The organism is Chryseobacterium sp. UYP7, assembly GCF_056279225.1.
The window spans coordinates 229642-286320 of sequence record NZ_JBWBQW010000002.1; the positions used below are offsets into that span (position 1 = coordinate 229642).

The following is a 56679-nucleotide window of genomic DNA, read 5'->3' on the forward strand; positions in this document are numbered from 1 at the left end:
CAATGAAGTTAAAACTGTAAAAGTGATCAAAAAATAAATTTCACATTTAATAATAGAAGGTCTGTAGAAATACAGACCTTTTTTTATTTATTTACCTGAAACATTGCGGCTTCAGAAAAAAAATTATATTTTTGCAACTTGAAATAATTAACAAATTACTTAACATTATGAACAATTACGAAACTGTTTTCATTTTAACTCCCGTTCTATCTGATGCTCAGGTGGAGGAAGCAGTAAAAAAGTTTGAAGATCTATTGACTTCAAACAATTGCGAAATCGTTGCCAAAGAAAATTGGGGACTAAAAAAATTAGCTTATCCTATTCAATTAAAAAAGAATGGATTCTACACTTTGATCGAATTTAAAGGTGAAGGTACAGTAGTTGCAGATTTAGAAACTGCTTACAAACGTGACGAGAGAGTGATCCGTTATCTTACTACTAAACTGGACAAACATGCGATCGAGTATGCAGTTACAAGAAGAACGAAAGTAAAAACTGCGAAAGTTTAATTTTAACCCTCAAAAAAAAGAAAAGTTATGGCAATAGATGATATGGCAAAACAAGCCTCAGCTGGAGGAGAATCTGAAGTAAGATTTTTAACTCCACTTGATATCAATACAAAATCTGATAAAAAATACTGTAGATTCAAAAAATACGGAATCAAACATGTTGATTATAAAGATCCAAATTTCCTTATTCAGTTTGTAAACGAACAAGGTAAAATCTTACCTAGAAGATACACAGGAACTTCTTTAAAATACCAAAGAAAAGTTTCTGCAGCAATTAAAAGAGCAAGACACTTGTCTATGATGCCTTATATTGCAGATCTTTTAAAATAAAACTGCTTTAAGCAATACGCGTTATGCATGTGCAGACTGCGAAATTAGTTGCTGAATAAAAATTTAATTCTAACGATTTTTAGACTATAGATTTATTTCTAATTCTAAAATAAATACGGACAACAACAATGGAAATTATATTAAAAACAGACGTTGAGAACTTAGGACTTGAGTTCGATACGGTAAATGTAAAAAACGGTTATGCTAGAAACTTCCTATTACCAAAAGGTTTAGGTCTTTTAGCAACACCAAAAAACAAAGCAGCTTTAGAAGCTACTTTGGAAGCTAGAAAAGAAGAAGAAGCAAAATTAGTTGCTGCAGCTAATGCAACTGTGGACCAATTGAAGAAAACGAACATCACCATCGCTACGAAAGTAGGTTCTGGCGATAAACTTTTCGGATCGATCAACAATGCTAATCTTTCTGACGAATTATCTAAAGCAGGTGTTAAAGTTGATAAAAAATACATCAAGATTCCTGGAAATACGATCAAGAGAACTGGTAAAGTAACTGCGATCATCAGACTTCACAGAAATGTAGAACACAACTTCGAATTCGATATTGTTTCTGATGCTCCACCGGTGGCAGCTGCTCCAAAAGCAACTCCAGCTCCGAAAAAAGTAGAAGAAACTCCTGCTGAAGAAGCTTAAGAGTTTTGAAAAATAAAGATAAAACCGGTCTCGTTTGCTAGCAAACGAGACCGGTTTTTTTGGCTCAAATTTCTGATAACAATAATCTTCTTTTTAATTTTAAAGTAATAATTTTGGTTTATGCTTAAAATCTTCGCTTACTTGAAACAGAGTATTAAAAGATCCTTCGACAATCTGCACAACGAAAAACTGAAGAATAATCTTTTGCAGGCTATCCCGTTTTGGGTGGGTTCGTTAATTACGGGAGTTTTCGCAGTTTTATACGCGAAGGCATTTATGTGGGGCGAAGCACTAATGAATTTAATATTCGACTGGCATGCCTGGATGATCTTCATTATTGCTCCGGCAGGATTTGTAACGTCATGGTGGCTCGTAAAACAATTCGCGCCTTACGCAAAGGGAAGTGGAATTCCGCAAGTAATGGCTGCTGTAGAACTGGCTAATCCCAAAGAGCATACTAAGATCAGAAACCTTCTAAGTTTAAAGATCATCATTTTTAAAGTGCTGTCGAGTTTGGCTTTGATCATTGGTGGTGGTGCTGTTGGACGGGAAGGTCCGACCATTCAGATCGCCGGCTCCGTATTTCGGAAGGTAAATGAATATCTCCCCGAATGGTGGCCAAAGATCTCTAAAAAAAACATGATCATGACTGGTGCTGCCGCGGGACTTTCAGCAGCATTTAATACGCCTCTGGGCGGGATTGTTTTTGCAGTCGAGGAACTTTCGAAAACGCACATCAACTACTTTAAGACCGCTCTTTTTACGGCGGTTATTATCGCGGGTTTAACATCGCAGACTTTAGCCGGTTCCTATCTTTATCTGGGTTATCCGAAAACTGCAAACGTGGGTTTGAGCATTATGTTCCCCGTTATTATAGTTTCGGGAATTGCGGGCGTTTTTGCGAGCCAGCTTTCCCTGATAATGCTTCGAATAAGTGCCTGGAATAAATCTTTGAAAACCGATAAAGAGAAAGTAGCTTTTCTGGTTGTTTGTGCTTTAATCATCGCTTCACTAGCCTTTTTTGTAAACAGAGAAATTTTGGGTTCCGGAAAAAACATAATGGAACGAACCCTTTTTACTGCCGACAAGCATGAAGAATGGTATATTCCGTTTTTCCGTATGATCGGGCCGGCTTTATCCTTTACTTCTGGTGGTGCAGGTGGAATTTTCGCACCGGCACTCTCTGCTGGAGGAAGCATTGGTTCGGTAATATCGGGCTGGATCCATTTAGGACCGAACGAAACCAATGTTGTTATTTTAGCAGGAATGGTTGCTTTCCTTACTGGCGTTACAAGAGCGCCGTTTACCTCGGCAATTATTGTTCTGGAGATGACCGATCGCCATTCCCTCATCTTTCATCTGATGCTTGCAGGAATGGTTTCATCTCTGATTTCTTTAATGGTGAGCAAAAGATCACTTTACGATACATTGAAAATGTCTTATCTGGAAGAATTACGCACTGATGAAGAAAATATAAGAGAGAACGAGAAAGAAAAAGAACGGGAAAGCCGACAGGACGACTACTAATATAAAAATCCCCTAAAATTTAAATTTTAGGGGATTTTTTTTCGAAACCAGAAAATTAATATCTGCCGGTATGTTCTTTCACATTTCCTAAAATATCCGGGAAATAAACATCTGCCAGATGTTCAAACTCGTCACCTCTCATAAACATGCTTGCATCAACTTCTTCATAAGAATTTTTTCCTGCTGCACCGATCAGCTCGTTGCAGGTGTGAAGCGTATTTTTATGAAAATGGTAAACCCGCTCGCTTTTATCGGTAACGTCTAATCCTTTGATCAACATTTTATCCTGCGTTGCGACTCCTGTAGGGCAGTTATTCGTATTACATCTTAAAGCCTGAATACAACCGAGCGCAAACATAAATCCACGGGCATTATTACACATATCTGCACCCATCGCGATAGCGCGTAAAATATCTAAAGCTGTTAACACTTTTCCACTCGCAATAATTCTTACTTTATCTCGTACGTTGAAAATATTTAAAGTTCTGTTGACAAAAATCAAGGCCGGTTCCAAAGGCATTCCTACTCCATCCGAAAATTCCGGCGGCGCGGCTCCTGTTCCTCCTTCTGCGCCATCAATGGTAATAAAATCCGGATAGATCTTCATTACGTTCATCTGGACACAAATATCCTCAAACTCTCTCGTATCGCCAATACACAATTTAAAGCCGACAGGTTTCCCCCCAGACAATTCTCTTAATTGTTGTACGAACCTCAGCAGTCCAGATGCATCTGAAAAAGAAGAGTGCGAAGGCGGAGAAATAATTGTTATCCCTGGTTGTACGTGTCGAATTGCCGCGATTTCTACGGTATTTTTCGCTCCCGGTAAAACGCCTCCGTGACCGGGTTTTGCACCTTGTGAAAGTTTAATTTCTATCATTTTCACATTTGGAATTGTGGCATTTTTCGTAAAGATTTCCGGTGAAAATTTACCTTCTTCATCTCTGCATCCAAAATAGCCTGTTCCAATTTGCCAGCATAGATCACCACCTTCTAAGTGATAAGGAGAAATTCCTCCTTCACCCGTATTGTGATAGAAATTTCCTTTTTTAGCTCCTCTGTTCAGGGACATTTGAGCGCGGTCACTCAAAGAACCAAAACTCATCGCAGAAATATTGAATAAAGAGGCATTATATTTCTGCGTACACTGTTCCCCGCCTACCAGAACGCGCGGTAGATCTTCTGCAGGTGAATGTGCATAGATCGAATGTTTAATCCCCTCATATTTTCGTTGATTCACCTCTAACTGAGTTCCAAATGGAACGGTATCGCTTAAATTTTTCGCACGCCGGTAAACAGCAGAACGCTGATTTCGTGGAAAAGGTTTACCGTCTGTTTCTCTCTCTATAAAGTACTGCTGCATTTCTGGCGAGATACTTTCAAAAAAATATCTAAAATACCCAATAACAGGAAAATTCCGAAGGATAGCGTGTTTGGACTGCGTTACATTATAGATTCCTAATGCATAAATCGCAGACAATAACACTGGGATCCAATAATGTGCTTTAATAAGGAGCGAAATCGCCCAAATTACTATTAAAATAACGGCACCCCATCGAATGAATTTATCTCTCATTATAAAATTTTTTAAGAATTTCTCCAAATTTAGCAATAATATATGGACAAAAAAAACCGCTATCAATTATTGAAAACGGCTTTGTATAAGTGAGTGACTCTATTTGTTCCAGGTGATTTTTAGTTTTTGAACCTCATCAGAATTATTACCAATCATGATTTCAAAATCCCCGGATTCCCAGTCGAAATCTACTTATTGGTTATTTGAACGCCAGCAACTTTACCCTGCATCAAACTTATAGGATTTCCATTAGGTTTATCTGCTAGATCTTTTGCAGTAACTCAACCGATACTTCCTCTGATGTTTTCTTTCTTTTGAGTACCATAACCGATCAACACACCCCTTCAATCGGTTGCGTTTTCAGAGCGTCTTTCGTAGTTTCCTGCGCACTAACAGTCATACCGAAGTAGCGTGCGCAGGCAGGCAAGCGAACTTTAAATTATTGTGTATAATATAATAGTTTTATAATTTTTAGTTTCGAATGCGCAAGTGCCGATGATCATAACTATCTCAAAGACAGATACTAGATTTATACAACACTAAGAATGACATAACATTTTCTAAATTATGTTAAAAATTTCTTTTCCCTAATTGGCTTAATATTTGAGAATCAATCTGCAACAATCAAATAATTTAAGATCATGAGAAGAAATACCATATTAGTTGCCACAATGGCTGTTGTTACACTTGGAACAACAACTCAGTCATGTGTTGCCTTAGCAACCTCGAGCGTTGGGCTTGCAGTTTTGAAACAAATTTTACTGGGTGGAATTACGAAAGGACTCAATATTTTTAGCAATAAAGACAGCTTTCTCGCAAATCAGTTGATTGATGCTGCGATGCCTCAACAGTTAAAAGACGTTAATAATACGTTGCAAAAACTGGGATTAAGTAATCTGGTTCAAAAGGAGAAGGAATACATTGCACAAGCCGCTCAATTTACCGTTGACACTTCCCGACCCATTTTAATTAATGCCGTTAATAATTTAACAGCTGCAGACGCCGGAAGAATTGCACAGGGTGGAACCGGAGTTGCCACACAGATTTTGAGAGAAAGAACTTCTCAACAGTTAATGGCTGCAATCGCTCCAAAAGTTGATGCAAAACTGAATGAATTCGGAATTGTGAAAACGCTCAATAATGCTCTGGCGGGTTCCAATATATTAGGGAATTTATTAGGCGGACAAAACTCAACCGTATCAGCAACGGGTGGAATCAGCAGATTCGCATCTGAACAAATGGTAAATGGATTGTTTAACATCATTCAGAACCACGAACAGCAAAACTCAAGTGCCCTTATGAATTCCTTAAACGGAATGAAATAATTGGATTAAATTTAATTATATTTGAATTCCGATCTCCTCGGAATTCTTTCATTTTAAAAAACATACAATATGCTAAATATTATAGGCGAAGAGGGTGAAAAAAATCCCGAAGAATTTTACGCTTCCTTAAAAGAGAAATTAGAAGCGACTCACCAGTTTCCGGAAGATTATCTTTATAAGTTCATTATTACCAATGACGAATCAAAACATACCGAAATATTTCGGGTTTTTGATGATATTAAATTTACATTGCAAACACGCGACAGTAAAAACGGGAAATACAGTTCCATCAGTATTAATGCTTTCGTTTTAGATGCAGATCAGGTCATCAAAATTTATAAAGAAGTTGGAAAAATTCCAGGCGTAATAATGCTCTAGCAAAAATTTCGATGAATATTTTAATTAGCGGCGGAACAGGTCTTATTGGTAGTCCTTTGGTCAAAAAACTTAGGCAAAAAGGTCACGAGGTTAGAATTCTTACCCGTAAGGATCCCAGCCATCCTAATGAATTTCAGTGGAATTTAGAGGAGAACTTTATCGATGAGAAAGCGTTCAAAGATCTGAACTGTATCATCCATTTAGCTGGTGCGACCATCAGTGAAAAGTGGACAAACACTTACAAAAAGGAATTATTCTCCAGCAGGATCGACACCGCAAATTTGCTGATGGCATATTGTAAAAAAAATAATACGCATCTCCAATCTTTTATTTCTTCTTCTGGAATTAACTATTACGGCACATTTACGTCTGACCGGATTTTAAAGGAAACTGACGGAATTATTAAGCACGGTTTTTTAGCTGATCTTAGTGAAGACTGGGAAAAAGCTGCAGAACAATTTTCTGAGATCGCAGACCGAACGGTTTGTGTTAGAACAGCCATGGTTTTAGCAAAAAAAGGCGGAGCTTTTCCACTTCTGAAGAAAACGGTTGACTTTAATATTGGATCTGCAGTCGGCGCAGGCAATCAATGGATGAACTGGATCCACATTGATGATTTAGTCGATCTGTATATTTTCGCTGTTGAAAATTCTGAATTACAAGGAAGTTTTAATGCCGTTGCAGATGAAGTTCCCACCAATGAGATCTTCATGAAAAAACTGGCAAAAACTGCAGATAAATATTTTCTTCCAATTAATGTTCCAGCCTTTATGATGAAAATTGTTTTTGGAGAAATGAGTTCTATCATCTTAGAAGGAACGCGCGCCTCCAATGAAAAAATCAAATCACAGAGATTTGATTTTAAATATTCAAAACTTCAGGAAGCTTTCGATAATTTAGTATAGCACTTTGGATTTCCAGATCTTAATTGTCGATAAAAAACTTTACATTTTCAATCGGTCTGCCGATCATGGCAATTTCTCCTTTGATTAAAATCGGTCGTTGAATTAAGGATGGGTTCTCTACTAAAACAGTGATCCATTCCTCTTCAGAAAGCGTTTTATCGGCAAATTTTTCTTTAAAAAGTGGTTCATTTCTCCTGATCACTTCATCAGCAGCCATGTGTAGCTTTTTCAAAACAGTCTTTATTTCAATTGCAGTTAATGGATTTTCTACAAAATCAATGATTTCGAAAGCTACATTATTTTCGTCTAAATGCTCTAAAATAGATCTCGATTTTGAGCAGACATTATTGTGAAGAACTTTAATCATGGCTTTACGTTTTTTAGAATGGTAAATTTAATACTGCAGTCACTTAAAACAATCCGTGTAATTCCGTTTCTATTCTTTCTAATATCAAACCGAAATCTTCAGGTCTTTCAACGAAATCTAAATCATCAACTTCGATGATCAAGAGCTTACCTTCTTTATAACCCTCGATCCATTTTTCGTATTTCTGGTTGAGTTTAGACAGGTATTCAATGCTGATCGTAGCTTCATATTCCCGACCTCTTTTATAAATTTTCTTAACTAAATTGGGAACGTCGGATTTTAAATAGATGAGCAAATCCGGTGCCGAAACAAAGCTCTTCATCAAATTAAAAACAGAAGAATAATTATTGAAATCACGATCCGTTAAAAGGTTCATATCGTTCAGATTTTCCGCAAAAATATGAGCATCTTCATAAATAGTCCGGTCCTGAATAATATTTTTTCCACTGTCGCGAATTTCTTTTACCTGCTGAAAACGGCTTCCGAGAAAATAGATCTGAAGCGCAAAACTCCATTTGCTCATATCAGCATAAAAATCCTCTAAATAAGGATTATGATCTACGTCTTCAAATTGCGCATCCCAACCGTAATGTTTTGCTAACATGGTCGTTAAAGTAGTTTTTCCGGCGCCAATATTTCCTGTAATTGCAATGTGCATTTCCTAATTATAATTGATGATTAATGATTAATGAAGTCCTGAAACCGCTTTCGGTTAAGGTCGGTAAAGATAAAGTTTGTTCCCCTGGATTACAAAATAAGCCACCGAGTTTTTATCCACAATTCGTGCAAATTCTGAAGAGAAAACAACCGTCATGGTTTGGAGATCTAATTTTTGAATTTTATCCTTTCCAATAACGAGGATATTTTGATTTTCCCGACGCAGTTTCCGAGCTCCTTCCATAGAAATTTCCAGCGTTTTTTCCCCTTTAAAATTGAAAATTGAAAAACTACTTTTCGTTAAAACATACACTTTATTCTCAAAAACCAAAAAGTCGACGATAGTTTCAAAATCGATATTGAAAGGGTAAGAATTAATGATCCTGTCCTCCCGAAAATTATATTGAATCAATCGTTTTGTACTTTCATCGAGGAGCCAGATCTGCTGTAGATCTTCCGCATAAACCATTTTGATAAAGCCAAACTTTTGCCGGAAGTTAAAATTCTGGATTTCGTTCAGATTCTGATCGAAAAATTTCAGTTCCTGCGCGTTTTCCGAAAAAGAAGGAATGTTTAAAGGATTCTGCACCGATTGAATTCTGAAAGGCAAAGTCAACAATAATTTTCCTTTCTGAATGCCGAGCGAATCGTACTTTGTAAAACTGAAATCTTTGTTCTTATAGATATAAATATTTCCGTAATCATCTGCAAATAGATCCTGCGCATCTCTTAACTGTAAAGAATCAAATGCAATGTTTTTCTGCGCAGAAATTGAACAGAAAATGAAAACCGATAGAAGATAAATTAATTTCAATATTTAATTTTTAAAATTAATTACAGACGAATTTCCTGAACGTTTATGATCTCAGTTAGGAGTTAATTATTTTATAGCAACTTCATAAATCTTCGACCATAATTTACCGGTGATCAACATATTTTCACCTTTAAAAGCGATTCCGTTTAAAACGTCATTCGTTTCGTCTTTCGTATTTTCCTTTGCAATAGCTGTGAAATCAAATTTTCCAACTACTTCACCGTTCGCAGGATTAATTTTCAAAATAATTGGTTTTTGCCAAACATTTGCATAAATAAAATTGTTGTGATACTCCAACTCATTAATGGCATCGTACGCTTCGGTATTTCCGGCGACAGAAATATAACGAACCAATTTTGAAGGATCAGATGCATTTAAGAAGTAAATATTTTTGGTACCGTCGGATGCTATCAAATTTTTACCGTCATACGTTAATCCCCAACCTTCGCCCATCACGTTTGGATAAGGAAATTCGCTCAGCAGTTTTAAAGAATTTTTATCGTAAACAAAGCCTTTTTTATTCTGCCACGTCAACTGATAAATTTTATCGCCAACGATTGCGCAACCTTCAGAGAATACATCTCCTGGCTGCAAAGTTTCTGCAATCGGCGTTGTACTGCCAAGGGTATATTTTAAAATTCTGGATTCTCCTAACTGTCCATCAGATTCAAAAATGGTATTTCCTTCGATTTGAAAACCCTGAACAAAATTTTTCGGATCGTGCGGATATTCTTTAATGATCTTGTAGGTAAGGTTTGCCTCCGGATTTTTTGCGTAAACGTTGATCGTTGCATCCTGATTAAGCGTTTCACCCCCTTTTTTCTTAATGACGAACGTTACCGCATTATCGCCTAACGTAAAAAAATTAGGATCTACAATAAGACTGGATGTTTCTTTATCACCAAAACTAATGGAGATACTTTCAGCATTATCCGTCACCTCTTTCGGCAGATCCAGTTTGTCACCAAAATGATAACCTTTACTTTCCATAGAGATATTAAACTCATTTAAAGTATTGAGAATTTCTTTGTCTTTGTTGCAGGAAACAAATAAACTGAGGCCAAGAATTGCTATAAGAGTTCTGATTTTCATCTAAAATAATTTTTTCAAAATTACTGATTTTTAACGAGACGAATTCAGGAAATTCAATGGACAAGAAATTTTTAAAACAAATAATAATTATCTTTGTTTTTCTTATTTAATTACAATGAAAAAAGCATTTCTCCTTCTAATCTTAATTTCCGGAATCTCTTCTGCACAAAATTTCACCAAACAGGATTCTCTTAAAGGTTCAAACACCGATTTCAGAAATTTCTGGGATGTGAAAAAATATGAGATTTCCGTAGAACCTAAATTTACAGAACGCTCCGTTTCCGGAACAAACAAAATCACTTTTGAAATTACGAAAGACGTATCGAATCCGGTTTTTCAAATCGATCTGCAGCAACCAATGAATTATAAAATCATTGATTCTGATGAGAAGTTATGCTCTTCAAAACGGGAGGGTGACTTTATTTTTATTCAAACCAATAAAAATTATAAAAAAGGAGAAACACATTCTTTCACCATTCAGTTTTTCGGAAATCCCATTATTGCGAAAAATGCGCCCTGGGACGGTGGCTGGGTTTTTAAAAATGATGATGAAGGAAATCCGTGGATGTCGGTTGCACAGGAAGGAATCGGCGCGTCGGTCTGGCTTCCGACAAAAGACATCTGGAGCGATGAACCCGACAATGGAATGGTGATGAAAATTATTACACCGAAAGATTTGGTAGGAGTTGGCAACGGCCGATTAATTTCTAAAACCACAGAAAAGGATAAAAATGTTTTCACCTGGGAAGTCAAAAATCCGATCAATACCTACTCTATTGTTCCGAATGTTGGAAAATATGTAAACTTTAAAGAAACTTACGAGGGCGAAAAAGGAAAACTCGATCTTGATTACTGGGTTTTAGAGTATAACGTAGAAAAAGCCAAAAGACAGTTTCAACAGGTAAAACCAATGATGAAAGCTTTTGAATATTGGTTCGGACCTTATCCGTTTTACGAAGACTCTTATAAATTAGTTGAAAGTCCACATCTTGGAATGGAACACCAAAGTTCTGTTGCCTACGGTAATAAATTTGAAAACGGCTATTTGGGTCGGGATCTATCGGGAACCGGTGTTGGTTTAAACTGGGATTTCATCATCGTTCACGAAAGCGGACATGAATGGTTTGCGAATAATATTACGGCAAAAGACCAGGCAGACATGTGGATTCACGAAAGTTTCACCAACTATTCCGAAACGCTTTTCACTGAAAATTACATGGATAAAAATTCTGCTGAAAAGTATATTGTTGGAATACGAAAAACAATTCGGAACGACATTCCTATTATTGGGAAGTACGGCGTGAGAAACGAAGGAAGCGGCGATATGTACAATAAAGGTGGAAACATGCTTCATACGATCCGGCAGGTCATTAATAATGACGAAAAATTCCGGCAGATCTTACGTGGTTTAAATAAAGATTTTTACCATCAAACCGTTACTACAAAACAGGTAGAAGATTATATTTCTCAAAAAACCGGGATCGATTTCTCCTCGGTTTTTAATCAGTATTTAAGAACAGTTAAAATTCCGGTTTTAGAATATCAGCAAACAGGGAATATTTTAAAATTCCGCTATTCTGATGTTGTAGAAAATTTCAAACTGCCTTTACGACTGAAGAGTAATGAGTTAATTAATCCAACGATGAAATGGCAAACTATAAAGTTGAAATCTGCGGAACCAGTTGTTTTTGATGAGAATTACTTTGTAAAATATCAGAGTTTATAAAAATTAAAATTTCGGCGTTTGCGGCGCCGAAATTTTTCTATCTTATTTTTTCAGAGATCAACCGAAAGATTTACTTTCATACAGATATATTTAAACCAACTAAGAGTTTTTGATCATGATCCTAAATGTAGTGCCTTTTCCTACTTCGCTTTGAGCGATTTTAATGTCACCGTTGTGGTATTCTTTTATCACTCTTTTTGCGAGAGACAATCCTAACCCCCAACCACGCTTTTTCGTAGAATATCCCGGCTTGAAAGCATTTCTCGCCTGATAGCTCGTCATTCCCGCGCCCGTATCTTTAAAATCGATAATGGTATATTTATTTTTCTCGTAAAGTTCGATTTCTAACCGTCCTTCGCCTTTCATAGAATCTACTGCATTCTTCACAATATTTTCCATGACCCAACTTATTAAAATCCGGTTGTGAGGAACTAAGATTTCCATATTCGGAAGAATTAAACGGAACGTTACCTTTTTAGAAATTCTGGATTTTAGGTAGTTATAATTCTGCTGTAAAGTTTCATTAATATTCAAGTCATTCAGTTCCGGCACAGATCCAATTTTGGAAAAGCGTTCGGAAATGGTTTTTAAACGGTTAATGTCATTCTCAATTTCTTTTACGCCTTCACTATTTTCATTTTCCATTCGCAAAATAGTGATCCAGCCGATCATTGAGGAAAGCGGCGTACCAATTTGATGCGCAGTTTCTTTGGCTAATCCAGCCCAAACATAACCTTCGTCGGTTTTTTTGATGGTTCTCAAAAACCAGAAAGAGAAGAAAATATACGCCAAGATCAAAGACCCTAAAATGTAGGGCGAATACCTTAAATTATTGAGTAGATCGGAATTCGTATAAAAAACATACTGATTATTTCCGTCCGGCATTTGTAACTCGATGGGTCTGTAAGAACCTTCCATTTTTCGGAGTAAGGCTACCATTTTCTTGGGATCTTCCTGCACATTTTCGGGGATATTTTTCTGCAAATCAGGACCAATTGGCTTCTTAAATTTATCGGTTACAATAACAGGAATGGTATTATTGGTCTTACTGATCTGCAACAATAAATCCAGCGTCATTGGATCTTGAATGATATCTTCCTGCTGATATTTCATCGCTGTTGCAAAAAGTTCGATCCTTTTAATCTCTTCTTTTCGTAAATAATCAATAAGCACGACAGAGGCGATTACCACTCCAGTTACGGCCACAGTGAGTAAAATATAAATGACCCAATTATTTATTTTAGAAAGAAAACTTCTGCGTTTCATTGATTATTTTAGTGAATTATTTCAAAACATCTAACACTCTATACAAAGCATCGCTGATATTAGAAGCCTGATAATTATTGATGATAATGGCAAAAACGTATTTTTTACCGTCTTTTGCGGTGTAATATCCTGCAAACGATTTGGTATCTTTCATAGTGCCACTCTTCATTTTCATTCCATTTCCCTGGATTGGAAAACCCTCATAAAACTCATTGAACCACGGTTGTTTTTTACTCCAGAGCAGTGATTGAACTTCCGCTCTTGCGGAAACATAATTTTGGGGTGAAAGTCCGCTACCATCAGCAAAATTAATCATAGTTGGATTAATTCCTTTGCTCTTCCAAAATTCTTTCAGATAAGAAATGCCCGCATCAAAACTGCCTTCGTTTTTCTTTTCTTTCCCTAAAGTTTTAATTAAAGTTTCGCCATAAAAATTGATGCTTTTTCGCATAAACCAGTAAATAATTTTATCTAACGTCGGCGATTTATATTCAAGGATCGCATTATTTTGTGGTGCAAATAACACTTTCTCACCCTTAATTTCCTGCATTGAAGTTGACGTTACATTCCCTTTAAAATCGATTCCGGATTCTTTTAACCAAGTTTTTATTTCGCTTCCTAAAGATAAGGGTGGATTTGGCGTTGCACCAGAAACCGTAACTGATTTTGCAGGTAAAGTTCCGCTGATGTACGCGACTTCAGAATAAGGTGCGGTGTAAACTAAGCTTTGGTCTGAGCTTCCATTCGTTTTCAATCTATTAACCCACTTTACATTGGGCAGATCTACATTTACTCCTTTCATTTCTTTCCCATTCATATTCAGATCAAACTGGTTTTCTCGCCAGTTCACGCTAAATACTCCTGCGCCATAATAATTTCCCATGTCATTCCAGGGCCATCCTCCAGGTGTTGACTGAAAATCAAAAAAGGAATCGTCAATAATCAGATCACCGGATATTTTCGCAATATTCTTTGATTTAAGCGCCTTAATAAATTGAGCTTTAAAATCTTCGGGTTTATAATTTTCGTACCGCCAACTGCCTAAAGTTGGGTCACCATTCGATTTGATGAAGAGATTACCGGAAAGAGTTCCACCAGAAATTGTTCCTGAATAGGAAGCAGTTGTCGTGTATTGATAATTTTTTCCTAAAGTCTCTAAAGCCGCCGCGGCAGTAAAAATTTTCTGCGTTGATGCTGTTGACAGGCCGTTATTCCCCTGGTATTCATAAATGAAATTTCCGCCTTCATCAGCAACATAAAAAGATACATTTGCGGAATATGCCGGAGAAGATGCGAGAAGTTTTTTCGTAGCTGCATCTAACTTTTGTGCCGTATTCTGGGTGAAAAAAGTTTGAGAAATAAGAAGAAGAACCGGAAGCAGTTTGTTCATTTGCTTTTTTATTTTCAAATATAACGAAATATTCTTTTTCGGAAATATTGCATTTCGCATAAAGAAGCTTAATAAGCGATAAACATCTAAATTTTATCGCGTAATCCTTGCATATTCCATATAATTTTCGTAAACTTTGTAGTGAATATTTAAACATACTACATTATGGCTTCAATAATCACCGGCTTATTCAAAAGCCAAAGTCAGTCCACGAAAATTTCAAAAGACTTAGAAGATGCAGGATTTCAAGACGATGATTTTATCATGTATCTGCACGAAGAACCCATTTCAAAAGAAATAAAAACCTCTATTTGGCAATCATTTTTTAAGGATAATACCAAGCTCGAAGACGAAAGTTTTGTAGTGAGCGTAAAAGTGAAAGAAGCTGAAGCGCAGGAAAAAGTAAAGCAGATCTTTGCAGATAACGATGCCATTCATCAGAACTATATCCAAAACATTAAATTTAAAGATGCTGAATCCCTTCAATATTTAAAAAGAATTGTATCCCTTCGCGCTAAATCACATATCTATTCATCCCCGGAAATCAGACGTCGTGGGCAAGCGCGTGGAATTAATTCGGAGGTTTTTTTCGGAAAAAACTCATAAACATTGCGTCATAAAATGTACTGTAATTTTAGAGTCGAAAGCTACTACTCGTTTTAAATATAAATCTTCAGCAATTCAATTTGAAAAAATTGTGCGCACTTCAATTTTATTGGTCAAATTTGTTGGTTTAATTTCGCATTATAAGCTGCATAAAAATCAACTTTTTACAGCTTTTCATTTTCTATAATAGCGGCTAAATCCTTCATTTACATTGAAGAAATATGAAATATCTCATCTGATTCTTTCAAAAATTTTTACGTTAAAACCTAGTAAAACTCCTAGATTTTTCTTATTTTCGTGTGCTAATTGGCATTTTTAATGGTTTACGATTTAGAACAGGAAAACAAGGAAATTCTCGCCCGCTACAAAGATTTAATTTCCAATACATACCGCACTTTGGATGAGAACCAAAATAAACTCATTCGGAAAGCGTTTGATATTGCTTTGGACGCACACAAGGATCAGCGCAGAAAAACCGGTGAACCCTATATTTATCATCCTATTGAGGTGGCAAAAATCGTGGCCAATGAAGTTGGTTTAGGCGCGACGTCGATTGCTTGTGCCCTGCTCCACGACGTTATCGAAGATTCGGATTATACGTACGAAGATCTGCTGAAGATGTTTGGGAAAAGTATTGCCGACATTGTTAACGGACTCACCAAAATCTCGGTGATGAACCATCAAAACATTTCGATACAATCTGAAAATTATAGAAAACTTCTTCTCACTTTATCCGAAGATTTTCGCGTCATCCTGATAAAAATTGCAGACAGGCTCCACAATATGCGGACTCTGGACAGCATGACGCCGGAGAAGCAGAAGAAGATCGCCTCGGAAACAGTTTATATTTACGCACCACTTGCGCACCGGCTTGGTTTGTACAATATAAAATCTGAACTGGAAGACTTGTCTTTAAAATTCAATAATCCGGAAGTTTATATCGATATTTCTGAAAGACTGGAACTCGCCAAAGAAAGCCGCGAAAAATATGTGGAGGAATTTAAGAAGGAAGTTTCTGAACAACTTAATGAAGAAGGTTTAAATTTTACCATTAAAGGCCGTGCAAAAGCGATTTCTTCCATCTACAGAAAGATGCTTAAACAGAGCGTTACTTTTGATGAAGTTTTCGATAATTACGCGATCCGGATCATATATAAGTCAGACGCGAAGAACGAAAAATTTCTCGCCTGGAAGATATATTCTATTGTTACCGATCTTTACCACAGCAATCCGCAAAGAATGCGCGACTGGATCTCACAGCCGCGATCAACAGGTTATGAAAGTTTACATCTCACTGTTCTGGGCCCCGACAAAAAATGGATCGAAGTCCAGATTCGTTCAGACCGAATGGATGATATTGCAGAAAAAGGAGTTGCAGCGCATTACAAATATAAAGAAGGATTCCGCCAAAGTTCGGACGAGAAAAATTTTGAGACCTGGGTTTCTGAAATTCGCGAAGTTTTAGAAAATCAACAATCGCTGACCACAACTGAGCTTTTAGATAATATAAAACTTAATCTGTACTCCAAAGAAGTTTTTGTTTTCACGCCGAAAGGAGAAATAAAAATTTTACCCATCGGTTCTACAGCGCTTGATTTTGCGTTTTCTGTACATTCAGATCTGGGAACCAAATGTTTAGGAGCGAAAGTGAACGGCAAACTGGTTCCAATATCCTATGTTTTGCAAAATGGCGATCAAATCGATATTCTGTCTTCTCAAAATCAAAAACCCAAAACGGACTGGCTGGATTTTGTAGTAACATCAAAGGCAAAATCAAAAATCAAAGCTATTCTGAATTCCGAAAACAATCATCTGGTAGAAGAAGGTAAAGAAATTCTGCAGCGGAAAATTCGTCACGCAAAACTGAATTTCAATGACGAGGAGATCAATAAGATGCAGAAGTTTTTCAATCTGAAAACTTCGCAGGAATTATTTTTGAGTTTCCAAAATGGAAATCTCGATACCGGAGATATTAAAAAATATACGGAAGGAAAAGGGATCTTTGGCAACATTCTTAATAGATTCCGAAAGTCGCCAAACAAAAATGAAATATTCCTGGAAACTCCAGAAACGAATCTTGACATGATCGTTTTCGGCAAGGATGAGGAAAAAATGAACTACTCATTTGCGAAATGCTGTACGGTAATTCCCGGCGATAAAATGTTTGGATTTATTACAATTTCCGATGGTATTAAAGTTCATAACGATGGTTGTCCGAATGCCATAAATCTTCGTGCCCAATATGATTACCGCGTTTTATCTGCGAAATGGGTGAATGAAGAAAGTTTCAAAAACAGAATAAAATTTGAGATCGAAGGTCTGGATAGAATGGGAATGATCAACGACATCACCGCGGTCATCAGTAATTCGATGATCATGGATATGAAAAGCATGTCTATCGAATCCAACAATGGCATTTTCTTAGGAACCATTACTCTGGAAGTTAAGAACAAAAGTCAGCTCGAAGAAACTTTCAAGCAACTCAAAAACATCAACGGCGTTTCTCGTGTGAAACGTCTGTAAAGTAAAATATTTATGCTCATTACCAATTATTTTAGAAAATTTCTAGACAGTTCCCAATCTTCAGGAATTCTGCTCATCCTGTGTGTTGGAGTATCATTAATGATCGCCAATTCTTCTATGGGAGCGGCATTTCAGGAATTACTGGATCAAAAAATTGGCACTGAAATTTTTCACCTTAATTATCCTTTAAGCATTTGGATCAATGATGGTTTAATGGCAATTTTCTTTTTGCTTGTAGGTTTAGAGATCAAACGGGAAATCGTTGAAGGCGAACTTTCTACCTTTAAAAGTGCGTCGTTACCCATATTTGCGGCAGTCGGCGGAATGTTAGTTCCCGGTTTGATCTATTTTTTCTTTAATCAGGGATCGGATTATGAAAAAGGTTGGGCAATTCCGATGGCGACAGATATTGCTTTTTCCCTGGCCATTATTTCAATGTTGGGCCGAAAAGTACCTTTATCTCTTAAAATATTTCTAGCAGCATTGGCAATTGTTGATGATCTGGGAGCAATTGTAGTGATCGCAATTTTTTACACGGAACAAATTCACTGGGACTATCTTGGTTTGAGCGCCTTAATAGTTGCAATATTAATTATTCTCAATTTTTTGAATTTCAAGAAGCATGTTTTCTATTTAATTCCGGGTATTTTTCTATGGTATTTTATGCACCATTCCGGTATTCATGCGACGATTGCGGGAGTTTTGCTCGCTTTTACCATTCCTACAAACAGTTCAGTTACCGAAATTTCTCCTCTCGAAAAATTAGAACAGGGACTTCATCTTCCTGTAAACTTTTTAATAATGCCACTTTTTGCTTTGGCAAATACCAATATCAGATTCAAGGAAGGAATGGTTGATCATCTTTTCAGCAATTTTGGCTATGGAATTATCTTCGGCTTATTTGTAGGGAAAGTAGTTGGGATCAATTTATTCTCCTGGATATTTATCAAATTAAAGATCAGCAATCTGCCCGATAAAAGTTCCTGGAGTCAAATGTTGGGAGCCGGACTTTTGGCAGGAATAGGATTTACAATGTCAATTTTTATCGCCTTACTTTCCTTCAAAAACAACACGGCAATTCAGGATGAAGCAAAATTTGCAATTCTTGTAGCCTCGATCCTATCAGGAATCGCAGGATATTCTCTGCTTAAATTTGTTGGAAAAAGAAAACTTCAAAAAGAATAAAGCTCAACTTTGATTCTGAAGAATTGTTATGAAATTGGAGAGCTTTTAATAGAACTTCAAAACCAAAAGAAGGAAATAGTCATTAAAGCAAATAGATATGCTTTCAATCTAATCCAGATCCGGCAAAAGACCGGAATCATAATTAGCTGCATTTGATTTCATTTCGTCGGCAATCATTTTTTCTACGCGAACTTTCTTAATCGCAATATTTAATTCATTCCCCAAAAGAATGAGAATAATATTGATATTCACCCAAACCATGACCAGAATAATGGAGCCAATGGAGCCGTACAATACGTTGTACCTCGCAAAGTCTTTAACATAAATCGCAAACAGATAGGTCAGCAACATAAATAAAGCGGTGGTCAAGATCGCGCCCGGCATTGCTTGTTTAAAAGTGGTGATCTTTAAACATCCAACCCAATAAAAAAGAGCAAGCAATATAAAATAAAATATCGGAAAAGAAATAAATCCAATGATCTTCGATAGATTATCAACAAACCAGGAAATATTTATTTGCGGCGTAAAGAGTTTCAGCACCACTTCGCTATAATAAACGCCCAGCAAAGAAGCGACGACAAGTAAGATAAACGCAATGGTGATCACAAACGCCACCAGATATTCCTTTACTGCGCCACGCTGCAGGTTCGTATTTAAATTAAAGCCGTTGATCAGGGAATGTGTGCCGTTTACCGCAAAAACCATGGCGAAAATAATGGTCAGATTGCTAATGTTTTTCATGTTCGGAATGATAAATTCCCTAATATAACCCGTTACATCGCGTTGTATGTGCGACGGAAAAATATTATGCATCAATACCTCAAAAATATAGAACTGAAGCTTGTCGTAGTGTGGCAAGTAAGGTAAAAGAGACAGAAAAAAGAGAATGAACGGGAAGAGACTTAAAAAGAAACTCCAGGAAATGCTTGCGGCGATACGGCCGATCTGCATCTTAAAAACTCCTTTCCCGTAAATTTCGAACATTTCCCACAACGATATCCCTAAAAAAGGAATATGAAGTTCGTTGAGAAATTCATGGATTTTGAGAAGGAATTTAGGTGTTTTAAAGCCCATTAATCTATATTTGCAGCACAAAGATAAGAAATGCGAATCAATCTAGTATGCATTGGTAAAACCGATGATAAGGAAATTTTAAATCTCATTAAATATTACCAAAACCGTTTGCCAAAACACTGGAATTTCGAAATGACAGAAATTGCCGACGTTAAAAACGCGAAGAATCTTTCGCCCGAACTTTTGAAAAAAGAGGAAGGAAAATTATTTTTGAATGGTAGTGAGAATGCAGATCTTATTGTTCTTCTCGACGAAAAAGGGAAACAGTTTACGAGCCGCGAATTTTCGACCAAAATCGACCACTGGATGAATTCGTCAGTTAAAAAGGTTTCTTTTTTTATCGGCGGAGCTTATGGCTTTTCAGAAGAAATTTACGAGCGTGCCAACGAAAAGATCGCCCTCTCGAAAATGACTTTTACCCATCAAATGATTCGGCTCTTTTTTGTGGAGCAATTGTACCGTGCCGATCAGATCTTACAGGGAAAACCCTATCATAATGACTGAGCGGAGTTACAGTGTTCGAGCTTCGGGTTTCGAGGTTAAACCTGAAATATCCGGGTTTTACTCTTTCTATTTGAAAATTTAAAAACTTACATCGCAAAACTTGCAACTAGCATCTCGCATCTCGAAACTCAAACCTTTTTTTGTATTTTTGTTTTATGACGAACGACTTATCCTTACGAACGGTTACCGTAATGCGCTATATTTTGCCTTTGCGCGAAGGTGGTTCTCTACCGGCATTGGCAGAAGCTGACGACGATTTTAAATATGTTTTAAAATTTCGCGGTGCCGGACATGGCGTAAAAATGTTGATCTCCGAATTGCTCGGTGGAATGATCGCTTTAAAGCTCGGACTTCCCGTTCCTGAATTGGTTTTTGCAAATCTTGATGTTGATTTCGGAAGAACGGAAGCCGATGAAGAAATTCAGGATCTGTTAAAATTTTCGGAAGGTTTAAATTTAGGATTGCACTTTCTTTCCGGCGCCATTGCGTACGATTCTTCAGTGAAAGTTGATGAATTTCTGGCATCTAAAATTGTTTGGCTGGATGCTTTTATCACGAATATCGACCGGACTTTCAAGAATACAAATTTGTTAATGTGGCATAAAGAATTGTGGATCATCGATAACGGCGCTTCCTTTTATTTTCATCATTCCTGGCAAAATTTCGATGCTGCAGCAAAGACGCCTTTCAAATATATTAAGGATCACGTCCTACTTTCACAAGCCACTAAACTGGAGGAAACAGATCTTTTTGCAAAAGAAAATTTGAACGATGAATTTTTTCGGAGTTTAGTCAATCTCATTCCAGAAGATTGGTTACAGTGGAACGATGCCGACGAATCACCGGAAGAAATTAGAGAAGTCTATTTTCAATTTTTGAAGACGAGATTAGCCCATTCCGAAATCTTTTTAAAAGAAGCCCAAAATGCAAGAGGATAAATTATACGAATACGCGGTAATACGCTTCTTGCCGAAGGTGGAGCGGGAAGAATTTTTCAATATCGGTCTTGTTATGTTTTCGAAAAAGCAGAAATATATCCGCATCGAATTCAGTATTTGTCCGAAAAAATTTGAACTCATGCAGAGTAAAATGGATTTTGAGGATATTCAGCAAAACCTGGAAAGTTTCGAGAAGGTCGCAAACGGCACAAAAGACGGCGGCGAAATTGCAAAGCTGGAAATTCCGGAAAGATTCCGCTGGTTAACGGCAGTTAGAAGTTCGGTGGTCCAAACTTCCCGTCCGCATCCTGGAAAGACAAAGGATTTGGATTTGACTTTTGAGAGATTGTTTGAGGAATTGGTGAAATAGTTACTTCATGAAAAGGGTGAAAATTCTTTCTGTAGTAAAAAGAAAATAAAAAGAGAGCCTTCAAATTGAAAGCTCTCTTTATATTTTTATTTGAAGGAACTATCAAATCTTCGTCAGCTTCGCAAACTTCAAGATCAAATTTTTCTCACCTTCATGCTGGAATTTCACCTTCGCTTTAATGTTTTGCGCATCTGTCCCGTCCAGGAAAATAACTTCTCCAACCCCAAAACGGTCATGGCGAACTTTGTCGCCGACTTCGATATCCTGGGAAGAATTTCCACTTGGATTGATGATTTTAGCGGTCGCAACAGGTTTTAAATTCTGTGGAATTGGGATTGATTCGTTTCTTTGAAGGGATTTCTTTTCCTCTTTCTTCTTATAAAATCGAGGTTCACTCGGCTGATCATCAAAAATATTGGAGGTGATGCCGGAATGATTTACAAACCTGCTTTCCATGGCAGGGTTAATAAATTCCAAATATTGGGAATCGACTTCACTTAAAAATCGCGACGGTTCCGCATCTGTAATTTTTCCCCACTGAAAACGGGAGATCGCATAAGAAAAGAAAGCCTGCTTTTCTGCTCTGGTCAAAGCCACATAAAATAATCGCCGCTCCTCTTCTACTTCCTCGCGCGTTGACGAACTCATAAAACTCGGAAATAGATTTTCTTCTAAACCTACCAAATGCACCACCGGAAACTCTAGACCTTTAGAAAGGTGAATCGTCATCAAAGAAACTTTGTCGGTATCGTCATTTTTATCGCTTTGCGTATCTGCGGAAAGCGCAATGTTTTCCAGAAAATTAGAAAGCGACGGATCACCATCTTCTATCTGTTGCTGCTCCTCGATAAAACCCTGCATGGAATTCATTAATTCCTGAACATTTTCTACACGCGAAATTCCTTCGGGAGTTTGATCATCTTTTAGGAATTTGATGAGACCACTTCTCTTTGCCACTTCCATGGTTAGATTATAGGCATTTTCTTCTTTCAACAAGACCTGAAAAGCCTTGATCATAGACCAGAAATCGGAAAGTTTGGTAAGAATTCCATTATTTAAATTCAATCTTGGCGCATAAAAACCGAGATTGCCTAAAACTTCTGTAACCGAAATATTCTGAGAATCAGCAAATACGATCAGCTTATTTTGCGTCGTTTCTCCAATTCCACGCGCTGGATAATTAATTACTCTCGTTAATGCTTCACTATCATTTTCATTCACTAAAAGCCGTAAATAAGCGACAAGATCTTTCACCTCTTTTCTTTGGTAGAAGGAAAGTCCACCATAAACGCGGTAAGGAATATTTTTCCGACGCAAAGAATCTTCAAAAGCCCGGGTCTGGGAATTTGTTCTGTATAAAATCGCAAAATCTGTAAATTTTCGTTGGGCAGAATTGTGAAGTTCCCAAATGTTTGAGGCGACAAAACTGGCTTCGTCAGCATCGGAAAGCGAGCGATAAACTTTTATTTTTTCTCCTTCTTCATTTTCACTAAAAACATTTTTCTTGAACTGCTGAACGTTTTTAGAAATAACAACATTGGCGGCATTCACAATATTTTGAGTAGAACGGTAATTCTGTTCCAAGGATACTGTTTTGGCATCCGGATAATCTTTCTTGAAATTGAGAATATTTAAAATATTCGCTCCACGAAACGAATAGATCGACTGCGCATCATCACCAACCACACAAATGTTTTCAAATTTCGACGCCAAAGCTTTTACGATCAAATACTGGGAGTGGTTTGTATCCTGGTACTCATCAACTAAAATGTAGCGAAAACGATCCTGATATTTTGCCAATACTTCCGGAAATCGTGTGAGCAATTCGTTGGTTTTTAATAATAGATCATCGAAATCCATCGCTCCATTTCGGTAGCAAACATCTACATATTTCTGATATATCTTACCAATATGTTTCATGTTCGCACGCTCATCAGCTTCCATTAATTCTGGATTACTGAAATACGCTTTCACCGTGATGAGATTATTTTTGTAATTGGAAATTCTCGCCTGAACCTTTTTAGGTTTATACAGATCGCCATCAATATTAAGTTCTTTTAATACTTTTCTAATGACGTTTAGTGAATCCTGAGAATCATAGATCGTAAAGTTAGAGGGAAAACCCAAATAGTGGGCTTCACTCCGTAAAATACGCGCAAATACCGAGTGGAAGGTTCCCATCCAAAGACTTCTCGCTTCACTATCGCCGACCACTTTCGCGATACGTGCTTTCATTTCTTTTGCCGCCTTATTGGTAAAAGTAAGGGACAAAATATTAAAAGGATCCACCAAATTGGTAATTAAATGAGCAATCCGCATGGTAAGCACACGGGTTTTACCCGAACCGGCACCGGCAAGAACCATCAAAGGTCCTTCCAACGAAGTTACTGCTTCATATTGTGCTTCATTTAATCCTTTTAAGTAATCCATAAGTGCAAAAAATTGAGTGTCAAATTTACGGAAATTTTAACGATTTCTCTTCCAAAAAGAGTATTGAAGAAATACAAAAAATTAGCTAAAAAAACTTGTAAATTAGGAACGTAAAGGCATCATTTTTGTAAATATGTGATTTATATAAAAAAATAAAATAGCGATGTCTGAAAATATACTGTCTCTGGAGGATCTTAAATTTCTTGAGAATCTTCACACCAAATTCAATTTAACTTTTTTAAGATGCGATGAAAGTGGCATTAAGATTAATGAAGATTCCGGCATATCAAAGGCCGTGGAAAACGAATCGTTCGACCGCATGTGTTATCTGACAGAAATTTCTAAAAAATTAAAATTTCGCTTAGAGTCTAACTTTCAACTGAATTTCTCTAACAATTTCAATTGTAAAGTTGATCGATTTTAATGAATAAAAAGGACAAGCTTTAATCTTTCTCTATTCTATTTAAAAGTGATAAGCCAATTCATAGCTTTAAGATCAACACTTCAAACGAAGTCGAGATTTAGAATTTGCATGGCTTACAACCGCATATATTCTTAAATTAATATTGAATTTGTATCGTTTCATTATCCATTTTAGTGCACAATATTAAAAATTATGATTATATTTGCACTTCGAAAACCTAGAAATTATAATGACTACAATATTTACATTATTCATGATCCTTATCATGATTGCGAGCATCTTACTAATTATCATCGTAATGGCACAAAATCCTAAAGGCGGCGGTCTTTCCGGAACCTTTGGCGGAACTTCTGCCGCACAGTTTGGTGTACAGCGTACGAATGATTTTATGGAGAAAGCAACATGGGGATTAGGAGCTATTATCGTAGTACTTATTTTATTGAGTGTTATTTTGACTGCAAAACCTTCTGCCAGTATGCAAAAGGCACCAGCAAGACAGGAAGCACCAGCACCACAAACCGCGCCAGGAACTAACAGCACAACTACAGTTCCAGTACGTGCGCCGGCTCCAGCAGGAAATTAAGAAAAAGTATTTAAAATTATAAAAAAGAGACTCATTAATTTGTGTCTCTTTTTATTTTGTTCTTTTCCATAGTGTGCCGCAGTTTTAATCCAGCGGATAACATTCCATATTGGATGGGTTTCTGCGTTCTATAATATTTATTCACAAAAATCTGCATTGCACCGTAAAACCTCTCAAGATATTTAAAATCCTTGATGGTACTTTCTCCTTTGTGATGAAGGATTGATGATTTACCGTAGTACCAGTTTTTATACTTTTGTTGGATCAACGTGAAGCAAAGGTCAATATCTTCACCATACATAAAGTATTTTTCATCTAAACCACCTATCTTAACATAAAGGTCTTTTTTAATTAAAAGAAAAGCGCCTGTTACGACTTCTACTTCTGCGATTTCATACTCGTTAATATCATGTCGATAATATGATTTTGACGTATTTTTTTTAAAATTAGTAAAAAGTTTTTCAAAGGAATTGAACATATCCGGAACGGAGCGCTTACTTTCTGGCAGAAAATTTCCCTCCGCGTCATGCATTCTTACTCCCAAACATCCAAAATCTTTCTTTGCATCTGCAAATTCAAGAATATCGGTCATGTAATATCCCTCAAATTCGGTATCCGGATTTAGAAGAAGCAAATATTCACCATTCGCTTCTTTAATTGCTTTATTGTTTGCGATGGCAAACCCGTCATTTGTTTCTGAAGAAATAAATTTGAATAAAGGGAATTCGTTCTTTAGTTGTACCCAGGACAAATCAGGAGAATTGTTATCAATAATGATGACTTCGTAAGGAAAATTCTTCACATATTTCTCAATTGAAGAAAGGCAGTTTCTCAATAACTTTGTGACGTTATAATTGACGATAATAATGGACAATTTCATTTCCCTTTCTTTTTTAAATATGTGTTGCGGCTCATTCTAACAATATATTTAAACTTATAAAAAATAAAATAAAGAAGATACTGTAAGCGATCTATTCTCTTGGAACGATACATTTCAATGAGATTCTTTTGAAAACCTTTCTCCATTTCGGTCAAGTGGGAAGACAGACCAGAAACTCCAAAAGATCTTTTACCGGAATCTGCGAGAAGCAATTCTTCATTCAAAATATACATTTTATTTTTCAGAGAAATTTTTAACCAAAAATTCAAATCTTCGCCATATCGCTGGTTTTCGTCGAAAAATCCTGTATTTTGCAATATTTTTCCAGTAAATATCACTGTTGATGGTTGCGCCTCGTTCCTAAACATCAACTTCCTGAAAGTAATCTTTGCAAGATTGCGTGAATCAACTTTATATGGATAGAGTAATTGATGATTAATTCGTCTCGTTGCAAGAAAATCAACATCCAAATCTTCATTTTCCAAAAACATCATCTGCTTTTCTGTTTTCTCCGGCAACCATTCGTCGTCGGCATCCAGAAGCGCAATATACTCCCCGGTTGCAATTTTTAGAGCTGCATTTCGAGCTTTCGACACTCCTCCATTTTCCTGTTCGAGAAAAATAATATTTTGACTGGAATTTTTTTTCTGATAGTTTTCGATTATATTTTTACTTCCATCTGTTGATCCATCATTTACAATAATGATTTCGAAATCACCTTTCCAGGTTTGATTTTTGATGGAAATTAAAGATTTTTCGATGCTCTTTTCGGCATTATAAACTGGAATAATAACAGAAATCACGCGTATTAATCTTTAAATTATGGAATCACTCGCTAAAATATGAAAATTTCTTAATACTAATCCTTTTCATTGTATGGCAATCGGTTCTGAATGGAACGGCCCAAAGAGATCTCATCCGCATATTCCAGTTCATCACCTACAGAAATTCCACGCGCGATAGTCGAAAAGTTAACTTCAAAGCTTTTGAATTTGCGATAAATATAATAAGAAGTCGTATCGCCTTCCATCGTAGCACTCAAAGCGAAAATCAGTTCCTTGACCTCTTTATTTTCGAGTTTTCTCTCAATAGAAGAAATGTTGAGCTGGTTCGGACCTATACCTTCCATAGGAGAAATTTTTCCGCCCAGGACAAGATATTTTCCACGAAATTTTCCTGTGTTTTCAATAGCCATCACATCACGAACATCTTCTACGACGCACAAGATCTCTTCGTTTCTTTTGGGATTTGCACAGATCTCGCAAATTTCAGAATCAGAAAAATTATGGCAGTCCTTACAGTATTTGATGTCGGTAACGAGTTTTTTTAAAGAATCTCCTAAAGCGATCGCCTGACTTTCGGGCTGTTTTAATAGATGCAGAGCAAGCCGCAACGCCGATTTCCGGCCAATACCGGGAAGTCCGGAAATTTCATCTACTGCCTTTGCCAAAACTTTACTCGGATAATCCATGGAGCAAAGATAGAATTCAAGATGTAATATTCAAAATTAAGAAGGTAAGGTTGTACTTAAAATTTGATGAACGAAATTTAAAAATTCAACAAAATCTGCAGAGATTGGCTGAAGAAAGAATTATCCAATAAAATTCAGAAGTAGAAGGTTAAATCTGCCTTCTTTCTATATCTTTGAAAAAAGTAAAAAATAATGGTTCTAAAAAATCTTAATTATCCCCTCGATTTTAAATTCAAGATCACAACCCTTTCCAGTGACTTTAATATTACCGATAAAAATGGAAATTATGTGGCGTACGTTCGTCAAAAAATGTTTAAACTGAAAGAAGATGTGATCGTTTTTAATGATGAAACCAAATCTCAGGAACTTTTTAGAATTAAAGCCAACCAGTGGATCGATTTTAATGCATCTTATTCGCTTACCGACGTTGTGAACGGGAAAAATTTCGGCCGTCTTGCCCGCAAGGGAATGCGTTCCCTCTGGAAATCGCAATACGATGTTGTAGATGCCAATGACAAAGTAAAATATCAAATTAACGAAGATAACGGCTGGGTGAAAGTTTTAGATGGTGTCGTAGGCGAAATTCCGATCGTTGGAATGTTTACCGGATATTTCCTTAATCCGTCCTACACTGTTAAAGATAATGCAGGTAAAGAATACTTCAGACTAAAAAAAATGCCTTCGTTAATTGGTAGAAGATTTCAACTGGACAGACTAATTGATATCGACGATGAAGATGAATCACTTATCGTTCTGAGTTTTTTGATGATGGTACTTTTAGAAAGATCAAGAGGTTAAAAACATATAACATTGATGAAGAGATTTTTATTTCTAGTTACTCTAACGACTCTGCTCTATTGCAAAAAAGAACAAAAAGTAGCACAAAATGATCCTGTAAAAATAACTAACGCTGCTGTTCCAGTTCCAAAACCGATCGCGGAAAATTCCAAACTTGAGACTTTTTCATTTCCGGCCGAAGTTGAAGGTTGCTCTTGTTATTTTGCGAAAAACAAAGCCGATTTCGAAGCCGAGAAATTTGTCTATATTGATGATTATGGCAATAATGCTTATTTAAAGTCGGAGGGAAAAATGATCAAAATTCCTGTTACAAAAGATAATTTTGATCCGGAAAACTTTAGTAAAAATATTGAGAACGAAAAACTCTCTGTAAAAATTAAAGGAAAAAAAATTAAGGAATTGGAAGAAGTAATGATGTTTGAAGGAACCATGACCGTTCAATTTAAAGATGGTGAAAAATTGATTACTCCAATTTATGGAGAGTGCGGCTGTTAAATACTATTAAAATTAAGAATTTAGGCTTTCGAATTTTTCGGGAGCCTTTTTTTATTTGTAAATTTGAGATAAATAATTCAAAAAAAATGGAACTATCACAATTAGAACCCCAAATAATCTGGAAAAATTTTGCCGCTTTAAATTCGGTACCAAGACCTTCGAAAAAAGAAGAAAGAGTAATCGAATTCATTAAGAAATTCGGTGAAAATTTGGGCTTAGATACAAAAGTAGATGAAGTAGGAAATGTCATCATCAAAAAACCTGCAACCAAAGGAATGGAAGATCGTAAACCCATTGTTTTGCAGTCACACCTCGATATGGTTTGTCAGAAAAACAGCGATGTAAATTTCGATTTCGAAACGCAGGGCATTCAAATGGAAGTTGACGGCGATTGGGTAAAAGCAAAAGGAACAACTTTGGGCGCAGATAACGGATTGGGTGTCGCCTCGATCATGAGTATTTTAGAAAGCAGTGATCTTGCACATCCCGATTTAGAGGCTTTGTTTACTATCGATGAAGAAACCGGAATGACCGGAGCAATGGGTTTGAAAGCGGACCAGCTGCATGGGAAAATTCTATTGAATTTAGATACGGAGGAAGATGATGAGATTGATATTGGTTGTGCGGGAGGTGTTGACGTAACAGCATCAAAAAAATATGAAGTGGTAGCAGCTACCGGACAGATCGTAAAATTAACGGTTAAAGGTTTGCAAGGCGGACATTCCGGAATGGATATTCACAAAGGTTTTGGAAATGCCAATGTAATCCTGGGACGGCTTTTATTTGCGGGTATTAATAACGAAAACCTTCAGTTGATCTCGATTGATGGTGGCGGTTTGCGTAATGCGATCCCAAGAGAGGGAAATGCAGTGATATCTGTAAGAAATTCCATTGAATATATTGAAGCTGCGAACGAATTGAAAACTTCTATTTTAGAAGAATTTGCCGATATCGAGAAAGACCTGCATATCAATATTGAAACATTCACGAGTTCGGAAAAAGCAATTTCAGAAGAAGATTCAAAGAGAATAGTTTTAGCTTTAAAAGCAGCACACAACGGAGTTTACAGAATGTCGCCCGATGTTGCAGATTTAGTAGAAACCTCTAATAACGTTGCAAGAGTAGCGTTAAAAAATGGAGAACTGCAGATTATGAATCTTTCCCGTTCCTCCGTAGAATCAACTAAATATGCGGTTGCTGAACAATTGAAATCTGTTTTTGAACTGGCAGGAATGAAGGTAGAATTCAGTGGATCTTATCCAGGCTGGAAACCCAAACCAGGTTCTGAAATTGTTCAGCTGATGGAAAAGATCTACGAAAAAGATTTTGGTTCGAAACCACAGGTTGTCGCTTGTCACGCAGGTTTAGAGTGTGGAATCATCGGCGCTAATTATCCGGAGATGGAAATGGTTAGTTTTGGTCCCACCATTCGTGGCGCGCATTCACCGGACGAAAAAGCGAATATTCCTTCCGTTCAGAAATTCTGGGGATTCTTAAAAGAAATACTTGCGAATATTCCAGCGAAATAATAGTAATTTCAATCAATTTAAAAGCAAAATGTGTACGCCGCATTTTGCTTTTTTTATCTCTATATTTTTGAAAATGGAAAGTAAAAAATCGAAACCACAATTAATAATTCTGTCTGACCTTTGGGGAAAAGGAAAGTCGGAATGGGTAAAGAATTATACCGAAATATTAAAGGATCACTTCGACATCAAATACTACGACTCTTGCGAACTTGCAGAAATTGATGGGTCGAATTATGAGGAAAATTTAATACATCAGCACTTTATAACTGGTGGAATTGAGAAAGCCGCACAGAATTTAAAAAAACTCGAGAAAGGAAAAATTTATCTTCTGGGTTTCAGTATTGGTGGTTTGATCGCCTGGAAATCGATGCTGGAAGGAATTAATTGTGAGAATCTATTTGCTATATCTTCTACCAGACTTCGGAAAGAAATTGAAAAACCCTCGGGATTTATTCAACTTTTTTATGGTGAAAACGACTCTTATCAACCCAATAAAAAGTGGTTTTCAGATTTAATTTTAGAAAGAGAGATCTTTCAAAACGAAGGTCACGATTTCTACCAAAAGAAAAATGCTGGACAATTAATTTCTCAAAAAATAATCCAACATTTAGAAAATAGTCTGTTGTAAGAAATAGAACTTTTTATTTAGCGTCTACTTTTTTATTGATCTTCTTTTTTGCATTCTTATTGGTGGAAGTAGTTAACAAGAATCCCAGACCAAGACCAAGCCCCATCATCAAAATGGTCTTTGTTTTTTTGGAAGGCACTGGAAGAGCCATTTCGCCATAAATACGCATTGGACTTTCCGAAGGATATTGAACATTTCCGTCGGTGTTGGTTTCTGCATTAGGCTTCATGACCAACCTCATCGCAGCAGACGCAGTATTAATAATTGCTCTTGGAAAAAGTCCGTACATAATTTTCATCACTTGGGCATAACCATCTGTAATCACGCTTTTTTTCGGATTTTTTGCTGCTTCTACCATTTGCGCGGCGAGCTTTCTAGGATCTGTTGAGAAAGGTGGAATTTTAAAATCGAGTCCGGAATATTTTGCTGAATGCGTATTTCCTGTAGAACGTTGAATGCCGGGATACAATCCTACGATATGAATGTTTGGTTCATCGGAAACTTCGCCCTGTAAACCTTCAACCATTCCACGAATTCCAAATTTTGTACTGGAATAAGCCGTAGAATATGGCGCCGGCATCCATCCACCAATGGAAACGTTGTTAATTAAAACGCCCTCTTTTTGTCTTTTAAAAATAGGCAACACTGCATAAGCACCATGCATGTAGCCCAGAAGATTAGTCTTCACCACCTGCTCCATGCTTTCAACAGGGATATCTTCGAATTTTCCACTGGCCATAACTCCGGCATTATTTACCCAGAAATCAATTCTTCCATTAAATTGTAAGGCCAGCTGCGCAAGATTATTTACATCTTCCGCTTTAGAAACATCGGTTGACACGCCCAAAGCAACTACGCCCAGATCGTGACAGAGTGCAACGGTTTCATCAAGCCCTTTTTGTCCGCGAGCTCCCACCACAACATTGCATCCTTCTAAGGCAAACGCTTCAGCTGCCGCTCTTCCTACTCCACTTGTTCCGCCCGTGATCACTACCGTTTTTCCGGCAAGCGTTCTATAATTTTTGTCTTCGTTTAATAGCTTATTCATAGCATTTAATTTGGTTGGCTTAGATGCCATCAATTATTATGCAATTCACTCTGAAACAGAATTCTTTATGAATTTTTATGAAGATTCCACGTTTTCCATTCTGCTTCTAATACCATTTAAAAAATTGTTTTAATTTTAAGAGATTAAAAACTTTAAAGTTGAAATAATGACTGCAGAAAATAATTACGAAACTCTTCTACAAATTTTAAAGGAGCGTTTTGAATCGAATATGAAAAGACACGAAGATTTAAAGTGGGCTGAAATTCAAAATAAATTAGAGCAGGATCCGAAGAAATTAGATTCTCTGAATTTAATGGAAGAAAGTGGCGGCGAACCTGATGTTGTCGGAAGAGACCAAAAATCGGGCGAATATCTTTTCTACGACTGCGCACCGGAGAGTCCGAAAGGCCGCCGAAGTTTTTGCTACGACAAAGCTGCACTCGACAAGCGAAAGGAAAACAAACCGAAAAATAATGCGGTTGACGCTGCAAAAGCGATGGGAATTGAGATTCTCACCGAAGAGGAATATCGCGAATTGCAGAAATTGGGAAACTTCGATAAGAAAACTTCCAGCTGGCTCAAAACTCCGGATAAAATTCGAAAATTAGGCGGATCGATCTTCGCCGATTTTCGGTTTGATACTGTTTTTGTTTACCACAACGGTGCCGAATCTTATTATGGTGGAAGAGGTTTTCGCGGAGTTTTAAGAGTTTAATTGAGGACTCCTCTACTTTTCAAAAGTATCCATAAAAAAATCCTGAAAAAAATTCAGGATCAAATTATTTTAAAAGTTTTTCAACTTGGCTCTTTGAACATTTACCCTGGCTCTAATTTCTACGGATACGGCGCAATTGCGACTTCTAATCCATCGATTTCCGAGGTGATGTGAATTTGGCAACCTAAACGCGAACCATCCTGAACATGGAAGGCTTCGGAAAGCATCGCTTCTTCTTCATCGCCCATTTCCTGTAATTTTTCAGCGCCATCCAAAACATAAACCTGGCAGGAAGCACACATTGCCATTCCGCCGCAAACACCGATCGTTCCTTCTTCTGCCAGTTCGTAGGAACGGATCACTTCCATTAAATTCATGGACATATCCGTGGGTGCGATAACCTCGTGAGTTTCGCCGTTGCGGTCTGTAATTTTTAAATTTATATCCTGCATTGCTTCTGTTTATTTTTAGCTGAGAAATCTAGTCAATTTTTTTTACGACCGCTTTTTCAGCTTCTTTACGGGTTCCGTCGAAACCATCGATTCCACTTACCGTCGTATATTTTAAAACATATTTTTTACCTGGATTCAGCATATTGTAGACACTTTGACACATTAATGTTGCCTCGTGGAAGCCACATAAAATAAGTTTAAGTTTCCCCGGATAGGTATTAATGTCCCCGATCGCGTACAGTCCCGGAATATTGGTTTGATAGTCCAAAGCGTTGTTGACAACGATGGCATTTTTTTCAATTTCCAGCCCCCAGTTCGCAAGATCCCCCAATTTTGGCGTTAATCCAAAAAGTGGAATAAAATAATCGGTTTCCAGATCGAAGGTTTCGCCTTCTTTTTCAATGGTGATAGCAGAAAGTTTCCCTTCACCTTTCAAACCTGTAACTTCAGCCGGCGTCATCATTGTAATTTTACCCTGATCCTTTAATTCCTGCACTTTGTCCACAGAATCCAAAGCTCCCCGAAATTCATTTCGCCGGTGAATTAAAGTTACTTCGCTTGCAATATCAGAAAGAAAAATACTCCAGTCTAAAGCGGAATCACCACCACCGGCGATTACCACTTTTTTATTTCTGAAATGTTCCGGTTCTTTTATAAAATATTCTACACCTTTTTCCTCGTAATCGCAGATATTTTCTAAAGCTGGTTTTCTAGGCTCGAAAGTTCCCAATCCACCTGCGATAGCAACAGCTTTCGCGCGATGAACGGTTCCTTTGTTCGTAATCACTTCGAAAGTACCATCTTCTAATTTCGTCAAGGTTTTTGCGGTTTCTCCTAAAGTGAACCCGGGCTGAAACTGCTTGATCTGCTCCATTAAATTACCAACTAATTCCCCCGCATTAATCGACGGAAATCCTGGAATGTCGAAAATAGGTTTCTTCGGATACAATTCGGTTAACTGTCCACCCTGCTGCGGAAGTGCATCGATCAGGTGGCATTTCATTTTTAGTAAACCAGCCTCAAAAACTGCAAAAAGTCCCGTTGGTCCCGCTCCTATGATCAATATATCGGTTGTAATCATTGATGATTTTTTTAGAAAATTAGTTGCGCAAATTTAAGAAAAATAAAAGAATCGCGGTTTGCATAAGACTGACAAATATCATTTTACAACCCTGTGAAATCAAAGCATTACATTTGTGGCAAATTTTTTGCAAAAGCAAAGCCATGAAAAAGATTTTTAGCTTATTTATCATATTATTTTTTACGTTTGGTCAGGCTCAAAAGCTCGATAATATTCAATCCGGAGAGGTTTTAAATTATAGAATTCACTACGGGTTTTTAAATGCCGGGACCGCCACATTAACAACACTCAAAACCACTTATCAGGGGAAACCTCACTTTTACGTAAAAGGTTATGGTAAAACGACCGGTGCTGTTCGCGCATTCTTTAAAGTAGAAGATAATTATGAGAGTTTTATCAATTACAATACAGGTTTGCCAAGTTATTATGTTAGAAATGTAAAAGAAGGTGGCTATACTCAGCATTTTCAGACCGTTTTCAATCATAGTAATAACACTTTAATTTTAACAGATAAGGAGAAAAATAATTCCAGAATTATAAAATCGGTAAAAGATGTTCAGGATATGCTTTCTGCGTTTTATTATTTAAGAAGTTTAGATCCAGGTGAATTGAAAGTAGGAACTGTAAAAAAGCTGAACGTTTGGATCGATGACGAATTATTTCCTTTTCAGCTAAAAGTCGTGGGAACCGAGAATGTAAAAACGAAATTTGGTACGATTAACTGTCTAAAGATCGTTCCACAAGTCATCAGTGGTCGGGTGTTTAAAGATAAAGAAGGCGTTACGCTTTGGGTGAGCAATGATCAAAATCTTGTTCCGATTTCCGTACAGGCAGAATTAGCAGTTGGTTCTTTAAAAGCGACACTGGACTCTTATAAAAATATAAAGTATCCTTTGCAGATCAATTAATTAGATTTCAAGAGAAAAATCAAAAATCGGCTTCGGTCGGTTTTTTTTGTTGCATATGTAACAAAACATGAGGACTCGTTGTCTTATTATCAAGAAAACGAAAAACCTCATGAAAGCTCGATTATTAAGCACCTTATTTCTCTTAATGTGTGGACTCTATTTTTCTCAGAAAATTGAAAAAGATTCTATACTACGCAAAAACATTAAAGCCGTAAAGATTACATCACCTGTAAAAATTGATGGTATTTTAGACGAAGAAGCATGGAAAGATGCTCCGGTTGCTCAAAACTTTGTAGAATTTCAACCGCAAAATGGAAAGGCTGTAGAATCAGAATTTAGAACTGTAGTAAAAATTTTATACGACGATACCGGAATTTATTTTGGGGCAAAAATGTTTGATCCTGAACCCGGCAAAATCGCGAAAGAACTCGTTGAGCGGGACAACGTTGGTAACGATGACTTTTTTGATGTCGTTATTAATGGATATAATGATAAACAGCAGAGCTTAGAATTTATCGTCTTGCCAAATGGCGTTCAGTTTGATGCGAAAATGACCAACGATTATGGCGAAGATTCCAACTGGAGCGCAGTTTGGTACAGCGCTGCAAAAATAGATAACGATGGTTGGACCGTTGAAATGAAGATTCCTTATTCAGAATTACGCTTCCCGAAAAAAGATATTCAGGAATGGGGTTTAAATTTCGTAAGATTAATTCGAAGAACGAAAGTAAAATCTACCTGGAATTTCATCGATAATAAAAAAGGATCATTTTTATTGTACGACGGTGTTTTAAGTGGGATCGAAAACATTAAACCGCCCTTAAGACTTTCATTTTTACCTTATTTTTCAACTTACATTAATAATTACGACCATAAGACATCAAAAAGTGTAAATGGTGGAATGGATGTTAAATATGGAATTAATGACGCTTTTACTTTGGATACTACTTTAATTCCGGATTTTGGTCAAACTGCTTTTGATGATAACACCTTAAATCTCGGTCCGTTTGAACAGCAATTTTCAGAAAAGCGATCTTTTTTTACAGAAGGCACGGAGCTCTTCAGCAAAGGTAATTTATTTTATTCCCGTCGGGTTGGCGATTATCCCTCAAGGGATCCTAACATTGGCGAAGATGAATCGATGGTCGGAAATATTCAAAAAGTAAAATTATTGAATGCCACTAAAATTTCCGGAAGAACAAATAAAGGTTTAGGAATCGGTTTCTTTAATGCCATTACAAAAAAAACCGAAGTTGGAATTAAAAATGATCTTACGGGACAAACTCGTTTTGAAACCATAGAACCTCTAGCAAATTATAATGTTTTGGTTTTCGATCAGCGTTTTAATGGCAACTCGTCTGTTTCTCTGATCAACACAAACGTTACCCGAGCAGGAGATTTCAGAGATGCAAACGCAGCGGCGTTATTGGCAGATCTGACCGATAAAAAAAATAAATACAATGTTTTTGGAGGTTTCCGCGGAAGTTACGTGAAAGATGGAACGGGTAATTTTGGCACCAACATTACTGGAGGAATTAAAAAAATATTTGGGAAAAGCAATTATGAAATTGGTGTAGAAGCGATCTCTAAAGATTATAATATTGATGATCTGGGTTATACCGGTGAAACAAATAAAATTCATTACAACGGAAATTACCACTACGGTCTTTTACAGCCTTCAAAAAAATTTAATAATATTAATTTGAACGTGAATATAAATTATTCCCGAAGATTAAACAGTGATCTTTTTCAAGGTTTCCAGGTAAATAGCAATGTCAATTTTCAGGACAAAAAATTCAGAAACTTTGGCGGCGGTTTACAATTCACGCCAAATGGGGAAAATGATCTTTACGAACCGCGTGTTTTCGGGAAATATTTATTTATTCCGGCATACATTAATCCCTGGATCTGGTTTAATTCCGACAACCGTAAAAAATTCACTTACAATTTAAGTACAGATTATTATGCTTATGATCAGAAAGGGCGAAACAGATTAAATAATGAGATCGCTTTGAATTACAGAGTTTCCGACCACTTTTCTGTGAGTTACGAGGCAACTTATAACATCAGCAATCAAGAACAGGGGTTTTCTGGGAAAGATGCGAACAATATTTATATCGGGAATAGAAACCGAAATACGGTGATTAACGAAATCGGTTCAAAATATACGATCAACAATAAAATGGCGCTCAGTTTCAATTTACGGCATTATTACAGCGAAGTAAATTACAAAAGCTTCGGTATTTTGCAGGATGACGGAAGCGTTGCTGCTGTAGATAATTATTCCATCGACAATCAGACGTACAATTCCTGGAACGTTGATTTGCGATACTCATGGTGGTTTGCACCCGGAAGTCAGTTGACACTACTATATCAAAATGCGGCGCAGAATTATTTGAGTTATTCCAGAATAAATTTTAATAAAAACTTTACCAATTTATTTAATGAGCCGATGAACAATACTTTAAGTTTAAAAGTCACCTATTACATCGATTACAATCAGACAAAAAACTGGTTCAAAAATAAAAGCTAGTTTTTTAAATTATTTTATAAATGAGAAAGCTTCCGGAATTTTCCAGAAGCTTTTCTATTTGGTGTAAAAGAGTTGATCAAGTTTCTACTCTTTCTTCTATTAAAGGCTTTTATACTGCTCCAACATTCTAATGTCATTTTCGAAGAACATTCTAATGTCGCTCATTTGATATAATAACATTACGATTCTTTCGATTCCCATTCCAAAAGCGTAACCCGAATATTTATCGGCGTCGATGTTGACGTTTTTCAAAACTGCCGGATCAACCATTCCGCAACCCATGATTTCTAACCAACCCGTTCCTTTGGTAATCCGGTAATCGGTTTCAGAATTTAAACCCCAATAAACATCAACTTCCGCAGATGGTTCTGTGAAAGGAAAATATGAAGGTCTCAATCTGATTTTTGATTTTCCGAAAAGTTCGGTCGTAAAAAACTGAATCGTTTGTTTAAGATCGGCAAAACTTACATTTTCGTCAATATACAATCCTTCAATCTGATGGAAAATACAGTGTGAACGCGAAGAAATTGCTTCATTTCGAAAAACTCTACCCGGAGATAAAATTCTGATCGGTGGTTCGTTTTCTTCCATGTAGCTAATTTGAACCGAAGAAGTATGTGTTCTCAACAAAATATCCGGAGCGGTTTCGATAAAGAAAGTATCCTGCATATCTCTCGCCGGATGATATTCCGGTAAATTAAGTGCGGTAAAATTATGCCAGTCGTCTTCAATTTCCGGTCCGTCTGCAACTGCAAAACCAATGGATTTAAAGATCTCGGTAATTTTATTTCTCACCAAATTGATTGGATGACGCGTTCCTAATTCAGACGGAAATCCAGGTCTTGTTAAATCTTCTTTTTCCAGGATGATCTTAGAAATTGTGGCTCCTTTTAAATCTTCCAGTTTGGTTTCAACGGCTTGTTTTAATGAATTTATTTTCTGTCCGAATTCTTTTTTCTGTTCGTTCGGAACTTCTTTAAACTGCGCTAAAATATCGTTGATCAAACCTTTTTTACCACTGAATTTTATGCGGAACTGTTCAATGTCATCCTTACTCGTCGTACTGAATTTTCCTACTTCGATCAATAATTTCTCAATCTTTTCTAACATCTTTAAATTATAATAGGTTGCAAAAATACGATTTTTCCTCTAAAAAATTTCAGTGCAGAATAACTAAATTTATTTTAAAGAATCGTAATTAAACAGAAAGTTTTTGATTAAACTACTAAAAGTAGTTTGTGGAAATCTTTCAACCACAAAGTCAAAGTTTTAGTTTTCCATAAAATCCAGAAACTTTTCGATGGCCTGTTTTCTATGGCTGATTTTATTTTTGTCTTCCGCTGTCATTTCAGCGAAAGTGATTTCATAATTCTCCGGAATAAAAATCGGATCATAACCAAATCCTTTTTCTCCACGAATTTCTTGCGTTAAATTGCCGTAAACGCGACCTTCAAAATAATTGATACCACTTTCATCCATCAAACACATCACCGTAACGAAATAGGCTTTTCGATTATCCACATCCTTCATTTCCTCTAAAACCTTTGCCATATTTTTCGCAAAATCATGATCTCCGGCATAACGCGCGGAATAAATTCCGGGTCTTCCGTCTAAAGCTTCCACCACCAAACCGGAATCATCGCCGAGACTCGCTTTTCCCGTTTTTTCGAAACAGTATTTTGCCTTGATGAGTGCATTTTCGTAAAATGTATTTCCGTCCTCCACAATTTCGTCGTGAATATCGTAATCAGTTAAGGAGGTCACTTTAAAATCACTTCCTAAGATCTGCTGAATTTCTTCTTTTTTGTGATCGTTGTGCGTGGCGATGAGGATTTCTTTATTCATAAAAAATGGGTAATTAGTAATAGGTTATGGTCGAAGATATTTAATTTTCAGAATAATGGACGCGGTATTTTTTCATAAATAAATAATAGAAAACACTTAATAGAACAACTCCAATTCCTAAAATCAGTAATTCTGAAACTTTAAAAGTCTCCGCAAAGCTTTCGGTATGTCCGTAAAATATTAAAATTGAAGAAACTAAATTATTAAATGCATGCAAAAGAATCGACAAAAGCAGTGATTTTGTTTTGTAATAAACCAGTCCTAAAACCGATCCGAGTAGAACAGCGCCAACAAACTGCCACGGATTTCCATGAACTAAACCGAAAACCAGTGCAGCAATTAATATCGCTTTCCAGGGTTTTACGCCTTTATTAATCAAACCTTTCTGAATAATTCCACGGAAAACAATTTCCTCAAAAATAGGTGCCATAATAACGGCGAGCAAAATTAATGTTCTTTTATCATTCGTCATTTGCTCCATTAATCTGGAAAAATATTCATAGAATTTACCGAAAACAGGTCCCGAAATGGGGATTTGAGCACTGATAAATTCAGCCACAAACATCATTCCGAGCATCATTGGAAATATTAAAAGATAGGTTAAAAAATTAGTGGGCGAAAAATTAAAATTCAGTTTTCTGCCTGTTTGTGGTCTAACTATAAAATAATCGAAGGCGAAAATGGCACCCAGAAATCCAGCCGCGTTTGCGAGGAGTAAATAAAAATCTTTATACTGCAAATTTTCGTGAAATATAAATACAGAGATCACATTGATGATCGCTATTATTGAGCTTCCGACCATGAGGCCACCAACCAAAGCGAAGGCACCTTGCCAATTGAAAATATAATTTTTTCTGAGAGCGTTCTGTTCCATCAATTTATTTTAATTTAAGTAAGTTTTCGACGATTTCATTCATATCTGCGATTTCATAAGAATTTAAAACCCCTAATTTCCCCACTAATAAATATTTATCTAGTGTTGCAATTTTTGAAACCTTTAAAACTTAATCTACTTTAAGCCCGTTAGCTTCGGTTTTTTATATTTCAATATCAGAAAAATCCCGCCATTTCATGTTTGAAGTAATAAAACAAACTGTTACATCGGATTCTTTTGAGAATAAAATTACAGCAGGACGACATTTGTTGCCCGACAAATCCGTAAATGGAAAAGGAATTAAAACAATATCTCCTTTAATCATTTTCATATTTTAATCTTACATCAGCAATCGAATATACTACTTCGTCTTCTCTCAAAAATTTACACGATCTACTTTGTTCAACAAGTTCAGCAATGTTATCTTATAATAAACTTCCTTTATGTTTTTTCAGAATGAAAGCAGCAAAATCAAAAATCTCTTCAACCTTATTTTCGGGAAGTTGATTAATAATATTGGTTATTTTTTCGATTAAACTCACTCTTTCTATTTCCTTAAATTTTGAACAAAGATAATTATTTCACCACCAAGTCAAAATAGAAAGAATTTTGTTACTCTTCAACAGAGTCAAAGTTAAGGTGCATTTTCATTTTCGATAAAAATAAACGATTTTTGCAATCTCAAAATTTATTATGTCAGAACTTCTCAAACAAATAGACCGACGAAAAACCTTCGGAATTATCTCGCATCCCGATGCCGGAAAAACCACGCTTACAGAGAAGCTGCTTCTTTTTGGAGGCGCAATTCAGGAAGCTGGAGCGGTAAAATCGAACAAGATTAAAAAAGGAGCAACTTCCGATTTTATGGAGATTGAAAGACAGAGAGGAATTTCTGTGGCGACTTCAGTTTTGGCTTTCGAATATAAAAATCATAAAATAAATATCCTCGATACTCCTGGTCACAAGGATTTCGCGGAAGACACTTACCGAACTTTAACTGCCGTTGATTCTGTGATCGTCGTGATCGACGTTGCAAAAGGAGTCGAAGAACAGACGGAAAAACTCGTGAAAGTTTGCCGAATGCGGAATATTCCGATGCTGGTTTTCATTAATAAATTAGACCGTGAAGGAAAAGATGCATTTGATCTGTTGGATGAAGTAGAACAAAAATTAGGTTTAACCGTGGTTCCGCTCTCATTACCAATTGGAATGGGCAGTGATTTTCAGGGAATTTATAATATCTGGGAAAATAATATTCAGCTTTTTTTAGAAGATAAGAAACAAAAAGTCGGCGAAGCCATTAAGTTTGATGACATCAATGATCCTAAAATTGATGAGATCATCGGAGAAAAAGCTGCTGCAGAATTAAGAGAAGAACTCGAGCTAGTGCAAACTGTTTATCCACCTTTTAATCGTCAGGATTATTTGAATGGCGATCTGCAACCGGTTTTCTTTGGTTCTGCTTTGAATAATTTCGGAGTTCGAGAACTCTTGGATGCTTTTATCGAGATCGCGCCAAAACCTCAACCGAAAGAAAGCGATACTCGAATTGTAAAACCGGAAGAAAAAGAATTTACGGGATTCGTTTTCAAGATCCACGCGAATATGGATCCGAAACACCGCGACAGACTGGCTTTCGTGAAGATCGTGTCTGGAACATTCAAGAGAAATGAAAATTATTTATTGGTTAGAGATAACAAAAAAATGAAATTTTCTTCTCCAAACGCTTTCTTCGCAGACAAAAAAGAAATTGTGGACGAAAGTTTCCCCGGAGATATCGTAGGACTTCACGACACGGGAAATTTTAGAATTGGTGATACTTTGACCGGTGGCGAAAAAATCTCCTTCAAAGGGGTACCGAGTTTTTCTCCGGAACATTTCCGTTACATTAATAATGATGATCCATTGAAAGCGAAACAACTGGCAAAAGGAATCGATCAGTTGATGGACGAAGGTGTGGCGCAATTATTCACGCTCGACATGAACAACCGAAAAATTATCGGAACGGTTGGAGCACTTCAATATGAAGTTATTCAGTATCGTTTGGAACATGAATATGGTGCAAAATGTAATTACGAACCACTTTCAATTCATAAAGCCTGTTGGATCGAAGCTGATGAAAAATCAGATGAATATAAGGAATTTGCAAGATTAAAACAACGTTTTATGGCGAAAGATAAATATGGTCAACCTGTATTTTTGGCTGATTCTTCTTTCACGATTCACATGACGCAGGAGAAATTCCCGAATGTGAAGTTGCATTTTATTAGTGAATTTAAAAAGGAGTAAATACTTTCACCACAAAGTCACAAAGGACAGTGCTGTGAATTTAAATACATTATCAATTAGACTTTACCTTTACTTCAAACTTAAATTGGTCTAAACGCAAGGGATGCAAAGTGTTTTTCACTTTTAGCGTGTAAAATTACGTTCGCAAAGGCGTTTCACTTAGCAAAGGATGCGAAGTTTTTTCCGGCTGATCATAATAGCTTTATTTAAAAGTTAATGGTTTAAAGAATTATTTTAAAGTTAAATTAGTAATAAGCTTGGAAAAGTTATTGTAAATTGATTTGCAAATTACACATTTAGAGACTCTTAATTGATTTAGGAGTCTTTTTTTATTTTTAAAGGAATGCTATTTGATTCTACCCGATTGTAAAAATTTAAAAATAGTAATGAAAAAAATATTTCTTGGTCTTTTTATATCAATGGCTTTAATTTCCTGCGATAAAACGACCATTCAACAAACCAACGATTCTATCAAACATGCGGACAGTCTTTTTACGAAAGCGAATGATGGTTTAAAAACTTTAGATTCGATTTCTAAAACAATCAATGATTCAGATGGGATCGCGAAAAAAGTCATCATTCCAGAAATTCAAAAGCAGAAAAAAGTCATCGACAGTACCATCAAATCTGGCGGTTGGAAAATCGATTCCATCAATAAAGAAATTGAAAAAATCACGAAAAATGTTATCGTCGGAACTGATGTTGTGAAAACTTTGGATTCAGCCAACGACGCTTTGAATAATGGCGAAAGTGCGATCAAAGTTTTGACGAGAACGGCAGATAAAATTTTCAAACAAACAAAAAGGCAAAATCCTTCTTCGACTCCTTCCAAAAATAACGATGCAAGATCTCAAGAGGAAAATAACACGGTGGTCATTCCACCCATTGTGCAAAGAAATCCACTCGTTAAAACCGCAAAGATAGAAATTGAGGTTGAAGACCTTCAGTCAGCGAAAAGTCTTTTAAAACAAAGAATAAGAGAAAATAACGCAGATTTGGTTTCCGAAAATTTCAGTCAGACCGAAGGATTCCAAAGAGAATATGTGACCGTGAAAGTGCCGCTTCAAAATTTTGATCAACTGGTTGGGAACGTGACTTCTCAAATTGGAGAAGTAAGAACAAAGGAACTATCGTCGGAAGGAACCGATTACGTTTCGGGCCAACTTTGCGATGTAGAAATTACTTTGGTTCAGAATGAAAAAGCAGCTGCAAATTCTATTATGAAAGATGATACAAAGGAAAAACCAGATTCTTTCGGGTCGAAATCTTCGAATGCATTTATGGATGGTTTTAAAGTTTTAGGAACGGTGATGCTGACTATTCTTCCCTTTTGGCCTCTGTTTCTTATTGGTGGATTAATCTGGTATTTCGTTCGAAGAAATAAAAGGAATAAAGAAAATAAAGTAATAGAAAACACCAAACCACTTTCAAACCCGGAACCTTTTCAAAAAGAAGTGACCAATGCGGAGATCATCGAAACAAAAGACGATGAAAATAACGATCCAACAGATTACTCGAAATATTTACCAAAGAATTAAAGATTGGAAAGAAATTTTTGCAAAAGCAATATTGAACTAAAGAAAAACATGTTGAAGCCTGTTTTTCTTTTGATCTTAATTCATTAAAAATATAAACCTTACTCTTCACTCATGGCATAAACAGCAAAACTTGCTAACCAGTGATCGCCGCCATAATTCCCCTGAAAAAGTAATGGCAGTGCATTATTTAAAAACAACGTTGATGTTGACGTCAATTGTTTCTTAAGCGGATGATGATCTGGCAAAGCTTTAGAAATTGCTCTCATCGTCCAGGCGCGCGTGAAAGAAAGTCCGACCAAATGAACGGTTTGAAAATCATTGATATCGCTGATAATCGGAATTTTAGAAATATTCGCGATACTTTTCTTATCGTAGAAAGCATTGAACCATTTTACAAATTCCTTTTGTGGTAAAACTCTTCGCATCAGATCGGCAATCTCGAGACTTGGAGAAAAGAAATCACTTCCATCCGGTTCCAGATAAGCCGGAGTTTTGCGGTCTTTTAAATAAAAATATTTTGATTTCTCTTTTAGCTGATCTAAAAAAACCTGATCGTTTGCAGCTCTTGCCCAGTCGATGGCAAATCCCATCGCAAAAGCAGAATTAGCGTGAACTCCCGTTCGGTTCGGATACGTTTGTTTGGGTAAATAAATTTTCCAAAGTCTCAGAATTTCATCGGTTAAAGGTTTCAAATTCTGATGCCAGATTTTAGCTTGCGGATCATCCCAAGTCAGTAATTCTTCGTCGAGTTTAAGAATCCATGCCCAACCATAAGTTCTTTCAAAATTAATAGAAACTGCATATTTGGTGAAGTAAGCAGATTCCTCTTTAATTTTTTCTGGCTGCAAAGAGTTGGCTAAAAGGGCCATAATTTCTGCTCTATTCGCCAAATCTGGTCGTGATTTTAAGAGGCGAATTAACATCCAATGTCCATGAACAGAAGAATGCCAATCAAAACATCCATAGAAACTGGGATGCAGATCGGAAGGTGACAACAGGACTTCCTGTTCATTATTAATGATATGCGCGGTTTTATTCGGATATTCCTGATTAATGCATTTCATCGGTTTTTCTGCCAACTTCATTGCAATGTCATCTGTTAACTTTGGAGAAATTTGGGCGTTGACTGCGAAACTGCAGAATAGGACAATGGGTAAGATTTTCTTCATGTTCACACTTTTCAATTCTAATGGTTAGATTTATTATTTTAAACCTTCGGGTAACTTCACCTTTCCGCCCGTTAAATAATAGAAAAATATTCCAGTAGCGACGAGTAAAACTGCGTAAATAATGATGAGCATTTTTTGCTTCTTCAAAATTGATAATAACAGCAAACCAACAATTCCAACAACCAAAACAATTATTTTTTGAAACGGATCTTTCAGGAATAAAGAAACGGCGATGAGTCCTAACGACAGGAAATGCAAAACGCGCTCTCTTTTTAATATCAATTCTTTCATAGGTAAATTTTCATTGTTTTAAAATGGTCATCTGTTATCGCCTAATTTTTATCGTAATTTGTTTTCGAAACATATCAATGGCGATTTCATTGCCTAAAAATAAGAAATCCTTTCAAACAAGTTGAAAGGATTTCCTTTTTTATTTCAAATGAAATTTTTACTGTTTTTCGTTTCCAATAGCTTATTCAAAAGTTACTGGTTTTTCCGAGGCAATTGTTTCACCGCTATTTCATATTCACGACTTTATCTACAACATAAGTTGTATTCCCTCTCCAGGGAAGAACACCATGGTATTCTTTGTAGTGAAGATCAAAGGTTTTTCCGTTGTTAATCTCTAATTCTTTGAAAATGGCTTCATCTTCAATCGAAAATTCGAATTCATAACTGGTTAAACTTCCGGTTTTTGCATTGGCTCCAAAACCTTGCTGAATCAATTTTCCTTCGTAGGTTTTAAAGACATTTCCTTTTTTTACTGCATAATTTAATACGCCGGATTTTACACCTTCACCGAAGACGAAGTAGAATTTGTAATACATAAATCCGCCAAATAAAAGGACAACGGCCGCGAGAATGATCCAAAAATTTTTCATGGAAAGTTAGTTTTAGTTATTTCGAATTCTTAACGATACTTCGTGAAATTACAATTTTTTGAATCTCGGAAGTTCCTTCATAGATCTGTGTAATTTTGGCATCACGCATCATTCTTTCCACATGATATTCTTTTACATAACCGTAACCACCGTGAATTTGTACTGCTTCAATACTCACATCCATCGCCACTTGAGACGAATACAATTTCGCCATCGCACCGATTTCTGAGATATCTTTTCCTTCATCTTTTTCAACAGCTGCTTTATAACAAAGCATTCTTGCCGCCATGATGGAGGTTGCCATATCCGCTAATTTAAATGCGATCGCCTGATGATTGATGATCTCTGTTTTGAACGCTTTTCTTACCTGCGCATATTTCAATGCCAATTCGTAAGCTCCGGAAGCAATCCCCAAAGCTTGAGAAGCGATACCGATTCTACCACCATTTAAAACTGCCATCGCGAAGTTGAAACCAAATCCGTCTTCCCCAATTCTGTTTTCTTTCGGCACTTTCACATCCGTAAATAATAAAGAATGCGTGTCGCTTCCTCTGATTCCGAGTTTATCTTCTTTGGGTCCGATCGCAAAACCTGGCCAGCCTTTTTCTAAGATAAAAGCGTTAATTCCCTTATGTTTCTTTTCCGGATCAGTTTGTGCGATCACGATATAGTAAGTCGCAGTTCCACCGTTAGTGATCCAGTTTTTGGTTCCGTTCAAAATATAATGATCTCCTTTGTCAACCGCCGTTGTTTGTTGCGAAGTCGCATCAGAACCCGCTTCAGGTTCTGATAAAGCAAAAGCGCCAATAACTTCGCCACTTGCAAGCGGTTTCAGATATTTCATTTTTTGCTCCTCATTACAGAATTTTTCTAATCCTGCACAAACCAAAGAGTTGTTCACAGACATTACCACGGCTGCAGAAGCATCAACTTTTGCAATTTCTTCAATCGCCAAAACGTAGGAAATACTGTCCATTCCGGCACCACCATATTTAGGATCGACCATCATTCCGAGGAAACCCAGTTCCCCCATTTTCTTTACCTGTTCGTGCGGAAATTTTTGTTGATTGTCTCTTTCAATTACACCTGGTAAAAGTTCAGTTTGAGCAAAGTCTCTTGCGGCTTGCTGAATCATCAACTGTTCTTCCGATAAATTAAAGTTCATAAAATAGTATATAAGATTGTCTGTAAATTTACATTATTTCTAAAAATTAAAAAATTTAATTATGCAAGTCTAGGAATATTTCTTAATAATCCAAATTCTTTTAATATTTATTGATAAATTAAGACCTTTTGCTCCCGAATTAGGACTGAAAAATAGTTTTTGCTGTTTAAATAAAAAATGATATTTTTACAAAAGTGCAATCTAATTTACCTAAAAGAATGCGCTGCTAAGAAAAAACAAAGCTATGTCTATAAAAAGAATTTTCGATTTTGCTCATGAAGCATTACAAAAGTTTCCGCAGGATGAAATGTTCATCACCAAATATAACGGCGAATGGGAGAAAACCTCCACGAAAGAATTTTGTCATCTTGGAAATCAAATTTCCCGAGGACTCTTAAAACTGGGAATTAAACCCGGTGATAAAATTGCCCTAATTACTACCGCGACCCGTACAGAATGGGCAGTGATGGATTTAGGAATTTCTCAGATCGGTGCCGTTTCAGTGCCGGTTTATCCAAGTATTTCTTCTGATGATTTTGATTATATTTTTAATAATGCAGAAGTAAAATACTGTTTCCTTTCCGATAAAGATCTTTTAGAAAAAGTCTTGAAAATTAAGGATAAAGTCCCGACTCTGGAAGGTGTTTTCAGTTTTGAAGACATTGAAGGAACAGCCAGCTGGAAAGAAGTTCTGGATATGGGGAAAGATGAAGCCACGCAAAACGAGGTAGAAGATCTTTCGAAAAGCATTAATTCTGAAGATCTGGCGACGATCATCTACACGTCCGGAACGACCGGGAAACCTAAAGGCGTGATGTTGACGCACCAAAATATTGTTTCTAATGTTCTGGCGTCTAACTCCAGAATTCCGCGCGTGAAAGGAATGGATTATAAAGATGTGAAAATTTTGAGCTTCTTACCGATCTGTCATATTTTCGAAAGAATGCTTTTTTACCTTTATCAATACAATGGTTATTCGATCCACTTTGCAGAAAGCATTGAAAAAATGGGCGATAATATTAAAGAAGTTCAGCCGCACATTATGTCGGTCGTGCCACGTTTGATCGAAAAGGTTTACGATAAAATCTACGACAAAGGAACAAGTGCAGGCGGTTTAAAATCTAAAATATTCCTTTGGGCACTGGGAGTGAATAAGGCAAAACAGACCATTGGTAAACCTTCTGGATTAAAAGAAATAATTGCCGATAAGCTTGTTTTCACAAAATGGCGCGAAGGTTTGGGTGGAAATATCATCACACTCGTTTCCGGTTCTGCAGCTTTAGCACCACGATTGAATAAAATGTTTCAGAATGCCGGAATTCCTATTTTGGAAGGTTATGGTTTAACCGAAACTTCGCCCGTAATTGCGGTAAACAGCTTTGGAAAAATAAAAGTAGGAACCGTTGGACATGTTTTAGAAAATCTGGAAGTTATAATTCAGGAAGATGGGGAAATTACGGTAAAAGGGCCTTCTGTTTTTAAAGGATATTTTAAAAATGAAGAAATGACCGCCGAAGCTTTTACACAGGAAGGCTTTTTCAAAACAGGCGACATCGGACATATCGATGAAGAAGGTTATTTGCATATCACCGACCGTAAGAAAGAAATGTTCAAAACATCTGGTGGAAAATATATTGCGCCCCAAGTTTTAGAAAATCAGGCAAAAGGGTCCAAATTTATTGAGCAAATCATGGTTGTCGGCGATGGCGAGAAAATGCCGTGTGCGTTGATACAACCCGATTTTAATTTTGTGAAGAATTGGGCATCAAGAAAAAATTTGAATATCGGAACTACGCCGGAAGAAATTTCTCAAAGTAAAGAATTGAAGGAACGCATCGGCAAAGAAATCGATTATCTCAATACAAAATTAGGCAACTGGGAACAGATCAAACGATTTGAACTAACGCCGGAACTCTGGACCGTTGAGTCGGGAATGCTTACTCCTACGATGAAATTGAAGAGAAAAGCCGTGAAAGAAAGATATATTAAACTGTATAATAAGATGTACGGACATGAGGATTAATTTCAAAGTAAGAAATTCGATTTTTGGGTTTCTAACGTTGAGATTTTTGAATATATAATTTATTGTAAGAGCGCGGTTTTTTGGCCGTGCTTTTATGTTTAAAAGCAAAAGTAAGAGGAAATTTTACAAAACATTAAAAAAAATATGATGCTAGATATCAGCTTAGAGTACTGGAACAAACTTTCTTCCCAAACCGTTTTTATCACATCACTTTTGGGTGGTTTTTCAATTTTAGTGATTGCAAACCTTTTGGTTACAGAACTAAAGACGAAACTGGCAAAATACATTTTATTCACCTCCACGTTAGCAGCATGTTTATTTCTAGTCTCCATTTTTGCGTGGACGGGTGTGATGATGATGACAACTCCCGGATATCCCGGGAAAATTGAAAGCAGCGAATTTACTTACCACCGAATTTTGGGATCTTTCACTCTTTTATTGGGCATTGTATCCTTACTTTCTATGATTTCTTTAGTCGGCTGGACCAAATCGAGAAGAATGGGAATTATTACCACAGTAATCGCAGTGCTAACTTTTATATTGATCATGACGACTTTTGGTTAGCAAATACAAACCGGCAATCAAAATATCATTTATAACTTCGGCAAGCGACCAATGAATAGAAACAATTAGAAGTACTAATGAATGAACCCAATAAACGCTTCATTATAAAAAAATTCCAATCACTTCTAATCACTTCAAATCACAAAATAACCTTTCGCATTTTAATAAAAAATACCTCCAATAAAAAATGAAAATAATTTTTTCGCTTCTACTTTTAAGTATTTTTGTACAGATCTCTGCGCAAACCGGCAAATTATATAAAGGAAACATCAACGGAAACATTAAGATCACTCTTTACTTAGAAGGTTTAGATGAGGGTATATATGCAGATCAAATTTCTGGAAGCTACAAATACGACAACAAAAAAAACTATATTTTATTGAACGGATATCGAAATAACGACGGAAACATTAGCTTAACTGAATTCTCAACACCAAATTTTACCGGGAATTTTTTAGGAACCTTAACAGAAAATATAATAGGTGGAAAATGGATCAGTGCAGATCTAAAAAGGACTTATACTTTTAATTTAACTGAAATTGTACCAACGAAGGATCAACTGAATGATTTTCAAAAAGCAATTCGGGATATAAGCAATGATTTCACAAAATATTAAAATAAAAGCGAGTTATCAATTTCTTAACTTACTACAAACTTTGGAGTCTTTGTCAAGCGGAAAAAGGTGATTATTTATATGAAAACAATATCTACATTTAAGATTTCACTGCTGATCTTTTTCGTAATCATGAGTTTGAAAATTTCAGCTCAGGAAAAGATCTCTCTAGATCCACCAGAGAACTGGATCGAATTTCAACGGGATGAAGTGATGAATTCCATCTACAACAAATACAGTTTCTCTGAAAAAATAGTCAAAGAGCTGGAGGAAAATGGAAACAGCAGTATTCAGCTTCTGGGTTTTTACACCAACAAGAAAAAAGGAATTTACAGATCAAACCTACAAGTTCTTATCAGACCAAACAGCGCTAAAAACATTGAAGATCTAAAACTTGAGATTGAAAAAAGTCTTCAGGAATTCGCGAAAGTCATTAAAGAATTTAAAATAATTGAAGCACCAAACATCCTCAAAATTGATAATAGGGAAGCAATTATAATGAAGTTTAAAGGTTATAATTTAAATAATGAAAATAAAAAATCCAGTTTCGAAACGACCTTAATTGCAGTTCCTACTGGAAATACTTTTTATCAAATCACCTTAAATCAATCGACTGAAGATCATTTGAATGCCGTTTTTAAAAAGGTTATTGACTCTATAAAATTTCAATAGAAAAAACGGTAAACTTCAACGCTAAAAAGCGCCATGACCGCAAAAAAATATACAACAATAATAAGCTGTGGAAAACGAACAAAACGACCAGGAAGAATTTCAGAAAGATCTGGAAAAAAATTCTAATGAGATCGATGGTGTTGAAGAATATCGTGATATTCTAAGTCGTGTAATTCACGAAGGTGAAGAGATCTTTAAGATAAAAAACCAGGCGATCACTTTAAGTGCCGTAATTGCTGGTCTGGAAATCGGATTCAGTTACTTGCTCATTTGCACTATCTATTACTTATTCGCCGGAAAGATCTCCGAAGATATTCTCGTAAAATTATTCGCTTTGGTTTATCCCTTAGGTTTTATTTTCGTTATTCTGGGGAAATCGGCGCTTTTTACAGAGCAGACTTCTGTTCTAACTTTGCCGGTACTTAACGGACAGCGAAAAATATCGGAATTACTACGGATTTGGGGACTGGTGATCGCAGGCAATGTTTTTGGCGGTATTTTGTTCGTCCTTTTTATTGGTACTCTCGCGCCGAGACTCGATCTGTTCACGCATGAAACCATGGCAACTATTGGAGAACACATTATTGATCACGATGCCTGGACCCTTTTCTTAAGCGCCATTGTTGCAGGCTGGTTAATGGGTTTATTAAACTGGCTTTTAAACAGTACCATTAATTCACTCACCCGAATTTTACTCATTGGGATCATCACCGGGGTGATAGGTTTTGGCGGTTTTCACCACAGTATTGTTGGAAATATAGAAGTGTTTGGTGCCGTTTTATATTCAAATTCCGTGACGGTTTTGGACTATTTATGGTTTCTTCTTCTGGCCTTATTAGGCAACAGTATTGGTGGTGGAATTGTTGTAGGACTTTTTAAATATCGAATTTTTCAGTCTAATTACAGAGAATGAATCGCAATATTTCTTTTAGTTTATTGATTGAAATCATCTCACATTAAATAAAATTCAGACCACTGAAAAATTTTTAAATTGATGGACTTAGTATTTTCAAACCTTGTTCGGGAATTTGCCCGGTTGAAATTTTAAGATATGAAATCTTATTAGAGAATGATGTACGAAATCTTTATTCCAAAATCAGCGATCCTGCAAAAATACATTTACAGCGTTTATGTGATGAATGAATTCGTTGAGCCGATCAGTTATTTAGCTTTTCCGCAGCTGGGTATGACGATGGCATTCTTCGTAAATACCAATCTGAGTCTGGAAAATAACTGTATTTCAATTGGCAGTTCAGAGAAAAAAGATCCAGAGATTTTACTTTTAGGAAAGTATAAAATTCCATTTCAACTGAAATATGAAAGGTCGGTTCCGGAAATTTCTATCAATTTTACGCCGACGGGATTGAATTACTTTTTTGAAGAAAATACTTGTGACCTTGCAAAACATGAAGCTCAACTCATTACTAAAGAAAATTGGCTTGCGTTTACAACTCAACTTTTTATCGCAGGCACAAACGATATAAAAATGGAAATGCTCGAAAATTTTCTTACCAAACAATTGTTAAAAAAAGATTTATCGGTGGTCGAAAATTATCTGGTAGCTTTAAATGGAAATCCTGACCAAACTATTTCAAATTTCGCAGAACAGTTAAATATTTCTGCCAAAACCATTAACAGATCTTTTGCAAAATATATTGGATGTTCTCCTATGGATTTCAAACAGATTCTGCGCTTCCGGAAAGCAGTTCATTCCAAGTTTAATAAACCTTTCGAAAATCTAACGCAAATTTGTTTCGACAGTAATTTCTACGATTCTCCACATTTTACGCGAGAGTTCAAAAAACTAACACATTTAAGTCCAAGGGAATTTTTTGCGGATATTGCACCTGTAGTTGATAAAGATATTCCGTATAAATTTTTGTAATGTCCGTTTTATACAAGTTAATTCAACGCAGGTAAATGAAATTTGTCTTAACAATCAGATTAATAAAATTATGAAAACCACTAAAAATTTCAACTTCTTTTTTATATTCGTCGCCATTCTATTAGGTTGGACCCTGTACAAACAGTTTGACTTTGAAACTAATACATTCAAAAACACTGGATTAGCAATTGTTTACCTTATCACTTTAGCTTTTTCAGTTTATTTTTTGATAAGAAACAGCAGAAGCAACTCTGAAAATTAAAAAAATGAAGCCATAAAAATTCTCAGAATTAACCGATGAGCAGCCTTTAGAAGAAGCAAAAAAGATGACATCAACAAATCTCTTAAATGCTGTTTTAATTGGATTACTCATTGGTGTCGCAATTTACAGCACTATAAAAAACGGCTTCGGATTTTTTACTTTGTTTCCTTTATTCTACATTTTGATCTTATATAAAACAGAAGAGAAAAGCAAAGCGTTGGAGAAACAGTTAAAAGATAGAAATCTGAAATAATCGATGACAAACTGTAAAAACTGCAAAACTGAAGTAAGCCAGAATTACTGTCCAAATTGTGGAGAACCAGCGAACTAAATAGGATCGATGGCTTCTTAAAGCAAATAAGCTATATCCGTTTTCAAATGGATATTTTTTATATATTTGAGTATCAAATGATTCTTATGCAAAACTGTTTGGAATGTGGAGAAAAAATTATCGGCAGGAGCGATAAAAAATTCTGTAATGATGGTTGCAGAAATGCCTTCAACAACAAAAACAACAAAGATTCCTCCAACCTAATGCGGAACATCAATAATAAAATGCGCAAAAATCACCGGGTTTTATCGGAACAGAAATTTATTGACGGTAAAGCCAAAACAACGCGAAACAAATTGGTTTCTGAAGGTTTTGATTTTGAATATTTCACCAGTTTAAAAGTCTATAAAAACGGCGCCGAATATCGATTTGTTTACGACATTGGATATAAATTACTCGAAGAAGACTGGATTCTTTTAGTGAGAAAGGAATAACCAAACTTTTTGTCCAAACACAAAATTCCTAAAAACATTCTACTTCCAGGTTAGTTCAGTGTAAGAAAGATCTTGTATTCAATTTCCGGTGGAAATTTTGACCTCCGACTATTTCATCAAAATCTTAATAGTTCAATTTAGTAGAAACTTCAGATTCACGTTATAGAAATCCTATTTAAATAGAGCTAAAAAATCTTCTCTATACGTTCCTGAGACTTCAATTTCAGTTTCATCTTTCAAAATAATTTCGCCATTCTTGTGATAAGATTTTACGAATTGAATATTGATGATATGCGAGCGGTGAACCCGTACAAAAGGATTTTCCAGCAGATCGTCGAAATGTTTTAAAAACCGACATACCATTTTTTTAGAACCGTCTGTCAAATAAACCTGCGTGAAATTCCCATCTGCCTGAAGTCGAACAATATCTTCCGTTTTCACCACATCAAAACCTTGCAGCGTGGGTAAAATTAACTGCTGCTTTTCCGGTTTTAACTTCAGATTTTCGAGCAGAATTTTATTACGGCTAAAATTTTCCTTATTTTCTAAACTTTCCGCTACTTTGTTTACGGCCAGAATTAATTCCTGAATATCAATAGGTTTCAGAATATAATAACTCGCAGATTTATTTAAAGCCTGCAAAGAATATTGAGAAAATGCGGTGATAAAAATGGTCTCGTAAGAAAATTCACTTGTCGCTTCCAAAACGTCAAAAGCATTTCCGTAAGGCATTTCGACATCCAAAAAAACCAATTGTGGACGTTTTTCCGAAATAAAAGGAACTGCTTCCTTAATGTTTTCTGCCTCTCCCAAAAGTTCAACCTGCGGACAATATTTTGTGAGATAATTCCGCAAAACATTCCGGGCTATTTTTTCGTCATCTACAATTACGGCTTTTATCTTCATTCTTTAGAGTTCAAATTTTGAGGTTTTAGTGCAGATCAATTAATAGTTTATTGATAAGTTGATTTGTTAAATTTCAAAGTTTTATAAGAAACGGTTGATTTCTTATCTTCAATACATTCACCGTCAACTTCCTTATTACTTTGTTTTACCTTTTCTGTCTTGATTTTTAGATCTGCGAAACCATTCGTCATTGCTTTATCCAAAATAATTACAGAATTATTTTCCTCAAATTCACCCTCACAAGACATATTCCATTCACCAATATTCTCTTCTGTAGTAAGTTGATTCAAAACTTTTCTCATTGTTCTTCCCTGCAAATAGTACATAGAAATTACAGTTGATGAATATGGATTTGGCCGGCTACTTCCGGTGTAATTTGCTGTTACGCCAAAAGCGCGGATCTTTGAATTGAGATTGTAAAGTCCTGTATCAATTGAAAAACTTGTCAACATGATCGCATCCGAATTATATTCATTGGGATCTGAATATTTATTTCTGATGTAGCCATTTTCGTTCGTAATTAAAACAGTATTTTTTACTATAAAACTATCAGGTTCGTCATTTCCAATTCGTATTGGAATGACCACGATGTAAGAATTTTCAACATTTGGCATTTTCTTTTCAACGACCAGATCTTCTTTGATTTGCGCTTTTCCCACTTTGAGTTGATTGATAATATTTTGATATCTCAACTCACTGATTTCCTGTGCAGAAAAAGTTGTTATGATCATCAAAATGAAGATCAATCCTATTTTCTTACTTAATAAATTCATTTTTAGATTTTAAAAGTTCATCCTGATTTCCACTAAAACTCCGTTTGGAGAGTCTTTCACATTACAGATTATATTTTTTTTGTAAAGATCATTCAGCAATGAGATCCGTTCTATCGTATTTTTCATTCCGCGTCCTTCCCTGTTTTTTTGATGATGCGTTTTTTGTTTTTTGCTTTCTTCAATGCCAATTCCGTTGTCTTTAATGCTGATTTTCAAAATTTCACTTTCTTTTTTAAAATTGAGTTTTAAAAATCCTTTTTCGCTTCGGTACCGCAATCCATGCCAGATCGCATTTTCTAAAAAAGGCTGAATCAGCATTCCCGGAAGTTGAAGATTTTGCGTGTTCAGGCTTTCATCAATTGAAATTTCATATTCGAATTTATCTGCAAAACGTGTTTTTTCTAAAGACAAATAATTCTGCAACAGATCCAGTTCCTGAGAGAAGGAAATGAAATCTTCCGTAGAATTTTCCATCACACCGCGCATTAATTTGGAGAATTTCGTGAGATATTGATTCGCTTCCAACTCATTATTCGTGGCGATAAACTGGTTAACAGAATTCAAACTGTTAAAAATAAAATGCGGATTCATCTCCCTACGAAGCGACTGCAAAGCGATTTTTTTATTTTTGATCTGAACCTTTTTTAAAGTCTTAAAAATAATAAAAAATAAAGCCGACAACAGGACCAAAGCGCCGATTAAGCTGTAATTAAAAATATTTTTTTTGCGGATGAGTTCATCTTTCAGAAGACGTTCTTTCTCAAAAAG

General features: G+C 36.2%; 60 protein-coding genes (2 of these 60 cut by a window edge). 34 read left to right on the plus strand and 26 right to left on the minus strand.

Annotated elements, in window-relative coordinates; translation table 11 throughout:
* The 5 genes from ACZ9HT_RS05340 to ACZ9HT_RS05360 all read left to right on the plus strand — a co-directional run.
* Window positions 1-37, plus strand: the 3' portion of a protein-coding gene (locus ACZ9HT_RS05340; RefSeq protein WP_476039426.1) for a T9SS type A sorting domain-containing protein. 1565 nt of this gene lie to the left of the window's left edge; only the last 37 of its 1602 coding nucleotides appear in the window; the start codon falls outside the window, past its left edge; it ends in the stop codon at window positions 35-37.
* Window positions 38-167: 130 nt separating this feature from the next.
* Complete coding sequence (gene rpsF / locus ACZ9HT_RS05345) at window positions 168-509, plus strand: 30S ribosomal protein S6 (RefSeq protein ID WP_449559678.1); 342 nt, start codon at window positions 168-170, stop codon at window positions 507-509.
* A gap of 27 nt (window positions 510-536) precedes the next feature.
* Window positions 537-839 (plus strand): 30S ribosomal protein S18, encoded by a 303-nt coding sequence (gene rpsR, locus ACZ9HT_RS05350; protein ID WP_476039427.1) that lies wholly within the window; start codon window positions 537-539, stop codon window positions 837-839.
* A 128-nt stretch (window positions 840-967) separates the two neighbouring features.
* Entirely contained in the window at window positions 968-1489 is a 522-nt protein-coding gene (gene rplI / locus ACZ9HT_RS05355) for a 50S ribosomal protein L9 (RefSeq protein WP_476039428.1), read from the plus strand.
* Between the two features lie 120 nt (window positions 1490-1609).
* Window positions 1610-3016, plus strand: a complete 1407-nt coding sequence (locus tag ACZ9HT_RS05360; RefSeq protein WP_476039429.1) for a chloride channel protein — start codon at window positions 1610-1612, stop codon at window positions 3014-3016.
* Between the two features lie 55 nt (window positions 3017-3071).
* Here the strand turns inward: ACZ9HT_RS05360 and ACZ9HT_RS05365 are convergent, their stop codons facing one another.
* Entirely contained in the window at window positions 3072-4592 is a 1521-nt protein-coding gene (locus ACZ9HT_RS05365; protein WP_476039430.1) for an FMN-binding glutamate synthase family protein, read from the minus strand.
* A 641-nt stretch (window positions 4593-5233) separates the two neighbouring features.
* Here ACZ9HT_RS05365 and ACZ9HT_RS05370 point away from each other — a divergent pair.
* The 3 genes from ACZ9HT_RS05370 (at window position 5234) to ACZ9HT_RS05380 (ending at window position 7200) form a co-directional block, all read left to right on the plus strand.
* Window positions 5234-5917: a DUF4197 family protein gene (locus ACZ9HT_RS05370; RefSeq protein WP_476039431.1), complete on the plus strand. Its 684-nt coding sequence runs from the start codon at window positions 5234-5236 to the stop codon at window positions 5915-5917.
* Between the two features lie 69 nt (window positions 5918-5986).
* The gene (locus ACZ9HT_RS05375; RefSeq protein WP_476039432.1) at window positions 5987-6295 is read left to right on the plus strand and encodes a DUF493 family protein; all 309 of its coding nucleotides are present in this window, start codon (window positions 5987-5989) and stop codon (window positions 6293-6295) included.
* Between the two features lie 11 nt (window positions 6296-6306).
* Window positions 6307-7200 (plus strand): TIGR01777 family oxidoreductase, encoded by an 894-nt coding sequence (locus ACZ9HT_RS05380; RefSeq protein ID WP_476039433.1) that lies wholly within the window; start codon window positions 6307-6309, stop codon window positions 7198-7200.
* A gap of 19 nt (window positions 7201-7219) precedes the next feature.
* Here the strand turns inward: ACZ9HT_RS05380 and ACZ9HT_RS05385 are convergent, their stop codons facing one another.
* From ACZ9HT_RS05385 to ACZ9HT_RS05400, 4 genes are all read right to left on the minus strand, one after another.
* On the minus strand, window positions 7220-7567 hold the full coding sequence (locus tag ACZ9HT_RS05385; protein WP_476039434.1) for an ArsC/Spx/MgsR family protein: 348 nt from the start codon (window positions 7565-7567) through the stop codon (window positions 7220-7222).
* Between the two features lie 43 nt (window positions 7568-7610).
* Complete coding sequence (locus ACZ9HT_RS05390; protein ID WP_476039435.1) at window positions 7611-8225, minus strand: deoxynucleoside kinase; 615 nt, start codon at window positions 8223-8225, stop codon at window positions 7611-7613.
* A gap of 54 nt (window positions 8226-8279) precedes the next feature.
* Window positions 8280-9038, minus strand: coding sequence for a hypothetical protein (locus ACZ9HT_RS05395; RefSeq protein WP_476039436.1), 759 nt, complete (start codon window positions 9036-9038; stop codon window positions 8280-8282).
* A gap of 66 nt (window positions 9039-9104) precedes the next feature.
* Window positions 9105-10130: a glutaminyl-peptide cyclotransferase gene (locus ACZ9HT_RS05400; protein WP_476039437.1), complete on the minus strand. Its 1026-nt coding sequence runs from the start codon at window positions 10128-10130 to the stop codon at window positions 9105-9107.
* Window positions 10131-10245: 115 nt separating this feature from the next.
* Here ACZ9HT_RS05400 and ACZ9HT_RS05405 point away from each other — a divergent pair, with 115 nt between their 5' ends.
* Window positions 10246-11856 (plus strand): M1 family metallopeptidase, encoded by a 1611-nt coding sequence (locus ACZ9HT_RS05405; protein WP_476039438.1) that lies wholly within the window; start codon window positions 10246-10248, stop codon window positions 11854-11856.
* 99 nt (window positions 11857-11955) lie between these two features.
* Here the strand turns inward: ACZ9HT_RS05405 and ACZ9HT_RS05410 are convergent, their stop codons facing one another.
* Together ACZ9HT_RS05410 and dacB are read right to left on the minus strand one after the other, a co-directional pair.
* Window positions 11956-13122, minus strand: a complete 1167-nt coding sequence (locus ACZ9HT_RS05410) for a sensor histidine kinase (RefSeq protein WP_476039439.1) — start codon at window positions 13120-13122, stop codon at window positions 11956-11958.
* Between the two features lie 16 nt (window positions 13123-13138).
* On the minus strand, window positions 13139-14512 hold the full coding sequence (dacB, locus tag ACZ9HT_RS05415; RefSeq protein ID WP_476039440.1) for a D-alanyl-D-alanine carboxypeptidase/D-alanyl-D-alanine endopeptidase: 1374 nt from the start codon (window positions 14510-14512) through the stop codon (window positions 13139-13141).
* Between the two features lie 165 nt (window positions 14513-14677).
* On the opposite strand from dacB, the gene ACZ9HT_RS05420 reads away from it, so the two are divergent.
* The 3 genes from ACZ9HT_RS05420 (at window position 14678) to nhaA (ending at window position 18826) form a co-directional block, all read left to right on the plus strand.
* On the plus strand, window positions 14678-15118 hold the full coding sequence (locus tag ACZ9HT_RS05420) for a hypothetical protein (protein ID WP_476039441.1): 441 nt from the start codon (window positions 14678-14680) through the stop codon (window positions 15116-15118).
* 318 nt (window positions 15119-15436) lie between these two features.
* Entirely contained in the window at window positions 15437-17641 is a 2205-nt protein-coding gene (locus ACZ9HT_RS05425) for a RelA/SpoT family protein (RefSeq protein ID WP_476039442.1), read from the plus strand.
* A 12-nt stretch (window positions 17642-17653) separates the two neighbouring features.
* Complete coding sequence (gene nhaA, locus ACZ9HT_RS05430) at window positions 17654-18826, plus strand: Na+/H+ antiporter NhaA (RefSeq protein ID WP_476039443.1); 1173 nt, start codon at window positions 17654-17656, stop codon at window positions 18824-18826.
* A gap of 108 nt (window positions 18827-18934) precedes the next feature.
* Here the strand turns inward: nhaA and ACZ9HT_RS05435 are convergent, their stop codons facing one another.
* Window positions 18935-19900, minus strand: a complete 966-nt coding sequence (locus ACZ9HT_RS05435; protein ID WP_476039444.1) for a YihY/virulence factor BrkB family protein — start codon at window positions 19898-19900, stop codon at window positions 18935-18937.
* 30 nt (window positions 19901-19930) lie between these two features.
* Here ACZ9HT_RS05435 and rlmH point away from each other — a divergent pair, with 30 nt between their 5' ends.
* From rlmH to ACZ9HT_RS05450, 3 genes are all read left to right on the plus strand, one after another.
* Window positions 19931-20404, plus strand: a complete 474-nt coding sequence (gene rlmH / locus ACZ9HT_RS05440; protein WP_476039445.1) for a 23S rRNA (pseudouridine(1915)-N(3))-methyltransferase RlmH — start codon at window positions 19931-19933, stop codon at window positions 20402-20404.
* 155 nt (window positions 20405-20559) lie between these two features.
* Window positions 20560-21342, plus strand: a complete 783-nt coding sequence (locus ACZ9HT_RS05445) for a HipA family kinase (RefSeq protein ID WP_476039446.1) — start codon at window positions 20560-20562, stop codon at window positions 21340-21342.
* Window positions 21329-21712 carry a DUF3037 domain-containing protein gene (locus tag ACZ9HT_RS05450; protein ID WP_476039447.1) on the plus strand — a complete coding sequence of 128 codons (384 nt, stop codon included), beginning with the start codon at window positions 21329-21331 and terminating at the stop codon, window positions 21710-21712. The genes ACZ9HT_RS05445 and ACZ9HT_RS05450 overlap by 14 nt, the downstream gene beginning before the upstream one ends.
* Before the next feature lie 102 nt (window positions 21713-21814).
* Here the strand turns inward: ACZ9HT_RS05450 and ACZ9HT_RS05455 are convergent, their stop codons facing one another.
* Complete coding sequence (locus ACZ9HT_RS05455; protein ID WP_476039448.1) at window positions 21815-24142, minus strand: ATP-dependent helicase; 2328 nt, start codon at window positions 24140-24142, stop codon at window positions 21815-21817.
* 163 nt (window positions 24143-24305) lie between these two features.
* On the opposite strand from ACZ9HT_RS05455, the gene ACZ9HT_RS05460 reads away from it, so the two are divergent.
* Both ACZ9HT_RS05460 and secG read left to right on the plus strand, forming a co-directional pair.
* A complete protein-coding gene (locus ACZ9HT_RS05460; RefSeq protein WP_476039449.1) occupies window positions 24306-24566 on the plus strand; it encodes a hypothetical protein in 261 nt (86 codons plus the stop codon).
* Window positions 24567-24795: 229 nt separating this feature from the next.
* A complete protein-coding gene (gene secG, locus ACZ9HT_RS05465; RefSeq protein ID WP_476039450.1) occupies window positions 24796-25149 on the plus strand; it encodes a preprotein translocase subunit SecG in 354 nt (117 codons plus the stop codon).
* Window positions 25150-25183: 34 nt separating this feature from the next.
* Here secG and ACZ9HT_RS05470 read toward each other — a convergent pair whose 3' ends face one another.
* The 3 genes from ACZ9HT_RS05470 to recR are packed head-to-tail and all read right to left on the minus strand — an operon-like array spanning window position 25184 to window position 27500.
* Window positions 25184-26029 (minus strand): glycosyltransferase family 2 protein, encoded by an 846-nt coding sequence (locus tag ACZ9HT_RS05470; protein ID WP_476039451.1) that lies wholly within the window; start codon window positions 26027-26029, stop codon window positions 25184-25186.
* A complete protein-coding gene (locus ACZ9HT_RS05475) occupies window positions 26026-26832 on the minus strand; it encodes a glycosyltransferase family 2 protein (RefSeq protein WP_476039452.1) in 807 nt (268 codons plus the stop codon). The genes ACZ9HT_RS05470 and ACZ9HT_RS05475 overlap by 4 nt, the downstream gene beginning before the upstream one ends.
* A 56-nt stretch (window positions 26833-26888) precedes the next feature.
* Window positions 26889-27500, minus strand: a complete 612-nt coding sequence (recR, locus tag ACZ9HT_RS05480) for a recombination mediator RecR (protein WP_476039453.1) — start codon at window positions 27498-27500, stop codon at window positions 26889-26891.
* A 192-nt stretch (window positions 27501-27692) separates the two neighbouring features.
* Here recR and ACZ9HT_RS05485 point away from each other — a divergent pair, with 192 nt between their 5' ends.
* From ACZ9HT_RS05485 to ACZ9HT_RS05500, 4 genes are all read left to right on the plus strand, one after another.
* Window positions 27693-28298, plus strand: coding sequence for an LURP-one-related family protein (locus ACZ9HT_RS05485; protein WP_476039454.1), 606 nt, complete (start codon window positions 27693-27695; stop codon window positions 28296-28298).
* A gap of 15 nt (window positions 28299-28313) precedes the next feature.
* A complete protein-coding gene (locus ACZ9HT_RS05490; protein WP_476039455.1) occupies window positions 28314-28793 on the plus strand; it encodes a hypothetical protein in 480 nt (159 codons plus the stop codon).
* An 86-nt stretch (window positions 28794-28879) separates the two neighbouring features.
* Window positions 28880-30322, plus strand: a complete 1443-nt coding sequence (locus ACZ9HT_RS05495) for an aminoacyl-histidine dipeptidase (RefSeq protein ID WP_476039456.1) — start codon at window positions 28880-28882, stop codon at window positions 30320-30322.
* 73 nt (window positions 30323-30395) lie between these two features.
* Complete coding sequence (locus ACZ9HT_RS05500) at window positions 30396-30950, plus strand: alpha/beta hydrolase (RefSeq protein WP_476039457.1); 555 nt, start codon at window positions 30396-30398, stop codon at window positions 30948-30950.
* A gap of 13 nt (window positions 30951-30963) precedes the next feature.
* Here the strand turns inward: ACZ9HT_RS05500 and ACZ9HT_RS05505 are convergent, their stop codons facing one another.
* A complete protein-coding gene (locus tag ACZ9HT_RS05505) occupies window positions 30964-31998 on the minus strand; it encodes an SDR family NAD(P)-dependent oxidoreductase (RefSeq protein WP_476039458.1) in 1035 nt (344 codons plus the stop codon).
* Between the two features lie 166 nt (window positions 31999-32164).
* Between ACZ9HT_RS05505 and ACZ9HT_RS05510 the strand changes: the two genes are divergently transcribed.
* Window positions 32165-32713 carry a DUF4256 domain-containing protein gene (locus ACZ9HT_RS05510; RefSeq protein ID WP_476039459.1) on the plus strand — a complete coding sequence of 183 codons (549 nt, stop codon included), beginning with the start codon at window positions 32165-32167 and terminating at the stop codon, window positions 32711-32713.
* Window positions 32714-32832: 119 nt separating this feature from the next.
* On the opposite strand, the gene ACZ9HT_RS05515 is transcribed toward ACZ9HT_RS05510, so the two are convergent.
* Both ACZ9HT_RS05515 and ACZ9HT_RS05520 read right to left on the minus strand, forming a co-directional pair.
* Entirely contained in the window at window positions 32833-33165 is a 333-nt protein-coding gene (locus ACZ9HT_RS05515; RefSeq protein ID WP_476039460.1) for a 2Fe-2S iron-sulfur cluster-binding protein, read from the minus strand.
* Window positions 33166-33193: 28 nt separating this feature from the next.
* Window positions 33194-34246: an NAD(P)/FAD-dependent oxidoreductase gene (locus ACZ9HT_RS05520; RefSeq protein ID WP_476039461.1), complete on the minus strand. Its 1053-nt coding sequence runs from the start codon at window positions 34244-34246 to the stop codon at window positions 33194-33196.
* A 143-nt stretch (window positions 34247-34389) separates the two neighbouring features.
* Between ACZ9HT_RS05520 and ACZ9HT_RS05525 the strand changes: the two genes are divergently transcribed.
* Both ACZ9HT_RS05525 and ACZ9HT_RS05530 read left to right on the plus strand, forming a co-directional pair.
* Window positions 34390-35154, plus strand: coding sequence for a DUF3108 domain-containing protein (locus ACZ9HT_RS05525; protein ID WP_476039462.1), 765 nt, complete (start codon window positions 34390-34392; stop codon window positions 35152-35154).
* Window positions 35155-35263: 109 nt separating this feature from the next.
* Window positions 35264-37687 (plus strand): DUF5916 domain-containing protein, encoded by a 2424-nt coding sequence (locus ACZ9HT_RS05530; protein ID WP_476039463.1) that lies wholly within the window; start codon window positions 35264-35266, stop codon window positions 37685-37687.
* Between the two features lie 99 nt (window positions 37688-37786).
* Here ACZ9HT_RS05530 and pheS read toward each other — a convergent pair whose 3' ends face one another.
* From pheS to ACZ9HT_RS05550, 4 genes are all read right to left on the minus strand, one after another.
* The gene (gene pheS / locus ACZ9HT_RS05535) at window positions 37787-38797 is read right to left on the minus strand and encodes a phenylalanine--tRNA ligase subunit alpha (protein WP_476039464.1); all 1011 of its coding nucleotides are present in this window, start codon (window positions 38795-38797) and stop codon (window positions 37787-37789) included.
* Between the two features lie 159 nt (window positions 38798-38956).
* On the minus strand, window positions 38957-39532 hold the full coding sequence (gene rdgB, locus ACZ9HT_RS05540; RefSeq protein ID WP_476039465.1) for an RdgB/HAM1 family non-canonical purine NTP pyrophosphatase: 576 nt from the start codon (window positions 39530-39532) through the stop codon (window positions 38957-38959).
* Between the two features lie 40 nt (window positions 39533-39572).
* Window positions 39573-40406 carry a lysostaphin resistance A-like protein gene (locus ACZ9HT_RS05545; protein WP_476039466.1) on the minus strand — a complete coding sequence of 278 codons (834 nt, stop codon included), beginning with the start codon at window positions 40404-40406 and terminating at the stop codon, window positions 39573-39575.
* Between the two features lie 163 nt (window positions 40407-40569).
* The gene (locus tag ACZ9HT_RS05550; protein ID WP_476039467.1) at window positions 40570-40737 is read right to left on the minus strand and encodes a hypothetical protein; all 168 of its coding nucleotides are present in this window, start codon (window positions 40735-40737) and stop codon (window positions 40570-40572) included.
* Window positions 40738-41099: 362 nt separating this feature from the next.
* Here ACZ9HT_RS05550 and ACZ9HT_RS05555 point away from each other — a divergent pair, with 362 nt between their 5' ends.
* Both ACZ9HT_RS05555 and ACZ9HT_RS05560 read left to right on the plus strand, forming a co-directional pair.
* On the plus strand, window positions 41100-42695 hold the full coding sequence (locus tag ACZ9HT_RS05555) for a peptide chain release factor 3 (protein WP_476039468.1): 1596 nt from the start codon (window positions 41100-41102) through the stop codon (window positions 42693-42695).
* 386 nt (window positions 42696-43081) lie between these two features.
* On the plus strand, window positions 43082-44233 hold the full coding sequence (locus ACZ9HT_RS05560) for a DUF4349 domain-containing protein (RefSeq protein WP_476039469.1): 1152 nt from the start codon (window positions 43082-43084) through the stop codon (window positions 44231-44233).
* 98 nt (window positions 44234-44331) lie between these two features.
* Here the strand turns inward: ACZ9HT_RS05560 and ACZ9HT_RS05565 are convergent, their stop codons facing one another.
* From ACZ9HT_RS05565 to ACZ9HT_RS05580, 4 genes are all read right to left on the minus strand, one after another.
* Entirely contained in the window at window positions 44332-45402 is a 1071-nt protein-coding gene (locus ACZ9HT_RS05565; RefSeq protein ID WP_476039470.1) for a DUF2891 domain-containing protein, read from the minus strand.
* A 33-nt stretch (window positions 45403-45435) separates the two neighbouring features.
* Complete coding sequence (locus ACZ9HT_RS05570; RefSeq protein WP_476039471.1) at window positions 45436-45693, minus strand: hypothetical protein; 258 nt, start codon at window positions 45691-45693, stop codon at window positions 45436-45438.
* Window positions 45694-45917: 224 nt separating this feature from the next.
* Window positions 45918-46283, minus strand: coding sequence for a hypothetical protein (locus tag ACZ9HT_RS05575; protein ID WP_476039472.1), 366 nt, complete (start codon window positions 46281-46283; stop codon window positions 45918-45920).
* A gap of 16 nt (window positions 46284-46299) precedes the next feature.
* Window positions 46300-47448: an acyl-CoA dehydrogenase gene (locus ACZ9HT_RS05580; protein ID WP_476039473.1), complete on the minus strand. Its 1149-nt coding sequence runs from the start codon at window positions 47446-47448 to the stop codon at window positions 46300-46302.
* A 244-nt stretch (window positions 47449-47692) separates the two neighbouring features.
* On the opposite strand from ACZ9HT_RS05580, the gene ACZ9HT_RS05585 reads away from it, so the two are divergent.
* From ACZ9HT_RS05585 to ACZ9HT_RS05620, 8 genes are all read left to right on the plus strand, one after another.
* Window positions 47693-49471, plus strand: a complete 1779-nt coding sequence (locus ACZ9HT_RS05585; protein WP_476039474.1) for an AMP-dependent synthetase/ligase — start codon at window positions 47693-47695, stop codon at window positions 49469-49471.
* Window positions 49472-49615: 144 nt separating this feature from the next.
* On the plus strand, window positions 49616-50035 hold the full coding sequence (locus ACZ9HT_RS05590; protein ID WP_476039475.1) for a hypothetical protein: 420 nt from the start codon (window positions 49616-49618) through the stop codon (window positions 50033-50035).
* Between the two features lie 187 nt (window positions 50036-50222).
* A complete protein-coding gene (locus ACZ9HT_RS05595; RefSeq protein WP_476039476.1) occupies window positions 50223-50651 on the plus strand; it encodes a hypothetical protein in 429 nt (142 codons plus the stop codon).
* Window positions 50652-50729: 78 nt separating this feature from the next.
* Window positions 50730-51320, plus strand: coding sequence for a hypothetical protein (locus ACZ9HT_RS05600; protein WP_476039477.1), 591 nt, complete (start codon window positions 50730-50732; stop codon window positions 51318-51320).
* A 67-nt stretch (window positions 51321-51387) separates the two neighbouring features.
* Window positions 51388-52233, plus strand: coding sequence for a formate/nitrite transporter family protein (locus ACZ9HT_RS05605; RefSeq protein ID WP_476039478.1), 846 nt, complete (start codon window positions 51388-51390; stop codon window positions 52231-52233).
* Between the two features lie 156 nt (window positions 52234-52389).
* Complete coding sequence (locus ACZ9HT_RS05610) at window positions 52390-53205, plus strand: helix-turn-helix domain-containing protein (RefSeq protein ID WP_476039479.1); 816 nt, start codon at window positions 52390-52392, stop codon at window positions 53203-53205.
* Window positions 53206-53531: 326 nt separating this feature from the next.
* The gene (locus ACZ9HT_RS05615; RefSeq protein WP_476039480.1) at window positions 53532-53720 is read left to right on the plus strand and encodes an FUSC family protein; all 189 of its coding nucleotides are present in this window, start codon (window positions 53532-53534) and stop codon (window positions 53718-53720) included.
* A 164-nt stretch (window positions 53721-53884) separates the two neighbouring features.
* A complete protein-coding gene (locus ACZ9HT_RS05620; protein ID WP_476039481.1) occupies window positions 53885-54232 on the plus strand; it encodes a hypothetical protein in 348 nt (115 codons plus the stop codon).
* A gap of 171 nt (window positions 54233-54403) precedes the next feature.
* Here the strand turns inward: ACZ9HT_RS05620 and ACZ9HT_RS05625 are convergent, their stop codons facing one another.
* The 3 genes in view from ACZ9HT_RS05625 to ACZ9HT_RS05635 are tightly spaced (at most 47 nt apart) and all read right to left on the minus strand, a layout consistent with a single transcriptional unit that may run on beyond the window.
* On the minus strand, window positions 54404-55138 hold the full coding sequence (locus ACZ9HT_RS05625; RefSeq protein WP_476039482.1) for a LytR/AlgR family response regulator transcription factor: 735 nt from the start codon (window positions 55136-55138) through the stop codon (window positions 54404-54406).
* A gap of 47 nt (window positions 55139-55185) precedes the next feature.
* Entirely contained in the window at window positions 55186-55911 is a 726-nt protein-coding gene (locus tag ACZ9HT_RS05630; RefSeq protein ID WP_476039483.1) for a PA3715 family protein, read from the minus strand.
* A 9-nt stretch (window positions 55912-55920) separates the two neighbouring features.
* A protein-coding gene (locus tag ACZ9HT_RS05635) for a histidine kinase (RefSeq protein WP_476039484.1) crosses the window boundary here: on the minus strand, window positions 55921-56679 show its 3' end. 1014 nt of this gene lie beyond the right edge of the window; the window shows 759 of its 1773 coding nt (coding positions 1015-1773); its start codon lies beyond the right edge, outside the window; its stop codon occupies window positions 55921-55923.

Excerpts from the sequence above, each read along its gene's own strand:
- rpsF (WP_449559678.1), top strand. The coding sequence starts at position 168 with ATGAACAATTACGAAACTGTTTTCATTTTAACTCCCGTTCTATCTGAT.
- rpsR (WP_476039427.1), top strand. The coding sequence starts at position 537 with ATGGCAATAGATGATATGGCAAAACAAGCCTCAGCTGGAGGAGAATCT.
- rplI (WP_476039428.1), top strand. The coding sequence starts at position 968 with ATGGAAATTATATTAAAAACAGACGTTGAGAACTTAGGACTTGAGTTC.
- ACZ9HT_RS05360 (WP_476039429.1), top strand. The coding sequence starts at position 1,610 with ATGCTTAAAATCTTCGCTTACTTGAAACAGAGTATTAAAAGATCCTTC.
- ACZ9HT_RS05365 (WP_476039430.1), bottom strand. The coding sequence starts at position 4,592 with ATGAGAGATAAATTCATTCGATGGGGTGCCGTTATTTTAATAGTAATT.
- ACZ9HT_RS05370 (WP_476039431.1), top strand. The coding sequence starts at position 5,234 with ATGAGAAGAAATACCATATTAGTTGCCACAATGGCTGTTGTTACACTT.
- ACZ9HT_RS05375 (WP_476039432.1), top strand. The coding sequence starts at position 5,987 with ATGCTAAATATTATAGGCGAAGAGGGTGAAAAAAATCCCGAAGAATTT.
- ACZ9HT_RS05380 (WP_476039433.1), top strand. The coding sequence starts at position 6,307 with ATGAATATTTTAATTAGCGGCGGAACAGGTCTTATTGGTAGTCCTTTG.
- ACZ9HT_RS05385 (WP_476039434.1), bottom strand. The coding sequence starts at position 7,567 with ATGATTAAAGTTCTTCACAATAATGTCTGCTCAAAATCGAGATCTATT.
- ACZ9HT_RS05390 (WP_476039435.1), bottom strand. The coding sequence starts at position 8,225 with ATGCACATTGCAATTACAGGAAATATTGGCGCCGGAAAAACTACTTTA.
- ACZ9HT_RS05400 (WP_476039437.1), bottom strand. The coding sequence starts at position 10,130 with ATGAAAATCAGAACTCTTATAGCAATTCTTGGCCTCAGTTTATTTGTT.
- ACZ9HT_RS05405 (WP_476039438.1), top strand. The coding sequence starts at position 10,246 with ATGAAAAAAGCATTTCTCCTTCTAATCTTAATTTCCGGAATCTCTTCT.
- ACZ9HT_RS05410 (WP_476039439.1), bottom strand. The coding sequence starts at position 13,122 with ATGAAACGCAGAAGTTTTCTTTCTAAAATAAATAATTGGGTCATTTAT.
- dacB (WP_476039440.1), bottom strand. The coding sequence starts at position 14,512 with ATGAACAAACTGCTTCCGGTTCTTCTTCTTATTTCTCAAACTTTTTTC.
- ACZ9HT_RS05420 (WP_476039441.1), top strand. The coding sequence starts at position 14,678 with ATGGCTTCAATAATCACCGGCTTATTCAAAAGCCAAAGTCAGTCCACG.
- ACZ9HT_RS05425 (WP_476039442.1), top strand. The coding sequence starts at position 15,437 with ATGGTTTACGATTTAGAACAGGAAAACAAGGAAATTCTCGCCCGCTAC.
- nhaA (WP_476039443.1), top strand. The coding sequence starts at position 17,654 with ATGCTCATTACCAATTATTTTAGAAAATTTCTAGACAGTTCCCAATCT.
- ACZ9HT_RS05435 (WP_476039444.1), bottom strand. The coding sequence starts at position 19,900 with ATGGGCTTTAAAACACCTAAATTCCTTCTCAAAATCCATGAATTTCTC.
- rlmH (WP_476039445.1), top strand. The coding sequence starts at position 19,931 with ATGCGAATCAATCTAGTATGCATTGGTAAAACCGATGATAAGGAAATT.
- ACZ9HT_RS05445 (WP_476039446.1), top strand. The coding sequence starts at position 20,560 with ATGACGAACGACTTATCCTTACGAACGGTTACCGTAATGCGCTATATT.
- ACZ9HT_RS05450 (WP_476039447.1), top strand. The coding sequence starts at position 21,329 with ATGCAAGAGGATAAATTATACGAATACGCGGTAATACGCTTCTTGCCG.
- ACZ9HT_RS05455 (WP_476039448.1), bottom strand. The coding sequence starts at position 24,142 with ATGGATTACTTAAAAGGATTAAATGAAGCACAATATGAAGCAGTAACT.
- ACZ9HT_RS05460 (WP_476039449.1), top strand. The coding sequence starts at position 24,306 with ATGTCTGAAAATATACTGTCTCTGGAGGATCTTAAATTTCTTGAGAAT.
- secG (WP_476039450.1), top strand. The coding sequence starts at position 24,796 with ATGACTACAATATTTACATTATTCATGATCCTTATCATGATTGCGAGC.
- ACZ9HT_RS05470 (WP_476039451.1), bottom strand. The coding sequence starts at position 26,029 with ATGAAATTGTCCATTATTATCGTCAATTATAACGTCACAAAGTTATTG.
- recR (WP_476039453.1), bottom strand. The coding sequence starts at position 27,500 with ATGGATTATCCGAGTAAAGTTTTGGCAAAGGCAGTAGATGAAATTTCC.
- ACZ9HT_RS05485 (WP_476039454.1), top strand. The coding sequence starts at position 27,693 with ATGGTTCTAAAAAATCTTAATTATCCCCTCGATTTTAAATTCAAGATC.
- ACZ9HT_RS05490 (WP_476039455.1), top strand. The coding sequence starts at position 28,314 with ATGAAGAGATTTTTATTTCTAGTTACTCTAACGACTCTGCTCTATTGC.
- ACZ9HT_RS05495 (WP_476039456.1), top strand. The coding sequence starts at position 28,880 with ATGGAACTATCACAATTAGAACCCCAAATAATCTGGAAAAATTTTGCC.
- ACZ9HT_RS05500 (WP_476039457.1), top strand. The coding sequence starts at position 30,396 with ATGGAAAGTAAAAAATCGAAACCACAATTAATAATTCTGTCTGACCTT.
- ACZ9HT_RS05505 (WP_476039458.1), bottom strand. The coding sequence starts at position 31,998 with ATGAATAAGCTATTAAACGAAGACAAAAATTATAGAACGCTTGCCGGA.
- ACZ9HT_RS05510 (WP_476039459.1), top strand. The coding sequence starts at position 32,165 with ATGACTGCAGAAAATAATTACGAAACTCTTCTACAAATTTTAAAGGAG.
- ACZ9HT_RS05515 (WP_476039460.1), bottom strand. The coding sequence starts at position 33,165 with ATGCAGGATATAAATTTAAAAATTACAGACCGCAACGGCGAAACTCAC.
- ACZ9HT_RS05520 (WP_476039461.1), bottom strand. The coding sequence starts at position 34,246 with ATGATTACAACCGATATATTGATCATAGGAGCGGGACCAACGGGACTT.
- ACZ9HT_RS05525 (WP_476039462.1), top strand. The coding sequence starts at position 34,390 with ATGAAAAAGATTTTTAGCTTATTTATCATATTATTTTTTACGTTTGGT.
- ACZ9HT_RS05530 (WP_476039463.1), top strand. The coding sequence starts at position 35,264 with ATGAAAGCTCGATTATTAAGCACCTTATTTCTCTTAATGTGTGGACTC.
- pheS (WP_476039464.1), bottom strand. The coding sequence starts at position 38,797 with ATGTTAGAAAAGATTGAGAAATTATTGATCGAAGTAGGAAAATTCAGT.
- rdgB (WP_476039465.1), bottom strand. The coding sequence starts at position 39,532 with ATGAATAAAGAAATCCTCATCGCCACGCACAACGATCACAAAAAAGAA.
- ACZ9HT_RS05545 (WP_476039466.1), bottom strand. The coding sequence starts at position 40,406 with ATGGAACAGAACGCTCTCAGAAAAAATTATATTTTCAATTGGCAAGGT.
- ACZ9HT_RS05550 (WP_476039467.1), bottom strand. The coding sequence starts at position 40,737 with ATGAAAATGATTAAAGGAGATATTGTTTTAATTCCTTTTCCATTTACG.
- ACZ9HT_RS05555 (WP_476039468.1), top strand. The coding sequence starts at position 41,100 with ATGTCAGAACTTCTCAAACAAATAGACCGACGAAAAACCTTCGGAATT.
- ACZ9HT_RS05560 (WP_476039469.1), top strand. The coding sequence starts at position 43,082 with ATGAAAAAAATATTTCTTGGTCTTTTTATATCAATGGCTTTAATTTCC.
- ACZ9HT_RS05565 (WP_476039470.1), bottom strand. The coding sequence starts at position 45,402 with ATGAAGAAAATCTTACCCATTGTCCTATTCTGCAGTTTCGCAGTCAAC.
- ACZ9HT_RS05570 (WP_476039471.1), bottom strand. The coding sequence starts at position 45,693 with ATGAAAGAATTGATATTAAAAAGAGAGCGCGTTTTGCATTTCCTGTCG.
- ACZ9HT_RS05575 (WP_476039472.1), bottom strand. The coding sequence starts at position 46,283 with ATGAAAAATTTTTGGATCATTCTCGCGGCCGTTGTCCTTTTATTTGGC.
- ACZ9HT_RS05580 (WP_476039473.1), bottom strand. The coding sequence starts at position 47,448 with ATGAACTTTAATTTATCGGAAGAACAGTTGATGATTCAGCAAGCCGCA.
- ACZ9HT_RS05585 (WP_476039474.1), top strand. The coding sequence starts at position 47,693 with ATGTCTATAAAAAGAATTTTCGATTTTGCTCATGAAGCATTACAAAAG.
- ACZ9HT_RS05590 (WP_476039475.1), top strand. The coding sequence starts at position 49,616 with ATGATGCTAGATATCAGCTTAGAGTACTGGAACAAACTTTCTTCCCAA.
- ACZ9HT_RS05595 (WP_476039476.1), top strand. The coding sequence starts at position 50,223 with ATGAAAATAATTTTTTCGCTTCTACTTTTAAGTATTTTTGTACAGATC.
- ACZ9HT_RS05600 (WP_476039477.1), top strand. The coding sequence starts at position 50,730 with ATGAAAACAATATCTACATTTAAGATTTCACTGCTGATCTTTTTCGTA.
- ACZ9HT_RS05610 (WP_476039479.1), top strand. The coding sequence starts at position 52,390 with ATGATGTACGAAATCTTTATTCCAAAATCAGCGATCCTGCAAAAATAC.
- ACZ9HT_RS05615 (WP_476039480.1), top strand. The coding sequence starts at position 53,532 with ATGACATCAACAAATCTCTTAAATGCTGTTTTAATTGGATTACTCATT.
- ACZ9HT_RS05620 (WP_476039481.1), top strand. The coding sequence starts at position 53,885 with ATGCAAAACTGTTTGGAATGTGGAGAAAAAATTATCGGCAGGAGCGAT.
- ACZ9HT_RS05625 (WP_476039482.1), bottom strand. The coding sequence starts at position 55,138 with ATGAAGATAAAAGCCGTAATTGTAGATGACGAAAAAATAGCCCGGAAT.
- ACZ9HT_RS05630 (WP_476039483.1), bottom strand. The coding sequence starts at position 55,911 with ATGAATTTATTAAGTAAGAAAATAGGATTGATCTTCATTTTGATGATC.